Consider the following 57,671-nt stretch of genomic DNA (forward strand, 5'->3'; position numbering starts at 1 on the left):
CCGGAGAGTATCCGCGCCACCGCACCGGGCCCCCACTCGCTGCTTCCGAAGACGTATGGACGTACCCGAAGGACGTACCGCCGAGGACACCTCGCACGCCCACAGGGAAGTACGGCGGGAATCTTTGGAAGTGGAAGCCGTCCCGCGTCCCTGTCCGGCTCCTAGTCTCCTTGGGTCATCTGCGCCATCACGGAACTCATCGCACCCACAAGGACAAGGAGTTGACGTTGGCCTGGACGGATGTGGGGATCCGCCATCTGCGAGCCTTCCTCGCGGTCTCCGAATCGCTCAGCTTCACCCAGGCGGCCGCGACGCTCGGGACCACTCAACCCAGTCTCACGCGGAGCGTCGTCCGCCTCGAACAGGCCATGAACGTCCGCCTGTTGGACCGCACGACCAGGATGGTACGGCTCAGCCCCGCCGGTCAGAAACTCCGCGCCGAGCTGCACGAACTCATCCCTCGTCTGGAGCTCGCGCTGTCCCGCCACACCGGCGACGCGGTGCTGCGGCTGGGGTTCACCTGGCTGCTGCCCGACGGCTGGGTGCAGGAGGCCATGGCGCGGTTCGAGTCGGAGACCGGCGTTCCCGTTTCGCTGGTGCGCAACGACGAGCGGCTGGCCGGGGTCGGCCGTGGTGTCGTCGACGTGGCGCTGCTGCGCGGCGACCCCGGAACGCAGGGCATGCGGGTGGTGCGGCTCGGGGAGGAGGGCCAGGTCGCGGCGGTGCCGATCAGCTCGCTCCTGGCCCGGCGGAAGCGGCTGGCCTGGGCCGAACTCACCGCTCAGCCCCTGGTGATGAACACGGTGAGCGGCATCACCACCACGGAGGACTGGCCGGAGGACAACCGTCCGTCGGTGACGGTCTCCTGCAGCAACTTCGACGAGTGGCTCGAACTCGTCGCGGCGGGCCGGGGCATCGGCGTGGCCCCCGAGCTGGTACTGCGTCGTCGGCTGCACCCCGCCGTACGGTTCATCCCGCTCTACGGCGCGCCGACGGTGCCCTTGTCACTCGTCCACCCGGTGCAGGGTGCCGACCCGCTCGCGCGGCGCTTCGTCGACGTGGCCGCCCGCGCCTTCGCCGACCACCACCACCGCCACCCGGCCTCCCGTCACCCCGCCCGCCGTCTCGCCGCGCGGCCGGCCGCGGCGGCCTGACCTCGATCGCGAGGACGACAAGCCCGTGTCAGACCTCATCACCGAGCCCATGTCGCCGAACGGCGGCACCCAGACCGGGTCCACCCTGCTCGTCAGTGTCTTCGGCCGGGACCAACCCGACATGACCGCAAGCCTGTTCAGCAGACTGGCCGCGTTCGGCACCACCGTCATGAACCTCGAGAAGGTGCGTACCCGCGAGCACGTCGCCCTGACCGCACGCGTCCTGACCGTACGGACGGACGCCGAGGGACTCCTGCGCACGGCCGTGCGGGACTGGGCGACGGCCCGCGAACTGTATGCCGAGGTGTCCTCCGGCCACGGGATCCCGCCGGGCCCGCCGACGCCGCGCACGCCACGGTGCCGCGCCACCGTCGTGGCCCAGCGGCTCAGCGCGAGCACCACAGCCGCGATCTGCCGCCAGATCACCGGCGCCGGCGGTCGTCTCGATGGCATCACCCCGCTGACCGGGCCCGCCACCGCACCCGTGTCCGCGGTCGAGTTCGTCGTGTCCGGCACGGACACGGGCACGCTGCGCGCCGCACTGGCCCCCTTCGCCGGTCAGGAGGGCGCGGGCCTGGCCGTAGAGCGCGTGGAGCACACGACGCACGCAGCCGGTCCTTGCTCCCCCGACGACCGCCGCCTCGTCGTGCTGGACGTGGACTCGACACTCATCCAGGACGAGGTCGTCGACCTCTTCGCCCGCCATGCGGGATGCGGCCCGCAGGTCGCGGAGGTGACCGAGGCGGCCATGCGCGGAGAACTCGACTTCGCCCGGTCACTGCGCGCGCGAGTGGCCCTCCTCGCCGGCCTCGACGCCTCGGTGGTGGACCAGGTGTGCTCCGAGATACGGCTGACGCCCGGCGCCCGGACCCTGGTGCGCAGCCTGCGGCGACTCGGCCACCGGGTCGGTGTGGTGTCCGGCGGCTTCACCCAGGTGACCGACCACCTCGCGGAACTCCTGGACCTCGACTTCGCCGCCGCCAACACCCTTGAGGTGGCGGACGGCCGCTTCACCGGGCGGCTGGTCGGCGACATCGTCGACCGTGCGGCCAAGGCACGTCTGCTGCGGCGCTACGCGCACGAGGCCTGCGTCCCGCTGTCCCGCACCGTGGCGATCGGCGACGGCGCCAATGACCTCGACATGCTCACCGCGGCCGGCCTGGGCGTGGCCTTCAACGCCAAACCCACGGTCCGCTCGGCAGCACCGGCCACCCTGAACGTCCCGCACCTGGACGCCGTTCTTCCGTTGCTCGGCATAACCCAACGCTGAGACCACCTGATCCGGCCACCGGCAGCCTCCCTTGTCAGCCTCCGTCGGTGTCGTAGAGCCTCCACGCAGGCCAGCGGGTGGCTTCTTCGCCCTCTTTCCCACTGCCCAGCAGGTTCCGGCGGTGCAGCATCAGCCGCAGGTGACGCGCCGCGTCGACGCCGTCCTGGGGGCCCCGATCGAGCAGTACGGCCCTGGGCGCGGTGCCTTCGACACCTCGCACCAGGGCATCGGCGGGATGCTCGTACACGCTCTCGCCCAACGTGACCGTGGCTCCTGACTGCCGGGAGAGTGCCTGGTAGAGGCGCTTGAGCAGGGGATCCCCGTCCTCGTCACGAGGATGTGCGCCATCGTGGTCCGCGGCGTCCAGCAGCGCGGCGGCCATGCCTCTGCGCTTCCGCCAGAGGTCCTTGTCCCCCACCACGACGAGGTGGCTGCGTGCCCGCGTGATGGCGACGTTCCAGAGGTTCAGCTGGCCGGCCACCCATTCGACCGCACCGGGGTGCATGCCCTCACCGGCGACGAGGGAGAACACCATGACGTCGCGTTCACCGCCCTGGAAGGTGTGCACCGTGCCGACACGCAGGCGCTCCTCGCCGTACCGGCTCAACCGGTTGCGCAGTGCGTCGGCCTGCGCCCTGAAGGGGGTGACGACGCCGATGGTGGCCTCCGGCGGCAGCTGCTCCAGCAGATACCGGACGCTGGCGTCCACCTTTTCCATCTCGTCCTCGTTGACCCAGGAACCGCCGTACGGGGGGCGAGCGGCCCGTCCGGGCACGTGCGTCCAGATGACCGCGGGACGCGGCAGGGCCGGCCGGCCGCGGGTGTCGGTGAGGACGGTCAGGTCGCCATCGTAGAAAAGGCCGTTGGAGATCGCGGCGATGTGCGGGTGGCAGCGGAAGTGCTCGTCGAGGAGCCGGGTGCCGCCGAAGGACCTCTCCGCGGCGTGGAAGGCGGAATGACGCCGGTAGGCAAGGCGATGCTTCTCCAGCCATTCCGGCCGCAGCCCGATCCTGCCCCGGATGAGGGCCTCGCGTTCCGGGCTGGTCTCCGCGATGTGCGCGAGCTGCATGGCGTCGCCGATGACCAAGGCGCGCCGGGCGCGGAAGAGCAGCGGCAGGACGTGCGGGATGGCGCACTGGCTGGCCTCGTCGATGACGACGAGGTCGAACACGGCCGGGCCGAGCGGGAAGCGTCGGGCGGAGAGGCTGGTCACGGCCCAGCCCGCCACCGCAGGTTTGTCCCTTTTCCCATGTGCACGACCCAGGACTTCCCGCACATTCGGCCAGTCGCTGCGACTGCTGTCCCGGGCGCGCAGCAGGTCGAGGATGCGGCGGCGCCCGGTCCGGGCATTGGCCTGCACCGTGCCGGCGAGAAGGGTGCGTGATGCGGCCTGTACCGCGACCTCGGCATCGTGCAGGGCCTGTGCCAGCGCTGAGTCGTCCGCGGAGGCCACCTGCCCGTGGAGGCCGCGCCAGTCCGCCTCGGCGGCGGCGAAGCCGGCGAGCGCGAGGCAGCCTTCGACGCGGTCGCCGTCGTATGCGCCCAAGCCGTGCCTGCGCAGGAAGCGGGTGCGGCGCCACGGTCCGAGAAACCATGCGCGGGCCAGGCGGCCGGCCTTCTCCTCCGTCTCCTTCGGCCGCGCCAAGCCGCCGAGCAGATCGAGGAGTTCGGTGACGGAGGTGCTGAGCTGCCCGGCATGCTCCTCGCGTGCTTCGCCGGCCCGGTGCAGATGCCGCTCCGTCGTCGCGATGTGCGCGAGGCCGTGCCGGACACGTGCGAGACGGTCGGCCGCCACCTCGACGTCCATGGTCGCGGTGGCCACGTTGGCAGAGGGCTCCGCGACCGTGTGCAGCTCGTGCAGGGTCGCGGCCTCTTCTTCCGCGTAGCTCTTTGCGTTCTTGCGGGCCGAGCCCGTACGTACGACGCTGCCGGGCACCAGCTTCTCGCAGCGGCGCCAGACCTCGTCCACGGCCTCGTTGTTCGTGGACGCCACCAGGACGGTCTGGCCGCTGGTGACGGCGGTGGCGACGAGGTTGGCCACCAGCTGGCTCTTGCCCGTGCCGGGTGGGCCCGTGGCCACGGTCAGCCGGCGGGTCATGGCGGACCTGATCACTGCCGCCTGGGCCTCGTTGCACGGCAGCGGTGTCACCAGATGCGTCGGCTCGGGGTCCCTCAGGGCGTGTGCACGCGTGCGCTGCGAGGCGTCTGGCGCGAGGGCGGCGAGAGCGGTGTCCTCGATCTTGTGGGTGTTCTTCCCGATGTCCGCGAAGTCGTCGAGCAGTCGCTTTGTGAAGCCGGTTTCGGGCAGGGCCGTGAAGAGGACCGCGGTGTTGCGGGCGCCGTGACCCGGAGTGTGGATGTCGATGCGGTCCGCGAGCTGGTCGGGGCGGAGTTCCTGCACGCAGGGCAGCTCGAAGTCCTGCGCCAGGAGGTTGCCTGCCTCCACTGCCATACGGTCGTGCTGGCCGCGGTGCCAGGAGGGCTGAAACGTGTCGGCGAGCTGGGCGGCCTCCTCCTCGCCGAGCCAGTCGAGGGCCAACCGAGGATGCGGCTGGACAGGGCCGTAGGGTTTCAGCCGCACCTCGCCCTGCCCTTGGACGATCTCGACGCGGCGTATCAGCAGAGGAGCGAACCTGGGATGCCGCCAGGAGCGCCCGGCGCGCGGTCCCGTCAGGACCACGGCGGGGTAGCCGGCCCAGAGCTCGGCGTCCTGCTCCGCCGCGGATTCGACGAGTGTGGCCGCCTCCGCGGGAACCGCGACACAACCGTCGGTGTCGACATCGCCCGACAGGAAGCGTTCCGTTCCGTTCAGGCAGACGTAGGACGTGTTGTGATCGCCTACTTCCAGCAGCGGCGTCTCGGTGTCGTCGGCCAGCACGCACTCTTTGTAGTACTCGAAGAGATCGGGCCAAGTCGGCTGGGAGTGCGCGGACTTGGCGGCCTGGAGTTGCGGCGGCTCCTCGGCGACCAGGCGCGGTCGGTGACTCAGCGGCTCCAGGATCGGGGCCCTGCCGAGCGGGCAGGCCGCGATGACGATGCGGTCGTCGACGCCGTGCGCGGAGTGCACCGGTACCTGGCGGCCACCCTGGGCGCGCATGCGCCGGTTGACGTAGTGGAACAGGTCGTCGACCGATATTTCACTGCTGCCGTCCTTGCTGACCTTGCCCGTGCGCAGCGCCTCGATCACCTCGGCCGTGAACGCCGACGGACTCACGTCGACGCCCCCGCCCGCATCCGCGTACGAGTCCTCGCCGGCTCGTGACGACGACAGGACGTACACGCCTCTGCTGGTCAGCAGGGCCTGCTCGCCGGACTTCGCCACGGAACCGCCCGGCTGCCGGTCCGAGGTGCGCAGGCCTACAGCGAAGCCGCCGCTGCGGCAACAGTCGATCATCACGACCTTCTGCGGGGCGCAGCACTGTTCCAGCAGCTCATTGACGAAGCCGGCGCTCACACTGGTCTCGGCCACCCTGTCGAAGTCGGTGTCCCTGGCGACGAAATGGAACTCGCCGCCGTCCCGGACTCGTCGCACCCCGTGCCCGGAGACGTACAGCAGCGCCAGTTCGTCCTCGTCGCATTCCGTCAGGAACTCGCCGATGGCCAGCCGCATGTCGTCGGCCGTCAGATCGGACATGGTCCGGACGGAGACGAAGGAGCCGATGTTGCGGTGCCGCAGCACCTGGTTGAGCCCCCAGACGTCCGCCCGGGTGGAGGGCAGCGGTGCGAAGTGGCCGTCGTCGTAGTGCTCGTTGCCGATCAGCAGGGCACGGCGTTTGTGCAGGCGGGTCACGCTTCGCCATCCTCCGGTACGGCACTGTCGCCGCTGTCGGCCCGGTCCAGGAATTCCTGGACCATCCGCTCCTGCGCGGCGTCCGGGCGCCCTGTGATCCTCAGGGAGCGGCCCCCGTAGGTGACCTCGACCTTGCGATGCCGTTCTTTGGCGCACCACTCCTTGATCAGCGTGATCAGGACTTTAGACGCCGGGCGGGCAACGGCGGTGGTCGTGGCCGCCCAGAGGGCCACCTCGCCCGCGCCCACGCCCTTGTGACCAGGCTCAGCGGGTTCCTCTTCGTCACTGAAGCCGACAGCCAGACCGTCTGCCGTCCGCAGCGTGTCGTACAGGTCCCTCGTGAGACGCTCCTGCCGGAGTGTGTCACCCCCCGTGGGCACTGCGAGTCGCCACTGGGATCCCCCGCCCTGCATGCGCCACTCCTTGCTTTTGGGTGATCGCTGTCTGTGCGTCGGCACGGTGACTCTGGCATGAAGATGCCTGCGGTGACAGCGCCGGCCGAACGAGGGCGGCGGCATCCGGCCAGCCCGCCTTGGCCCGGCCTGAACACATCCCAGTCACACCCGCTGCCTGGCTCGGCGCTCCGGCGGCGCTCCGACGGGGCTCCGACGGGGCTCGGGCACGCCGGGCACGCCGGGAAGACCGGGAGACCGGGAAGACCGGAGGACCGGGAGACCGGAGGACCGGTAGACCGGTAGACCGGTAGACCAGGAAGACATGGCCGGTACCGACGAAGGTCACCCCGCCGATCTCGACATCGACGCCCTGGACGAGGCCGGCGCCGGCATGGGTGAACCCTTCGACGCGACGGCGAACACGAACTCAATCCCCGGCTCACCGGACTGTGTTCCCCTGCACTGCCCTCCAGACCCCGGCAGCACGTCAGGCGCCACCGAAACCCCCGGGCGTGGGCGTGGGCGTGGCGGCAGGGCGGCGACGAGGAGTGCACGATTCGGGCGCATCTCGCAGTCCGGCGAGTGCGAAGGCAGGAGGAGGGCGCGAATGCGGAAGTCATGGAATGGCTTGATCGCTTCGAGCCGGATCCGAGGAGGCCCGCTGCTGCCTACGTGGGCTGTGGCGCCGAGTCGTGGTCTCGGGTGGCTATCGCTCGCCCCGGCCGAAGAAGTGGTATTCAGCCAAATCTCAATGCATAGAGTCCTTTGCGCCTATGGTCGCGATTATCATCTGGTGGTGCTGTGCGCTCACCGTGAAGGCGCCCGCCGTACCAGGGAACGGAGGGAGCGGGGCCCGCCTCCTGCGTCGACTGGGCGAACCCATGGCTCGGTGGGTTCTGGACCATGTCCTGCATTGGCGCAGCCGTCGGGGGGCGCACCGTCTTGCTGGCTCTCGTGATGCGGTGGGCCCCACTGCGGGTGTCGAAGAAGGGCAAGAAGTCGAGGCTGGCGCACTCGCCACTTGGGCGTCGGAGCCGTCGTACTCCTCGGAGCCGCGATCAGCGATTGCCGCCGTCGCCCGCAGGCGTCCGACGACCACAGCACCACTTCCAACGCCCGTTCCAAGACCCGGCCAGTCGCCCGCTCTACGGAGCCCCAGGATCCGCAGCCCCGCCGTAAACACCCTCGCCTTCCGCCCAACAGCTTGCCCGCGTCCGATCGATGACCGGGTGCCGTCTGAGTACGCGTACTCAGACGGGCTGGTGGCCGATACGGATGGGTCGCTCGACGCAGCGTTACTACTGTGCTTCTCGACCACCGCAGCGTTGCGGTCGCGCGTTCACAGGATCTCGGCGGGCGTACGGCGAGACACGGGGAGGGCCACGCATGGCGTGGGACGAGTGGGAGCAGCTCAAGACGGCTGCGGCCGAACGGCACTCCACACGGATGCAGCTCAACCAACTGCCCGGCGACCAGAACGGCACGACTTCGAGCGGTAGCGGCGCTTCCGGCAGGCTCCGGTCCGACAAGAAGGCGTGGTCTACGGCTGGCCAGGGCGTGGGGGACCTGCGGGACAACGCCAGCAAGGCGCTGACGAAGCTGGAGCACGGCACGACAGGGCTCGGCAAGGGCTCCGGCTGTTCAACCGCGGCAGCCCAAAAGAGCGTGTACGACTCCTGGGAACGCCGCGTGAAGGACATCAGCGAGCTGTGCAACGGGCTCGCCTGCGTGCTGGACAAAGTGGGGAATGACCAGCTCAAGACCGATGAGACCATCAAGACCGAGATCGCTGGGCTGAAGGTCCGCTCCGAGGACACGTCCGCCGCCGGCGGCACGGGCAAGGGCCGGTGATCCGGACGCATGGACCTCAAGATGCTCCAGGCCATCACCCCCTCTGAGTACGCGGACGCAGCGGACGGATACCGCGCGATCAGTGACATGGCCGACGCGGCCAAGGGCCGCATCGACAAGCAGATCACCAAGGTCATGCAGAAGGCCAACGAGGGCGAGGCGGCGGACGCGGCGCAGAAGCAACTGGCCAAGCTCTCACGGAACTTCCACTACACCCAGGTCGAATGCGGTCTGATCAGCGGAGCACTCAACGGTTTTTCGTCAGAGGTCGCCGCCCCACGTCGCCGCCTGCTCGAGGCACTTGATGACGCGAAGGCGCTGTCGTACACCGTCAACGCAAACGGCAGCGTCGCATACCCCGCCGGGGGCGAGAACGAACTGACCGGAGAGAAGATCGCCGGGGGAACAGTCACCGGGTTCAACGGTATCTACAGCCGCGGACCCGGCCCCGACATGACCGGCCTGCGCAGCCCCAACCCGAACCGTGCGAAGGCCCAGGATATCGCCGACCGCATCGCCCACGCTGTGCAGGAAGCCACGGAGATCGACGACCGCTACAGCAAGGCGTTGGAGAAGCTCAAGGCGGCCCCTGGGTTGACGGTCGACACCAAGACGTGGACGGACGTGGCCGCCGATGCCGACGCGGTGAGTTCAGCCGCGAGCGAGTACATCAAGGATCACATTCCGCTGGACAAGTCGCCTGCCGACTGCAAGAAGTGGTGGGACAGCCTCAGCGATGAGCAGCGCGACGAGTACAAGCGGGCTTTTCCGGAGATCATCGGCAACCTGGACGGCATTCCGTCCGATGTCCGGGACGAGGTCAACCGTGAGAACCTGGATATTCTGATCGGCAAGCTCTCCGGTGAGGACGGCGAAAGGGCCAAGACTCAGCTGGACGCTCTCAAGAGCATCCAGCAGCAGCTGCAGGACAACGCCGCCAAGCAACTGGTTGATCCCAAAGTGCCCCCCATGTACCTGCTGGGGGTTGGCGACGAGGGACTTGGTCGTGCCATCGTCGCGTTCGGGAACCCCGACAAGTCGAAGAACGTGTCGGCGTATGTTCCCGGTCTCGGTACCGCCCTGGACACCGGCTTCGCGGGGGGCGATGTGAAGCGCGCCTATGACACTGCGGTCGACGCCCGGAACATCGATCCGTCCAGCGCATCCATCGTGTGGCTGGGCTACGACCCACCGCAGCTCGACGCTCCCCTTGACCCCGCCACCTTGGTGTCCGACACGGATGTCATGTCCGCACATGACGCGGAGAAGGGCGCACCGGCGTACAACTCGTTCATGGGTGGACTCGCCGCTACGAACGATCACAAGGACCTGCACCTGGTCGCGATCGGGCACTCCTACGGTTCTCGCCTCGTGGGCGCGGCGACGCAGGAGCCAGGGGGAATCCCCGGAGCCGATGACATCATCCTTGTCGGGAGCCCTGGAACCGGCGTTAACCACGCGGCAGATCTCGGGGTCGGAAAGGACCATGTGTTCGTGGGCGCGGCCGAGAACGACCCCGTCAGCCACCTGCCGTCGAAGAAGGAGGCCGTGGCCGGCACCGTCGGCTTCTTCGGCGGCGGTCCGGCCGGTGCGTACCTCCTCGGGGACCTCGCGGACCAGGGCGATGATGACCTCTGGTTCGGCAAGGACCCGGCCAGCGAGGCGTTCGGCGCCAGACGCTTTAAGGTGTTGGACGGCCCGATGCCGGTGGTCGACGGTCAGGGTCTGACTCCGGCACATTCCAACTACTTCAACCCGGCCAGGGACAAGGACCCTGTGTCCGCTGCCAACATCGCGGCCATCGTCGCGGACCGTCCTGACCTCGTCACCTGGGACAAACACCGATGAAAACTCGTGCTGTGGCCCTCATGGCGTCGACCCTCATCGTTTCCGGTTGTGGCTTCATCGGCGGCAGCGGAAGTGAGGGAGGGAAAGCGGATGCGTCGAAGGAGACGAGCATGGACATGCAGGAGGCGGCAGATCACGCAGAGGGGATCATCGATGCGACCCTCAAGGCGATCAACCCATCGGTCGAGGTCATGCGAGGGCCGTCGAGCGACTCCAACTGCACCGACTTCAAGAACGACGGCACTGGCACCGGGTCGGTGAGCCGTCGACGTTATGTGATGACGATCATCTCGGACGAACGGCGTGGCAGCTTTCTCGGTGTCGTCGAGCGCTACTGGAAGAAGCAGGGTTACAAGATCACGTCGGTGCGAAGCAGTGCCGACATGCCGGCGATCTTCGCGAGCGCGCCAGACGGCTTCGAGGTCAGCCTGGAGTTCGGGTACAAGGGCCAGGCCGGTTTCCACGTGACCTCCCCGTGTGTTGACGAGTCGAAGGTCACCGAGGCGCCCAGGAAACCCCTTGATCCTAACTCTCCTGAATCCAAGGGACTCCCCTACGTTCACTCCGACTTTTGGTCGGCGCGTACCCCGATCTCCTCAGCCTCGCCGAACTGATCGCTGCCGAGCCCGGCTATATGTGAGAGAGAAGCCGCGATGACAAGTTGGGCTGCTGCCCAGTTCGGCGAGCGGTCCATCCTTGTGGCCGGCGGCCGCAGCAGGCAGAAACCAGTCGCGTGTGGGCTGGTCCCGGCGCAGGCCCCATGCTCACAGGAGGATTATCGCTTGCGCCCTGGCTGCGGCGCAGGCGGACTAGGGGTGGGGCGGGTGTCGGGTATCTGCTGGCAATGGCATGTCAACACGGACGACCTTGTTGCAAAGCGCCAGGTCAATGAGGCGATTGCCTGTGCGAGGTGTCACAGGATGCCTACGCGAGGGCTCGGGACATCATCCGGCGTCTGTTGAGCAGGGATAGCCGATCGGATGCCACGGTCCTCTTGGAGCGCCTCGACCAGCACCGAGCGATGGTAGTGCAGCGTTCCGTGCCGGACCGCGGTGAGGCGGCGCGCAGGGCCGCAGCCGAGTGGGCTCCCGCCCTGGAACAACTGGTACGGGCGGACCCTGCGACCTATGCGGAGCTGCGTGCCCTGATCGGAACAGACAGGCAGACCTCCGTGACCAACCAGCGCAACCACGGCTCGGGCACCTTTATCAGTGGCAACGTCGAGGGTGGTCTCACGATTGCATCGACCGATTCGGCGACACGAGCTCGTCCCGGATGGCCCTCAGCCTCGCCCTATCGCATGCACCAGATCACGCCACTTCGGTCCCTTTCGCGTTGCGCCTGCAACTTGGGATGCGAGAGGATGTTCGACGCACTGTGGGCTCTGGCGTCGCGAGGTGAAGCAGCGGCGATTGAGTAGTCCCGGCACACAACACGCTTACGGGGTGGGTGGATGAAGTTCGACATGGGGTCGACGACCCTGTCGCAGCTCGGGAAGAGCACCGTCGGCTCAAGCGACGACCTGGGAACGCTGATCAGGTTGCTGATCCAGGCGGCCGAACCGTTGGAGGGGAAGTTCAACGGTGCCGGCAAGGCAGCGTTCGACACGTTCAAGGTGCATGCCGACGAGATCACGGCGGACCTGAACAGCTCGCTGGGCGCGATCCTCGGCGGTCAGTCCGGTATGGACACGGCGTTCGGCAGTGGTGACGTGGAGTTGGGTGACAACGCGCACCAGAACATGGGCGCTGCCAACTTCGACGCCGCCCGTTTCGGCGCGCGGTAACCGCCGTCGAAGAGGAACTCACCGCTATCGTCACCGTTTTCAAGGGGGACTCGATCATGCCTCAGAATCAGGACCGCCGCTCGTACGACACCGGCGCCTCCGCCGACGTGCAGACCAGCCTGTCCGGAATCATCGGCCAGTTGGAGCGCGTGCTGACCGACCGCGACCGGGCGGTCAAGGCTGCGATGGCCGACTTCCGGGCCGATGGTGTCTCGGACGAGTACCACGGCAAGGAGGTCCGCTGGCACAAGGCCGCTGCCGAGGTGCGCGAGATCATCCGTCTGGTCCGCAACACGCTGGAGCAGAACGACGGCACCGCTCAAGCCACCCTCGCCAAGGCGAAGGCAGCGGTCGACAACATCGGCTGACCGGCGGTTGGCGGTGTCCCTCTCCGCTCCCGTCGGCGCCGCTCGCCCGTGCAGGCCATGCATCTGTAGCCTGCGCGACCATGGCTGACATGTTCGAGCTGATGCTCGCGTTGGACCTGCGTGACGAGTTGTCGGCGGGCGAACTCGCGGAGCTGCGATGGCATCTGGGAGTGGGCCCCCAGCCGGACACATTCCGTATCGCCACTGAATTTCCGGTCGTGGTGGAGGACGAAGACGGAGAGTGCGTCCTCGAGGATCATCCTGAGCCCCTTCTCGGCCAGCAGGGTGGTGGCTACAAGGTTGGGGGCGCACTTGTCTCCGTGCTGCTGCGTCTGCAGGACGCGGGGCAGGAGGGCTGGGCGCTGACCAGCCGGCAGGAGATCCATCCGGACGATTTCGAGCGCACTGGTGAACTCCTCAGCTGGCTCGCGGCAAAGGCCAGCGAGCGGCACCGAGGCTGCGACGGCGATGTCCATCTGGGATGGATCCGGTTCTACGAAGAGCCCCAGCCGGCACCGTTGGTAGTGCGTGACGGCGCGGTTGTCTGGCCGTCGTAGATCCGTGTCTGCACCGTACGCTGGTGTGATGGGGGTGGCGATAGAGCTACTGATCGTGGACTGGCCGCGCGTGGAGGCAGCACCACCCGGCGATCGGGAAGACCTGCTGACCGATGCCGCGTTCGGCGAGGCGTACAGCGACGATCTCTTCGAGGCATGGCTGGTCGTGGTCCACGCAGCCGGGTGAGGACTGGTTCGGCCGGTATGCCTTTCGGAACACGCACGGCTCGTACAAGCCGCACGCCTGGGCCGGCTTTCGGTGTGAGTACATGCGCGAGTTCGTCGAGCCGAAGGTGCGTGAGGTGGTGGACCGGTTCGTCGACACGTTGTTCTGGCATGGACTGGAGGACGCCACCGGCGCCGGTTCGGGGCTCCCAGACCGGCCGTGCACCTGGGACGCAGACCTCTTGCTGTGGTGTCCGCCCGATCAGGTACCCCTGCTCGCTGGGTGGTGGCGGCAGGTGAAAACTCACCTGGAGATCTTGCGCGAGCCATTCATTCAGCACGCCGGGGAGCCCGGCGGACGGATCGGTACGTTCGAGTCGTTTGCCGACCTTCCCACCGACTGGGGCGAGGTGGTCACGGAGGCAGAGCGCCGTGGCTGGGGCGTCGTCGGCCTGCGCTGCTGACCGCTGCCCATCCCCTGCCTCGTTGCGTCCGGAATCCGCACGGCGAGAAGATGTTCGACGAGCACCCGCGTGTCCAGCGAACCGGATTTGAGTGATGGCAGCCCAGGATTACGACAGTCAGCTTCTTGAGTCCGTGGCGGTGCGGCGTCGGCGGTTGCGTGATGCCGTGTTGTTCGGGGCGCAGCGGCAGCGGCGGACCATGGACGAGCGGCTCGGGAAGGCGTTCGCGGGGGTGGTGATCGCCGCCGTGGTGTGTGCGGGGTGTGTGGGGTGGTCCTTCGTCGCGCACCGCGTGATCGGGAAGGCTCCGTACGGGACTTCTGCGCCTGTGTCCACGCCCTCCGGTCAGCGCACCGTTCCACCGCAGCCTGCGAATTCGGCCCGATGATAGGTTCGAACGCGTGATATCCCGGGGGACTGTGAGCCGTACGTCACTGAGTCGAGTCACGTTGGTCGGTGAGCGGCGTCGGGTGGATCTGGTGCTGCCGGCCCGGGAGCCGGTCGGGCTGCTGTTGCCCGAGGTGATGCGGCTGCTCGACGACCGGGTGGCCGAACGTCCGCAGGACCGGCACCTGGTGACGGCCGACGGAAGTGCTCTGGAGCCGGATGCCACGCTGGAGTCGGCGGGAGTGCCCGACGGTGCCGTACTCCGGCTGGTCCGGGTCGAGGACGCGCCGTCCGCTCCGGTGGTCCATGACGTGAGTGACGAGGCTGCCGGCGATCTGGATGTGCGGGCCTGGCGGTGGGACGCGCGGGCGCGGCGGATCACGGCCGCCGCCGCGGGTGTGGTCTGGGCGTCGGCCGTCGGCTTCATGGCGCGTCAGGGGTTCGAGGCCGAGACTGCGGGATGGTCGCTCCTGGTGATCGCAGCGATGGCCGCGGTGGCCGGTGCGCTGCTGGGGCGGGCCGGACACAAGGGGCTCGCCGCCGCTCTGGTCGTGGTGAGTGCCGCTGTGGGTGTGCAGGGCGCGTCGGCGCTTGCCGTAGCCCAGGGCTGGCCGGGAGCTGTGCGGCCGGCGGCGGTGCTCTCGGTCCTGGTGGTGGCGCTGGTGCTCCTCGGGTGGTTCTCGCCGTTCGGGCGGGGTGCGCTGGTCGGGGCAGGGGCACTCGCCGGAGCGGGCGCGTGCTGGGAGGTGGCGCTTGCGTTCCAGTCCGGCGGAGCCGACACGGCCGGTTCGGCACGTGCCGGGGCGCTGCTCGCCGTGGTGTCCGTCGTCGCGCTAGGTGTGCTGCCGCGGTTGGCGCTGGCGGCGTCGGGTCTGTCCGGGCTGGACGACCGACGCTCCGCGGGCTCGTCGGTCGGTCGCTACCAAGTGGCCACCGCGTTGGCCGCTACGCATCGGGGGCTGGCGCTGGCGACGGTCGTCACCGCGGTCTGCGGTGCGGTCGCCGGCGTACTGGCGGTGCGTACGGTGACGGTGTGGACGGTGTTGCTGGCTGTCGCCGTGGCCTTCGTCCTCGCGCTGCGGGCGCGTGCCTACCCGCTGGTGGCGGAAGTGGTCGTACTGCTCGCGGCGTCCATGGTGGTGGCGCTGCGGCTGGCCTGGTTGTGGCGGGAGCACTCGGGAGCGCCGGCACCGCTCGCCGTTCTCGGCGTGCTGGTCGTGGTGTCGCTGGGTGTGCTGGCCGTGCAGCCCGCCGAGCATGTCCGGGTTCGGCTGCGCAAGGCCGGTGACGTCCTGGAGTCGGCTGGTGTGGTCGCTCTGTTCCCGCTGGTCCTCGGGGTGTTCGGGGTGTACGGGCGGCTGCTGGGCACCTTCGCGTGAGGTGGCGGTGATGACGACTTCCGGCCGTTGGCAGGACGACGTACTGCGTGAGCTGACCGCGGGCTCCGCCGACGAGGCGCGCGCGAAGCCTGCGCCGGCTGACGCCCGGCAGCCCCTGCCCGTGCGCCGCCCGGACCAGGAGCGTCCCAACCCGGGTCGGCCGTCCCGCGAACACCACACCACGGGGCCGGTCTCGCGCGAGGACGAAGAGCGGTCCGCCCCGCAGACCCCGGCTCAGGTATCCCCGCGCCCCGCGACCGAGGTTCCGCCGGCGCCGTCGGCCCCGGCCCACCCCGGTACGGGGTCGCCCCCTCCCGGCGTCGAGGCAGTCCCGCAGACCCCGACGACGCCACCGAACGCCTCCCCCGCCGTACGGCCGCCACGCCAGGCCCGGCTGCCCATGGCAACGCCCGAGCCGGTGCCGACGCTCGATCCGCGCCTCGCCATAGCGCTGGGTTCGCCCCAGCACGGCGATTCGCTGGTCCGGCGTTCGGGTCGGTCGCTGCGCAAGCTGACCTCGTCGGCCGCGCAGGAGGTCGCCGTGGAAAGCCGGCTGGGCAGCATGGTGCAGCAGCCGGTGACCACGGGCCGGGTGATCGCGGTGACGTCGATCCGTGGTGGCGTGGGCAAGACCACGACCGCTGCGTTGCTGTCGCGGGCGTTCAGCCACTACCGGCACGACCCCGTGCTCGCTCTGGAGGCGGACGCGGCCCTGGGCACGCTGCCGGTGCGTATGGGCGCTCAGTCCGTACGCTGGTCGTGCGTCGAGCTGTCCCGGATCCTTACTCCATCGATGCAACTGACCGATATCACCGGGTACTTGGTGCCGGTAGCGGACGGTGGCTGGCTGCTGCCCGCGAGTCAGGGGCGGGTGGGTGCCCCGCTGGACGTTGCGACCTACCGCACCGTGACGCTCGCGCTGCGGCGCTACTTCGCCGTCACGGTCGTGGACTGCGAGACGTTGCCCGGCGAGGTGGCCCGTACCGCGATGGACACCGCGCACGCGCGGGTGGTCGTCGCCCCGCTCACCGCCGAAGGGGTGGGCGGTACCCGGATCGTCCTGGACTGGCTCGGTGGGCTGCCGCATGCCGCGCTCGCCTCCACCGTCGTGGCCCTCACCTCGAACACGCCCGACGCGAACCTCGACCTGAAGGCCGCCACGGCCCACCTGCGGGAAACCGGAGTCACCCTCGTGCATCTGCCCTACGATCGGCACCTGGCCGGTGGCGGACCGATCATGCCCGATCGGCTGGGTGAGGCCACGCGCCGCGCTGCCACCCAGCTCGCCGCCGAGTCCCTGCAGAGGGCGGTGCGGGTGCGGTGACACAGCAACAGGTCCATCGCCCCGCCCGCTCGACGCGTCCGCTGCTCCCGCCGGCGGCCCGTTCGATCGAGCCTCCGCCGAACCTGCCCGAGGGCAAGACCGGCAGCCCAGCAACCGCACTGTTGCCGATGGCCGGCGTCATGAGCTCGGTCGTGATGATGACGGTGATCCGCTCCAGCCAGTTCGCGGGCCTCGGCGCCGTCGTCCTCGTCATCGCGCTGCTCGGTGCGGTCGCTCTGTTCCTGTCGCAGCGCGGCAAGGCACAGCGCCAGCGGCGCGTCCAGCGCGAACGCTACCTGGAGTATCTGGAGGAGCTACGTGCCGAGTTGGGCGCTGACGAGCGAGAGCGTCGTCGTGCCGCCCGGCTGCTGCACCCCGCGCCCACGGCCCTGTACGACGTGCTACGTGATCCTGCGCGGCTGTGGGAGCGGCGCCGCACGGACACAGACTTCCTCCACGTGCGGGTCGGTGTCGGTGACGTACCCGTGCAGGAGCTGACCATCGGCCAGCAGGCGGTCGGAGGCGTGCTCACCCCGCCCGACCCGTTCATGCTGAACGAGGCGCGCGCCCTGCAGGCCCGCTACACCACCGTGTCGGACCATCCGCTGACCGTGCCACTGGACCGGGCTGGCAACGTCAGCATCGTCGGCGACCGCGCAGGAGTGCTGCGCGTCGCCCGGTCCCTGCTCGTGCAGGCCGCCGTGACCCACGCCCCGGACGACGTCGCCGTCGCACTCGCCGCCCCCGGGGACCGTATCGAGGACTGGGAGTGGGCGAAGTGGCTCCCTCACGTCCTCGATCCGCAGCACCAGGACGGGGTCGTTGCCGCCCGGCGCATCGCCCCTGGCATGGCTCAGCTGGCTCGGCTGATCGGCACGGATTTGGGGCGGCGCGCCTCGTACGCGGCCGAAGTGCGCCGCGGGCTGTCCGACAACAAGGCGCTCGCCCTGACCGACCGGCTGCTGGTCCTCAGCGACGCGTACGGGGAGAACGCCATCGAGCTACCGCGTCCGGACGCCGCCGTCGCCCTGGACGACATGGGGGTCGCGGTTCTGCACCTGCTCGCCGAACAGATTCACGAGCCCGATCACGTCTCCCTGCGGATCACTGTCGACGGCGACCAGGTCACGGTGGAGGACCTGCGCGGAGAGCAGGTCGTACGGACGGACGGGGTCGCCGACCGCACTGGACTTCCCGAGGCTGAGGGCATCGCCCGGGCCCTCGCGCCGCTGCGGCTGTCCGCCGAGTCCGCTGCCGAGGGCACGCCCGTCTCCGGGCCCGTCGACTTCCCACAGTTGCTCGGCATCGACGACATGGCCGCGCTCGACCCGGCCTGGCAGTGGGCGCCGCGCGGGGAGCGGGACTTCCTGCGGGTGCCGATCGGCCTGGACGACCGGCATGAGCCGGTGCTGCTGGACCTGAAGGAGTCTGCCGAACTCGGCATGGGCCCACATGGGCTGTGTGTCGGCGCGACCGGCTCTGGAAAGAGCGAACTGCTGCGTACCCTCGTACTGGCGCTGGTGACGACGCACGCGCCGGATGATCTGGCGATGGTCCTTATCGACTACAAGGGCGGAGCGACATTCGCCCCGTTCGCCGGTCTGCCGCACGTGGCGGGCGTCATCACGAACCTGGAGAACCAGGCTGGACTGGTCGAGCGCGTGCACACATCCCTCGCCGGTGAGATCAAGCGACGTCAGCAGGTCCTCAAGGACGCGGGCAACGTCGCCGACATCGGGCACTACCGCACCCTGCGCGCCACTACCCGGCCCGACCTGGAGCCGCTGCCGCATCTGTTCGTCGTCATCGACGAGTTCGGCGAGCTTCTCACCGCCAAGCCCGACTTCATCGACCTGTTCCTGTCGATCGGCCGCATCGGCCGCTCCATCGGAGTCCATCTGCTGCTGTCCAGCCAGCGCATCGAAGGCGGCAAACTTAAAGGTCTGGAGACGTATCTGTCGTACCGGCTCGGTCTGCGCACGTTCTCAGCGGACGAGTCGCGCACGGTCCTGGAGACCACTGACGCCTTCCATCTGCCGCCCCTGCCCGGCTTCGGTTACCTCAAGGTCGACACCTCCACCTACACCCGCTTCAAGGCGGGCTTCGTCTCCGGTGCGTACCGCGGCCCCGTCGTACACGAGAGCACCACCGACGCCGAACCCCGCGCCTGGACATATCCCGCCTTCAACGCCCCCGCTGCCGAGCCGGACGAGGACGCGCCGGTGCCGCGTGAGCGCGAGGCCGGGCCGACAGTTCTGGGCGTGGCGGTCGACCGGCTCGCTGGCGCCGCCGAACCTGTGCGCCGTATCTGGCTGCCGCCGCTGCCCGAAGCCCTCACCCTCGACACGGCCGTCGGCCCGGTACAGACAACCGCCGACGGCCTCCGGCTCAGCGTCGCCGACGGCCCGATGCGGGTGCCGCTGGGTGTCCTCGACGACCCGGCCCGGCAGTGGCAGGGCCCCTGGGTACACGATCTGAACACCGCGGGCGGCCACACCGCCGTCATCGGCGGCCCGGCCTCCGGCAAGACGACGCTGCTGCGCACTCTCGCGCTCTCCCTTGCCCTCACCCACACCCCGCGTGATGTCGCCGTGTACGGCCTGGACCTGGTCGGCGGCGGACTGAGCGCCCTCGTGGACCTGCCGCACGTCGGCGGCATCGCGACCCGCGCCGACCACGAACGCGCCGCCCGCACCGTCGCCGAGGTGCGCGCCATGCTCGCCGAGCGTGAGGAGATCTTCCGCGAGCGGGGCATCGACTCGGTCGACCAGCTGCGGGCCTTGCGCGGACGAGGGGAACTTCCCCAGCTCGGCTCCACCGACATCGTCCTACTCATCGACGGATTCGGCGCCCTGCGCGACGAGTTCGCCCACCTCGACGACGATGTCGCCGACCTCCTCAAACGGGGCAGCGGCTACGGCATCCACGTCGTGGCGGGCATGCTCCGCTGGAACGACGTACGCATCGCCACCCAGTCACTGTTCGGCAGCCGCATCGAACTGCGTCTCAACGACCCGGCCGACTCCGCCGTCGACCGCAAGCTCTCCGCGACCCTGTCGGCGGACACGCCCGGCCGGGCCCTGACGGACGGCAAACTGTTCACCCAGGCGGCCCTCCCCCGCATGGACGCGAACGCCACGACGGACAGCCTCGGCCCGGCCCTGGAGCAGGCGGCGGCCACCCTGCGCGCCACCTGGCACGGTGAGACCGCCGCGCCCGTGCGGGTGCTGCCGACCAGGCTGCCCGCGCAGCGCCTGCCCTCCACCGTGGCGGAACCGCACGCGATCCCGATCGGCGTCGACCAGGAGACCCTCTCCACGACCGTCCTGGACCTGTTCGGCGCCGACCAGCACCTGCTGGTCCTCGGCGACAACGAGTGCGGCAAGACGAATCTGCTCAGGCTCGTCTCCGGCTCCCTCATCGACCGCTACGACAAGGACGAGCTGGTCTTCGGGGTGTTCGACCCGCGGCGCGGCCTGCGGGGAGTGATTCCGGAGCCGTACCGCGGCGGCTACGCGCACAACGCCACCCTTTCCCAGGCACTCGCCACCGGCATTGCCACCGAACTGGCAAAACGCTTGCCTGAGGCCCCTGACCCCGACGCCCTGGCCGATGAGCCGTCGTTCACCGGCCCGCGGATCGTGATCCTCGTCGACGACTACGACATCCTCATCGCGGCTGGGCAGCAGCCCCTTGCCCCGTTCCTGCCGTACATCTCTTCGGCCCGCGACATCGGCCTGCACTTCGTCGTCGCCCGCCGGGTCGCCGGAGCCTCACGAGCCCTGTACGAGCCGTTCCTGACGGCGCTGCGCGAGACCGGCGCCACGGCGCTGGTGATGACGGGCGACCGCACCGAAGGCCAGCTCTTCCCCGGCCTGTACGCCTCCCCGCAGCCGCCCGGCCGCGGCACCCTGGTCCGCCGCGGCCGCCGCCACCAGCTGATCCAGACCGCACTCGCACCCGAGACCGAGCCAACGCAGCCCCCTGCCTGACTAATTGGCGGACCCGCCATGCCTTTGGCCAGAAGTCTGTGGCTGCTGCAACAGCCGATCTGATAGGGATGAATGTCCTGTTGTCAGTGGCGCATGCGATGCTGAGCAGCGCTGATGGAACGTATCGGCAGTAGATACACGGGGGTTGACGTGACGGGGTGGGACATCAGTCCCAGCGGGGTGGAGTCCATTCTGTCCTTGGTGGGTCTTGCGGCCGACGACCTGAGCAAGGACATCAAGGGCTACGGTACGAGCGTCCAGGACGCGGCGCAGTCCGCGGGCACGATCAGCGGACCGTACTGCGGTGGCCCGCCGACCGGGCCGGTGGGTGCCGCGGTCGCGAACTTCGTGTCCGACACCGAGAACTCGATCAAGTTCATGGCCGCCCGTATCAAGAAGACGATGGACGGGACGGTCAAAGCCACCGGTGCGTACATCGACGGTGACCTGGCGATGGCTGCCCGGGCCCAGCGTGAGGCGGCCAAGGCGCCTACCCCGGCCGAGCTTCGGGCCGTGGGCGAGCGGACGAAGCACCACGGGGGTGGGGCGTAGTGGACATGATCGAGCCGGGAGGGATACCCCAGTACACCGGCGACTTCGGCACGTTGTCCAAAGCAGTCACCGAGCTGCGCAAACACGCGATCGGCATCCGTAACGCCGGCCAGGACGTCCACTCACGTTTCCAGGCGACGGCCGCGTTCTACAAGGCGCCGGAGGCGGACCAGCTCCTCTCCTCCACCCAGCCGGTGATGGACACGGCGGACGAGTTCGCCGGCCACATCGAGTCCCTGGCCGACGCCCTGGACACCTTCGTCGGCGAAGCGAAGCCGTACGCGGACCGCTTGAAGCATCTGAAGGAGAAGGCGATCGCCTTCGTCGACAGCGTCGAAGGTGACGACGGCTGGACCAAGGACCAGCACAAGGTCGACGAGCACAACGCCCTCATGCACGGCGTGGCGGAAGCCGTCGTGGGCTTTCAGAAAGCGGAGCACAACGCGGCGGTCAAGATCGGTGCCATCAGCCCGGCGCTGTGCCGCCCCGTCGGCGACGAGGGCGGCACGTACGGCATCAGCGTCGAAAAGCTCGAGTCCATGCCCGACCTGCCGTGGGGCACTCCCGTTGCCCGCACCTACGACCGCTGGAGCATGGACTGGTGGGGCCACGGCATCAAGAGCTGGGCCTGGGACGGCCTCGTCAAAGACAGCCTCTGGGGCGGCTTCGTCGGCCTGGGCACCTTCGAGGACAACCTCCTGGGCGTCAACGGCTCCGACGCACAGCACCAGACCTGGGACGGCCTCAGACGCACCGTCGTCGGCGCCTACGCCTACGGCATGGACGCGGTCGGCGAGGGCGACCACCTGTCGGACTGGCAGCGCGGCAGCGAGGCGTACGCCAAGGGGTTCGGCAAGCAGTTCATCGCCTACGACGAGTGGCACAAGGACCCGGCCCGCGCCCACGCCGTCACCAGCTTCAACATCCTCACCATGGTGGGCGGCGCCGGCGGGGCGCTCGCCAGGCTGGGCAAGGGAGCCAGATTCGTCGAAGCCGCCGGCACCGTGGCCAAGGTCGGGGGCGCCTTGGATCCGATCTCCGGCGCCGCGAGGGCGGCGAGAGCCCTGTCCGATCTGCCGAAGGTCTCCGAGGTACTGACCAACGTCAGCGAACACCTGCGGCTGCCGAAGACGAGGTTCCCCGACGGCGCCCTGGACGACCTCAGCAACCGGTACAGGGTCGACAAGGACGGCAACTTCATCGCCCTCAAACCCGACGGCATGCCCGACACCAGGCCGGTCACGCACGAGCCTGCCGCAGCTGACCGAACGGGTGGCTCTCCGTCCGGCGATCGCGAGCTGGTTGGTGCAGGTGCACGGACCAGTGAGGCCGGGGGACGTGCCGGCTCCCATGTGTCGCCTCATGCGCGTCATGAGGCGGGTGACGCGCACGGGGGGAACACAGGATCGGCGCCGGAGGCGCGTGGCCACTCCGGTGAGCACGACGGCGGTCACTTCACAGAGCATCACGGGGCCGATCACCACGGTGGTGACACTGGTGGCGGTGTTGGGGACGGCACAGGACACGGGCACGGCTCTGGAGGCAGCGACAGCGGGTCGGGCGGCCACCCCCCGTCGACGCCTCACGGTCCCTCGCCAGACGGTGAGGGCAGGCCCATGGCTCGCGGAGGAGAGGCAGAGCAGCAGGTCCGTGACGCGATCAAGGGCATCCCGGGCAAGAAGCGGCCGAAGCCCGACGTCCTCGAACGGGTGCTGAATAGGCTCGCCTCGGAACCTGACGGCCATCGGCTCGCCGAGATCATCGGCTCCGGGAAGTTCAACCAGAGCGACGAGTATGGGCAAGTCGTGTCGTCCCTGGGCGCGAAGAAAGAGCACATGTTCCAGCCCAGCGCCGACCAGCTCATCTTCGCCGATGATCTAGTCAAAAGCGGCGTGCCCGCGCACGCCATCGACTTCGAGCTGAAGTTCCCGCCGGGCGCCGACGTGGACGTCCGCATCGCGGACGAATCCGGTGACATTTATGCCTACCAGCTGAAACACCTCAACGACCCCCTGAATCCGATGAGCGAAATCACGCGGACCAAGTACCTGCTTCAGCTGGCGAAAGCCGAGGCCACCCACCGCATACTTCTCGTGGACGGAGGCCGGGGCACACGAGCGGACTGGATGGCCAACGGCTCCTACGATGCCCTCATGGACATTCACCGAGGCGGGAGCGGACCGGGCGAAGGCATTACGTTTGTCATACGCCTTGAGGACGGTAACCTCGTCATCCCGCCTGGCAGCAAGCTCGACCCCAAGGACATGCTGTGATCACCTCAAACCCTGTTGGCGACTGGACTTGGGAAGTCACGCCGGGCGCTGAAGGAGTCCGCCCCGTTCGGGCAGCGGAAACTGCGATAGCGGTCTGGAATGTCCTGGCCGCACATGAACTGGCGATCCCCAAAGGCAGGGTCAACGTGTCAGCCCGAGCCGTGGGCGACAGAAGAGACGTCCTTTTGGCAGTCGATGGTGTGCCCCTGGAGCCGCAGCCCCTGTCTCCTGAAACGGCCCTGTCGCGTGCGATGGCCCAGGTCGACTCCCTTGAGGGCGACCTCCTCGTCGGCGTCCGCATTGAATGCCCTGGCCGCTGGCTGGAATCAGGGGTCAAACATCGCGTCGAGAAGCTGTTCGTCGTCCAGGTGGACATCTGGAAAAGCAGCCTTCTCGTCGTGACGCTGGAAACGTACAGCGATGCGTGGCTGACGATGGACACGCGCGACCGGGAGCAGCCCGAGGTATACGCGGAGAACGCGCCCCGTTTGGCCACCGCTCTTGAGGAAATCTCGGCCTTGTTCGGCGCCGCTCCCACACCAGGCGACCCGAACCGCCACGCGACTCCCACGGAGACGGGTTTCGAGGATCCGATGGTCGAAGGATTCTCCTACGACGATTCCTGGGGGACGTTCGAGGTCGCCGCCCGCTCACGTCTGCTCCGCTCCAGAATTCCGACGTCCGAGGACGAGTATCAGGAGATCACGGACCACCCGGTGCGCTACTTCACAATCCAGCGCGACGAACAAACCTTGGGCTACATCTGGGCATCCATCGGCGATGAGGCCGCGGGCTACGAACCCAGAACAGCCGCTGGCGAGTCGGCATTCGAAGCGGGCGCCGAATGGCTGCTACGCCTGCGGGCCGCTCATAGCCAAGGGCTCAGTGCGCTGGCCGCGCTGTCGTGGGCAGCACAGAGCCCGCCGCGCCCGGAGATCGGCCTGGTCGTCGAGGACACCCCGCAAGAAGCCCCGTCCCTGGATGCCCTGGAAGAACTTTCGGGCCGGTACTGAGCGCCGGGTTTCGTCCTCTCTGACAGAAAGCAGCACATGCCCCAGGACGTCATCGCCCTCACCCCACAGATGCCGGACATCAAGACGCTGCTGGCCGCACTGCACGCCGGCGGCCCGGACCTGCGGGTGAACCGTGCAGGTGGGGGATCCGTGGCCCAGTTGTGCACGGACGACGGACAGCTCCTGGTCTCCGTGGAGGCCCCCCGCTACCTGCAGGTGCCGGGTGAGACGGAGCGGCTGCTGGGACCTGGCGTTCAGACAGAGGGACCGGTGTGGTGGACCGAGGTGCGGGCGTCCACCGCCATCGCAGAAGCCAGGCTGCTCGCCGGCTCGGTCGCGGGACGGCTGACAACGCTGCTCGGCGGCACCACCTGGCCGCCGGAAGCGGCCCATACCGAAGTCGTGACCGTACCGGCCACGGGTGAGATGGCGGTCCCGCCCGCTGACGTGGACGTACTGACCGATGCGGATGTGCTGACCGACAAGAGCGTCATCGTCATCTACGACCGCCCCGTCGTTGCCGCCACTACATGGCTGACCGAAGCGGTGCGAACCGTGGCGCAGGACCGACGAGAGCTGAATCTCGTCACCTCCCCCAAGACCCGGCTGAGCCTGCCCACCCACACCGTGCTGGAGCGCATGCCCGCACGCTGGGTCGTACGCCACCCCGAGAACGGCTACTACGACGGCCTCTCCGGAGCCGTACTGCGCTGGCACGATGGACGTTTCACCCCGGCTACCGACAACGGCCTCCAGATCGCGGACGCCTTCCAACCCCCGCTTGGTAAGGGCGGTGAACGGCAGTTGCTGCTGTCCATCCGCACCATCCACCCCGCCCAGGAGCACCTGATACTCGGTGGCGTTCTGGAGGACGCCTGGCAGACCCTCACCGGACTGCCGCCGACCGGATGGGCCACCGCCGAGCCCGTCAACGTCCCATGGTCGCCAAGGCAACTGACCGACCTGGCCCGCAGCCGCGCCCGACAAGCCCAGCCCACCTGGGCGGTCGCCGTAGGAACCGCCGGCCGCCCTGCGATCGCCACCTTGCGCATCGCTCACACGCGAGAGGGCGTAGAGGAGCAGATCACGTTGGCTCTCGGTTATGCCGTAGACGAGAGAGCACCGGTCGAGCTGCTGCCCCAGCTCGCCGAATCCCTTGCGGCCAGGTACAACCTCGCCACCATGATCAGTGAACTCCGCGCGGCGCGCGCGGACCTGACCACTCCGGCCCACTACGAACCGCCGTCGATCCCGATCGCTCTCACTCTCGGCCCGGACGCCGTGGCCGACCTCGGCATCAGCCATGCCCGCAACGCCGGGCCGGACTGCATCCCGACCCAACTCGGCCCGGTCGGTCGCCCCGCCCTGCACTACCCGCTCGGCGACGGCACCGACCCCGCCGCCTGGCAACGCCTGCGGCACATCAACGAACACCTGAAAGGCGGGAGCGGGGCAGCTGCCCGACCGTCCTAACAGTCGCCGCCGCATCGGCCCCAGCAGCGGCCCGCCTCGGCTGCGTGCGATATGAGCTGTGAGCCACGAGGGCGTGACGGCGCGCGACCGAACTGAAGGTCGCCGGTCGCCGGCCGAAACCCGCTTTTGCTGGCATGGACTTTGCGACGATTGGATGAGGACGAGCGGGTCGTCGCCGTACCTGCGCCGCCTTGGTGCAGCTGCCCCCCCATGCATGCCACCTGGCAGGCAGCTCAATCGGGTGCTCCAACGCGTAAAACCTGACGCCAGGCACCGGGCCTTGTAGAGTCTTAAGAAACAAGTTGTGCTTCAACTTGAAGCACAACCGACGTGTGTGGGGCCGCGCCCGGCAAGGCGCGACCCCACGGTGGCTCATCCGAGAGGACGGGCCGACTGACCGCCCTAACGGCCAGTTTGGTGTATCCGTGGCTCAGCTACAGGTTGTGCTGGTTGTTCCACCAGGAGCTGATGGCAGCGCCAATGACGCGGCCGAGCAGCCCCAACAGGAACGCCTGTACAGCCTTGGCTGAGCCCTTTTCTCTGCGGCGTTTCCCGACGCTCATGCACATCCCTCCGGAGCATCCGTTCGTGCAGCACATCGCTGCGGACTTTGACGCTGATGCCCTGAGTGGTGCGGCGACCGTTGGTTCACATCGCTACGTCGAAGATACGGCCTGACAATGATCAACTCGGCGGCGATCAACAAAAGTTCAGCCCGTTAGGGGAAGAAAATCTGACCAGCCAGGCGTGTCCAGCCGCGTCTAGGCGGCCGGCGAGATGGAGTCCTGACGGCATTGGCTCCGTGTGTTAGTCACCGAACAGGCTGTCCTGGACGTATCGGACCACAATCGACTTCGGGCGGAACAGGCCCAGCAGCATGAAGGTCTTGGGGTGGGCCGCGATGTTGCCGACGAAGAAGTGGACGGCGCGGTCGGGAGTGAACATCGAGTCGTACCAGCGTTCCCGCAGCTTGTCCTGCACGGCGTGCTCGCCGTACTTGCGCAGGAACTTGCGGTACGACGCGCCGGCCTCCCAGTCCTTCAGCGCCATGTCGTGTGTGGGGCAGTCGTCGTCCGCGCAGCGGAACTTGTAGCGGAATTCCAGAGGTACCCATTCAAGCCGGGCCAGGTCCTGTTCGAAGAGGTCGAGTTGGTCGGCCAGCGCGGCCTTGGACTCGGGCCAGGGCTCTGCCGCCGTCAGCCGGAAGCTGACGTCCGTGGGCCGGAACACGCCGAGTGAGGTGCCGTGTTCCTCCTGGTCCCTCTTGATCGCGCACAGGGACGGCGAGACGAGCGGCTCGACGTACTTGTACCGCTGCTTCCAGTCGCCGTCCGCCGGCACCTCGCCCACGATCTTGAGGGTGTCGAGGGACGGCCGCAGGCTCTCGGGCCGCGAATCCCGCCTACCGTGCGGCTCGACGTCGACCTCGATGATCGAGTACTTGGAGAACTGGGCCTCCTCCGCGAGAAGCCGGAACGGCACCGGGAAGAGCCGTACGTGCTGTGGTGCGCCCTGGTCCAGCCGTATGCCTGCCACGCAGCTGGTCTCGCGGTACTTGTTGGACAGCTCCGGATACGTCTTGACCGTGATCATGATCGTCGCGCGCTGCCGATTCCCCGATCCCATGGTTGCCCCCTCCACAGATCTCCCCGATCCGATTGGAGGAGAGGCATGCGCCACTGGCAAGGGCGCGTGCAGGGGCGAGGGATGAAGTCAGGCCAGGGGGATCACGGGCACAGCGGCCCGCTCGCGGACCTTCTCCAGGACGACCTGTCGGTGACAGCGGCTCTCGTCCTTCTCGAAGCACAGCACCGCGACACGGGACTGCCGGGCGTGCTCGGCGAGGCGGTCGAGGTCCGACTGCGCCTTCTCGGACCGGAGCAGGCTGCGGAAGCGCGCCTTGCCCACATCGAGGCGGCCGTCCCAGAACGGTTCTCGGTTGTCCTTGGGATTGCCCAGGCCACGCAGGTGCGTGTACTCGATGCCGGCTTCGGCCAGAGCCTCCCCGAGCCGGGTCTTGCTGAAGCCCTTCTTACGGCTGATCGGCGTGAGCCGGACGTCCGCCACGACGTCGATGCGGCTCTCACGGAGCGAGGCGACGAACGACTCGATGTCCCGCCCCTCGTATCCGGCAGACCAGAGCCCAGGTGCGGCCTTGGTCTCCCGGAAGAGATCGTCGAGGGAGACCTCCAGGGCCTCGGCGACCGCTCCGACGGTGAGGAAACCTGACTGGATCACTCCCTCACCCTCCAGCCGCGCCACCGTCCGGACGGCGATCCCCGCTTCCTTGGCGAGCCGCTCCCGTGACCACCCGCGGGCCACTCGAAGCGCCCGAACTCGCCGTGCGAGAGCGCGGGCGTGGTCGTGGGGACGCGCTGCGTGAGGGGCTGCCATGTGCCGTGATCCTAACGGCGGTTCAGGCTGCTGGGCATGTCGTTCTTGGCCGTCTGCGGGGCTGGATTCGCGAACGCGCAGGTCCGAGTGCCCTCGGGTGCCGAACCGCACACACGCCCAGCGGCCACCCCCTGGGAGAAGCCGACCAAGATCTTCTCCCAGTTTTCTCCCAAACGATCTCCAGAAACCCGTCAGGGGCCTGATCCATTTAGCGGATCAGGCCCCTGACCTGGTACTTCACTGTCGGGGTGGCGGGATTTGAACCCACGACCTCTTCGTCCCGAACGAAGCGCGCTGCCAAGCTGCGCTACACCCCGATGTCGCTGCTCTCGCGGCGACGACGTTTACTTTAGCCCACTGGTGGCTGTAGACGAAATCCGGTTTAGACGCGGCGGCGGACCGGGGTGGGGCGGGTGTGGTCGAGGGCCACGAGGAGGACGGCCAGGGCATACATCGCGAGTCCCAGGAGGAGGGCGTTCGCCAGGGTGCTGCGATAGCCGTGGGTGGCCGCGTCCAGGAAGGGATAGAGGTAGCCGGAGGGGTTCGTGGGGGCGAGGGAGGCTGCCCGGATCAGGTAGAAGGCCAGGTAGGCCAGGGGGTAGAGGAGCCAGGTGGCCGCCTGGCGGAGGTGCAGGCGGGCCGCGGGCGTCAGCAGCAGCCAGTCCAGCACGGCCGCCGTCGGTACCAGCGTGTGCAGGACCTGCAGCGTCGCCCACTGGCCGTGCCAGCGCACCGGGGCCGTCGTCGCGCCGGTCATGGAGAACGGGGGCGTCGTGTGGGCCAGCAGCAGGTGGTAGGCGAGGGCCGAGATCACGGCGTAGAGGAGTGTGGCGCCTGTCACGGAGGAGGGGAGGGGGCGGCGGGCCCGCAGGGCCCGTGATGCCGACAGGAGCATGACGACGGCCAGCAGGATGCCGGCCTGGACGCTGAAGTAGCTCAGGATGCGCCCTGGGGTGCCGATCATGAGCTCCAGGGCCACGCCCCCTGCCGCCGCCAGGGCGGTCAGGAAGCGGAAGAGCGCGACCATGGGCCGGCGGACCGGCGCCACCACGGCCGTGGCCGGGACCGGGGAGGGCAGCAGCATGGGCGGGCCCGGGACCGCGGGCAGGTCCGGGATCTCCCTGGGTATCGGGGCGGTCATGCCCTCACGCTAGGAGCGGGGGAGGGGCGGGGCCATGTGGCGTAGTCCGGGTGGGTTACGGCCCCGGGTGGATCCCGGGTAGCCCAGTGCATCCCGGGCAGCCGAGTGGTGCTCGGGCAGCCGAGTGGTACCTCGGTTCCTGAGTGGCTCCTCTACCGGCCCGGCTCCTCTACCGGCCCGGCTCCTCTACCCGCCCGCTCCTCTACCGCCCCACCAGCGTCAGCAGCGTCGCCTCCGGCGGGCACGCGAAGCGGACCGGGGTGTAGCGGTTGGTGCCGCAGCCCGCCGAGACGTGGAGGTAGGAGGTGTGGCCGTCCGCCGTGTGGGTGGACAGGCCCTTCACCCGGTCCGTGTCCAGGTCGCAGTTGGTGACCAGCGCGCCGTAGAACGGGATGCACAGCTGGCCGCCGTGCGTGTGGCCGGCCAGGATCAGCGGGTAGCCGTCCGCCGCGTAGGAGTCCAGCACCCGCAGGTACGGCGCGTGTACCACGCCCATCGAGAAGTCGTACGTCGTCGAGGGGCCGCCGGCCACCCGGGCGTAGCGGTCGCGCTTGATGTGGGGGTCGTCGAGGCCCGTCAGCTCGATCGACACGCCCTCGACCTTCAGGACACCCCGGGTGTTCGTCAGGTTCAGCCAGCCCGCCTCGTCGAAGCCGTCGCGCAGGTTCTCCCACGGGTTGTGGATGACGCCGACCGCCGGGGGATTGCCGTTCAGGCCGTGCCGGCCGCTCGCCTTCTCCAGCAAGTAGCGGGCGGGGTTGCGGAGTTTGGGGCCGTAGTAGTCGTTGGAGCCGAAGACGTACGCGCCCGGGAACTCCATCAGGGGGCCCAGGGCGTCCATGACCTCGGGGACTCCTTCCGGGTCCGACAGGTTGTCGCCCGTGTTGATCACGAAGTCCGGGCGCAGGCCCGCCAGCGACCGCAGCCACCGCTGCTTCTTGCGCTGGCCGCTCACCATGTGGATGTCGGAGACCTGGAGCACGCGCAGCGGACGCATGCCCGGCGGGAGGACCGGGACCGTCACCCGTCGCAGGCGGAAGGAGCGGGCCTCGAAGCCCGCCGCGTACGCCAGACCGGCGGCGCCTGCCGCCATGATTCCCAGGGGTACTCCGTATCGCGCGCGCATGCCTCCATCGTGTCAGACTCGCGGACACCGGCGAGACCAGCCGTCCCTTGTACCGGTGAGACCGAAGGCCCCTTAAATCGGCGGCCTTCGCGTCGGCACACCTGCGACAATCGGTCCATGACCACCACGCTCAAGTCGAAGCTGCACGACGACCTCAACGCCGCGATCAAGGGGCGCGACGAGCTCCGCTCCTCGACGCTCCGGCTGACGCTCGCCGCGATCACCAAGGAGGAGGTCGCGGGCAAGGAGAAGCGGGAGCTCTCCGACGACGAGGTTCTCAAGGTGATCACCCGCGAGGCGAAGAAGCGCCGGGAGGCCGCGGAGGCGTTCGCGCAGGGCGGCCGCGCCGAGCAGGCCGAGCGGGAGAAGGCGGAGGGCGAGGTGCTCGCCGAGTACCTGCCCAAGCAGCTGTCCGACGAGGAGCTGGAGGCGATCGTCGCCCAGGCCGTGGAAGAGGCCAGGGCGGCCGGCGCCGAGGGGCCCCGGGCCATGGGTGCCGTCATGAAGATCGTGAACCCCAAGGTGGCCGGCCAGGCCGAGGGCGGCCGCGTGGCCGCCGCGGTGAAGAAGCTGCTCCAGGGCTGACCCCAGGACCCCGGGCACCACGGGCAAACCCAGGGGTACAGCCCGGTATGCCCCGGGCGCCACGGCCCGATATGTACGGCGGCGGGGCCGCACCCCTCGATCGAACCGAGGGGCGCGGCCCCGCCGCCGTCACATCAGGCCGACTCGCATCAGGCCGACTCACATCAGGCCGACTCGCATCAGGCCGACTCGCATCAGGCCGACTCGCATCAGGCCGTACTCACATCATGGGGTCATCCCCGCACGCCCCCGTTTCCGTTCCCCCTGATTCCGCCGTTCGTCTGTCCCTGCACGAAGTTGCCCGGGAGGGAGAAGGTCGGTGTCGGGAAGGGGCCGCCGGTCGTGCCACCCGTGGTGCCGCCGTCAACCGTGCCGCCGTCCGTCAGGCCGCCGATCAGTCCGCCGATCCCGCCCGTGCTGTCCCCGTTCTTCCCCCCGTTCCCCCCGTGTCCTTTTCCCCGACCATCCCCCTTGTTGTCGTCGGGGATGTCGATCAGGTGGAAGTCCTCCACGGGCTTGCCGCTGAGCGCGCCGGTCATCATGTCGCGCCAGATCGGGCCGGGGACCTGGCCGCCGTAGACCTTGTCGTTGTAGACGCCGCCGATGGTGATGTTCTTCATCTGGCGCTTGTGGGCAGGGTCGCCGACCCAGACCGCGCCCGCCATGTTCGGGGTGTAGCCCACGAACCAGGCCGCGTAGCGCTCGTCCGTCGTACCCGTCTTGCCCGCGCTCGGGCGGTCGCCGAGGCCGGCCTGCTGACCCGTACCGTCCTCGACCACGCCTTTGAGGAGCGTGCTGACTGTGTCCGCGGTCTTCTCCGACATCGCGCGGGAGCAGGTCGACTTCGGCACCTGGAGGGACTTTTCCTCGGTACCGACCCTCTGGGCGATCGACTCTATGGCGACCGGGGTGCAGTACATACCGCGCGAGGCGAAGGTGGCGTACGCGTTCGCCATCGTCAGCGGGGACATCTCCTGCGTGCCGAGCGCGATGGAGGGGGCCTGGTCGATCGCCCGGCCGTCCGCGCGCTGCACGCCCATCTTCTTCGCCATCTCAGTGACGGGGCAGATGCCGATGTCGCTGATCAGCTGCACGTAGTAGGTGTTGACCGACTTGGCGGTCGCCTCCTTCATGCCCATCGGCCCGTGTTCCGACTTGTTCTCGTTCGTCAGCTTTTCGAGCTTGTGCGGGTCGTTGCGCCAGACCTTGCCGTCACACGCCTGCACGGGGCTCGGGTACGTCATCTCGTACGGCGACGGGTACTGCTGTGTCGGGGGTTTGCCGCCCTCGATCGCGGCCGCCGCGACGATCGGCTTGAACGTCGAACCGGGCTGGTAGCCGGCGCCGCCGCCCATGTTGGAGTTGACCGAGAGGTTGATCTGCGTCTCGTTCGCGCCGAAGCCGTAGGGGCGGGACTGGCCCATGGCGAGGATCTTGCCGGTGCCGGGCTCGACGATGGTCGCGGCGGTCGCCACGGCGTCGGACTGGTAGACGTGCTTCTTGACGGAGTCCTGCACCGATTGCTGCGCCTGCGGGTCGAGCGTCGTACGGATCGTCAGACCGCCCTGGTTCCACAGCTTGGCCCGGCTCTCCTTGGTCTTGCCGAAGACCGGGTCGTTCAGGACGACGTCGCGGACGTAGTCGCAGAAGAAGCCGGCGCCCCTGACCGCGGTGATGCAGCCGTTCTTGGGCTGGCTCGGGTGCAGTCCGAGCGGCGTCTGCTTGGCCTGGTCGGCCTCCTTCTGGGAGACGTCGCCGACCTCCGCCATCCGCTGCAGCACGGTGTTGCGCCGCTTGGTGGCCTCCGCCTCGTCGTTGACCGGGTCGTAGCGGCTCGGGGACTGCACGATGCCGGCCAGCAGCGCCGATTCCTGGAGGTTCAGGTCCTTGGCGTGCTTGGAGAAGTAGCGCTGGGAGGCGGCCTCGACGCCGTAGGCCTGCTCACCGAAGAAGGTGATGTTCAGGTAGTTCTCGAGGATCCGCTTCTTGCCGAGCTTCTCCTCGATCTGGATCGCGTACTTCAGCTCCTTGATCTTGCGACCGAGGGTCTGCTGGGTGGCCTCGGCGACCTTCGTCGGGTCGTCGCCGGCCTCCTCGATGAAGTAGTTCTTCACCAGCTGCTGGGTGAGTGTGGAGGCGCCCTGGGCGACGCCGCCTTCCTGCGCGTTCTTGTTCAGGGCGCGCAGGACGCCCTTGAGGTCGATCGCGCCGTGCTGGTAGAAGCGCGCGTCCTCGATCGCGACGATCGCCTTCTGCATGTACGGCGAGATGTCCTTGAGGTCCACCACCGTACGGTCGCGGGAGTAGACGGACGCGATCTGCTGGCCCTGGCTGTCCAGGATGGTCGTGCGCTGACTGAGCTGGGGACTCTTGAGGTTGGCCGGGATCTCGTCGAAGCTCTGGACCGAACCCTTGGCCGCGAGGCCCAGCGCGCCGGCAGCGGGCAGCGCGATGCCCGCCATCACGGCTCCGGCGAGCACACTGACACCGAGGAACTTGGCGGCCTGCTGCGTTGGCGACAGACCACCGCCCGAGCGCTTCTTTGGCATGGGGGCAGCCTAATCCGTACTGATGAGCGTTCCGAAAGAGCGACCGCATCACGGCACGGCAAAGGGCAACCCCTACGTTTCCATTCGCCGGACACGCGCGCAGGCCTTGGCCTAAGCTGCTCTCAACTGTCACAGCAGTGCGGTCACGTATCAATACGTCCGGCGACCCCGAATCGTTCCGGGCGTAGTCCGTTTTTTCACACGGGGACGTGACCGGCTCCTGAGGGGGACGTGTCCGAATCCGCCTCGTGTGTCACCCGGCGCCCGTTGTGACGCACCACAGCTGTCCCGGTTTGCCGGGATGGTCGCGTATGTCGTCAGCTCACTCCCGCGGGTGATCTGCCGTTAACCCATAGTCCGTTCGGGCCATTCAAGATTGGGCCCGAAGGGGGTGTTGCGCTGTGCCCACCTTCCGTAACGTCCTCAACTGGCGGCGGTGAATATGCCGCTGCCGCCGTGGGGGAGCCTCGATTCGGGAGAGGACGGCGCCGGTATGGGCTGGGTAACCGACTGGAGTGCGCAGGCTGCCTGCCGCACTACCGATCCGGATGAACTGTTCGTTCAGGGAGCAGCGCAGAACAGGGCCAAGGCGGTGTGCACCGGATGCCCGGTACGCACCGAATGCCTGGCCGACGCGCTGGACAACCGCGTCGAGTTCGGCGTGTGGGGAGGCATGACGGAGCGGGAGCGCCGCGCACTGCTGCGCCGCCGGCCCACCGTGACCTCCTGGCGCAGGCTGCTCGAGACCGCCCGCTCGGAATACGAGCGGGGGACGGGCATCGTGCCCCTCGACAACGACGAGGTGTACGAGAACTACGCGGCGGTGAGCTGAGGCAGCCCAGGGCGTTCCCTCCGGCACATCCCTGGGGCACAGGGCTCCGGTCCGATCCGGCATACGCCACGGGAAACCTCGGGCGTGCCCCCACGGGAAACCTCGGGGGTGTGCGTCACGGGAGGCTTCGGGCGTACGCCACGGAAGCGGGCACGGGCACGGGCCCGGGGTCGCCGAGTGGGTGCATGGCGCCCGGCGCACGGGAAGCGGCACGGCAACGCGGGGGGGGGGCGCGCAAAGCGCCGGTCCGGGCTACGCCTGGGGAAGCCGCGACCGGCCGTGCGGCCCGGCCCGGGGAACCGGTGGTCGGCCTCGCGCCCACGCGTGAGCCGCGGACGCCGTTCCCGCGTACGCACACCCATGCCGTACGCACCTGTGACTCACGCTGTCCGTGCAGGTCTTGTCCCGCTGTCCGCGCATGCCTGGTGCACGTCGGCCGCGCGTGTGTGTCCAATGCACGTACGACCGTCTGCCACGCCCGGTGTCACGCGGACCGGTAGCCGCGGCCCCTGGCCGTGCTACGGCAGTTCCGTCCGCGTGGTGGCGCCCGCAGCCAGCCGGGTGCCGATGTCGCGCAGGCCGACGAGGTCGTGGACATCGCCGGGCAGCGCGGCTACTTCGACGACCGCCACCTCGGGGTGGCGGGCGGTGAAACGGTCACGCGTGCGCTGCTCGCGCGAGAGCAGCTGCATGCGATCGGCGTGCAGTCGCAGCAGACCCGCGGTGAGCCGGTCGACGGTGCGCTCCGTATCGGCGGGGGAGCCTTCCTCGGAAGCCGGGGCGTCGGTTGCGGCCTCGGATGCGGGAGATCGCGAACTGCCGTATGAGTCGGGAGAGTTACGAAGTCCAGCTTTCCCGCCCCCCTGATCCACAATGCGGGGGTCCTCAAGATTTTCGGCGGCGGCGAGCGCCCGCTCGGCGGACAGCCGGCCTGCGCCGCTGCCATGGACCCGGTTCAGCACCAGGCCCACCAGCGGCATCCTCTCCGCGGCCAGCCGCTCCACGAAGTACGCCGCCTCGCGCAACGCGTCCCGCTCCGGGGCCGCGACCACCAGGAATGCCGTACCGGGCGCCTGGAGCAGCTTGTACGTGGCGTCCGCGCGCGTGCGGAACCCGCCGAAAGTGGTGTCCATCGCGGCCACGAACGTCTGCACGTCCTTCAGCAGCTGACCGCCCAGCAGCTTGCCGAGCGTGCCGGTCATCATCGACATGCCGACGTTGAGGAAGGCCATGCCCGCGCGTCCGCCCAGCTTGGCGGGAGCGGTGAGGAGGCGGATCAGGCGGCCGTCCAGGAAGGAGCCCAGCCGCTTCGGCGCGTCCAGGAAGTCCAGCGCCGAGCGGGACGGCGGGGTGTCGACGACGATCAGGTCCCACTCGTCCTTCGCGCGCAGCTGGCCCAGTTTCTCCATGGCCATGTACTCCTGCGTGCCCGCGAAGCCCGCCGAGAGCGACTGGTAGAAGGGGTTCGCCAGGATCGTGGCCGCCCGCTCGGGGTCCGCGTGCGCCTCCACGACCTCGTCGAAGGTGCGCTTCATGTCGAGCATCATGGCGTGCAGTTCGCCCTCGCCCTCGGTGCCCTTCACCCGGCGCGGGACGTTGTCGAGGGAGTCGATGCCCATCGACTGGGCCAGCCGACGGGCCGGGTCGATGGTCAGCACGACCACCTTGCGGCCCCGCTCGGCCGCCCGCAGGCCGAGGGCCGCCGCGGTCGTCGTCTTTCCGACCCCGCCCGAGCCGCAGCACACCACGATCCGGGTCTTCGGGTCGTCCAGCAGCGGGTCGACGTCCAGCACGCGCGCGGGGGAGAGACCGTGGGCCCTCTCCCACCCGTCGGCCTTCACCGGCCCGTCGGCCTTCTCCCGACCTGCGGTCTTCGCCGGGCCCGTGGTCTTCGCCGGGCCCGTGGTTTTCGCCGAGCCCATGGCTTTCGCCGGCGCCGCGGCCTTCTCCCGCTCCACGGCGTGCGCCGGCCCTGCGGCCCTCTCCCGCCCCGCAGCCTTCGCCGGCCCCGCGGCCGTCTGCGCTGTGCCGCGTGCCTCGGGTGCCTCGGCCGGGTCCGGACTCATGTCAACCCCTGCTTCCGCAGCTCGGTGGCGAGTTCGTACAGGCCCGCCAGGTCCATGCCCTCGGTGAGCAACGGCAGTTCGCCCAGTGGCAGGCCCAGCTCGCCGAGGACCGCGCGCTGGTCCTGCTCCAGCGCGTACCGCTCGGCGTACTCCGCCGCCTGGTCCAGCAGCGGGTCCACCAGCTTCTCCGCGTTCCCGCCGCGCCGGGCTCCGCCCAGACCGGCCGCCGACAACGCCTGTGCAACGGAGGAACGCCGCACGGTCCGTACGAGTTCCAGGTCGGTGGCGTCCAACACCTCCGGCCGGACCATGTTCACGATGACCCGGCCCACCGGCAGCCGTGCCGCGCGCAGTTCGGCGATGCCGTCGGCGGTCTCCTGGACCGGCATCTCCTCCAGCAGCGTCACCAGGTGCACCGCCGTCTCCGGCGACTTCAGCACCCGCATCACCGCCTGCGCCTGATTGTGTATGGGCCCGATCTTCGCCAGGCCCGCCACCTCGTCGTTGACGTTCAGGAAGCGGGTGATGCGGCCCGTCGGCGGGGCGTCCATGACGACGTAGTCGTACGCGAACCGGCCGGAGCGGTCCTTGCGGCGCACGGCCTCGCACGCCTTGCCCGTGAGCAGGACGTCCCTGATGCCCGGCGCGATGGTGGTGGCGAAGTCGATCGCACCGAGCTTCTTCAGGGCCCGGCCCGCGCCGCCCAGTTTGTAGAACATCTGGAGGTAGTCCAGAAGGGCCAGTTCGGCGTCTATGGCGAGGGCGTACACCTCGCCGCCCCCGGGCGCGACCGCGATCTTCCGCTCCTCGTACGGCAACGCCTCCGTCTCGAAGAGCTGGGCGATGCCCTGCCGGCCCTCGACCTCCACGAGAAGCGTCCGCTTCCCTTCGGTCGCGAGGGCCAGCGCCAGTGCGGCGGCGACCGTCGTCTTTCCGGTCCCGCCCTTGCCGCTGACGACCTGGAGCCTGCTCACGCCTTCGAGACTAACCAGTCCGCTCGACACTCACGCGGGAGGCTGTGGATAACGAAGGTCACACCGGCCGCTCCGCCCGTGGACGACGCCGCCGGCGGTCGGCCGCCTGCCCCACCGGCCACAGCGGCTACAGTCGGCCCCATGACCAAGTGGGAATACGCAACCGTGCCGCTGCTCGTCCATGCCACGAAGCAGATTCTGGACACCTGGGGCGAGGACGGCTGGGAGCTCGTCCAGGTCGTGCCCGGGCCGAACAACCCCGAGCAGCTCGTGGCCTACCTGAAGCGGGAGAAGCAGGCATGAGCGCGGTCGAGGCCAAGCTGGCCGAACTGGGCCTGACCCTGCCGGAGGTCGTACCGCCGCTGGCCGCGTACCAGCCGGCCGTGCAGTCCGGTGTGTACGTCTACACCGCCGGCCAGCTGCCGATGGTCGAGGGCAAGCTGCCCGTCACGGGCAAGGTGGGCGCCGAGGTCACGGCGGAGGAGGCCAAGGACCTGGCCCGCACCTGCGCGCTGAACGCGCTGGCCGCCGTGAAGTCCGTGGTCGGCGACCTGGACCGCATCGCGCGCGTGGTGAAGGTCGTCGGGTTCGTCGCCTCCGCGTCCGACTTCACCGGCCAGCCCGGTGTCGTCAACGGCGCCAGCGAACTGCTCGGCGAGGTCCTCGGCGACAAGGGCGTGCACGCGCGCAGCGCGGTCGGCGTCGCGGTGCTGCCGCTGGACGCCCCGGTGGAGGTCGAGATCCAGGTGGAACTCGCCCAGTAACCCACCCGAACCGACCGGAACGCCTCTGACCTCGGGCACCTCTCGAACATTCGCCCTACACGGGATAGCCTCCGCCCATGGCGAACGGTCAGTGGTACCCCCCGGAGTGGCCGGACCGTATCCGCGCGCTCGCGGACGGCACCCTCACCCCGGTGTCCCCCCGGCGCGCGGCCACGGTGCTGCTCCTGAAGGACACACCGGACGGCCCCGCGGTCCACATGCTGCGCAGACGCGCCTCCATGGCCTTCGCCGGAGGCGCGTACGCCTATCCCGGGGGCGGTGTCGACCCGCGAGACGACGACCGTCTGGTGCGCTGGGCGGGCCCCACGCGCGCGTGGTGGGCGGAGCGGCTCGGCGTCGACGAGTCGGGCGCCCAGGCGATCGTCTGCGCGGCCGTACGGGAGACGTACGAGGAGGCCGGCGTGCTGCTCGCCGGACCCGACGCGGAGTCGGTCGTCGGCGACACCACCGGGGAGGACTGGGAGGCGGACCGGGCCGCGCTGGTCGCGCGCGAGCTGTCCTTCGCCGAGTTCCTTCACCGGCGCGGTCTGGTGCTGCGCTCGGACCTGCTGGGCGCGTGGACCCGCTGGATCACCCCGGAGTTCGAGGCCCGCCGCTACGACACCTGGTTCTTCGTGGCCGTCCTGCCCGAGGGACAGCGCACCCGGAACGCCTCCACGGAGGCCGACCGCACGGTGTGGATCCGTCCCGCGGAGGCCGCCGCCCGCTACGACAAGGGCGAGCTGCTGATGATGCCGCCCACCATCGCCACCCTGCGCCAGCTGACGCCGTACGCCACCGCCGCCGAGACGCTCGCGGCGGCCTCCGGGCGCGACATGACACCGGTGCTGGCCCGCGCCCGCCTCCAGAACGGCGAGATTGTCCTGTCCTGGCCGGGGCACGAGGAGTTCACCAAGCACATTCCGACGGCTCCGACGACGGCCGAGACGACGGGTGGAGGCCCCGCATGACCGACGCAAGCACGCTGCCGGGCCAGCCCCGCGGTCAAGTGCTGTCCGGCCCCGCCACCGAACGGGCCGTCAACGTCCTCGCGCCCAACGCCTCCGCGATGACCCTCGACGGCACCAACACCTGGATCGTCGCCGAGCCCGACTCCGATCTCGCCGTGGTGATCGACCCGGGCCCGCTGGACGACGGCCATCTGCGCAGCGTCGTCGACACCGCCGAGAAGGCCGGCAAGCGCATAGGCCTCACCCTGCTCACCCACGGCCACCCCGACCACGCCGAGGGTGCCGCCCGTTTCGCGGAACTCACAGGCACGCGCGTGCGTGCCCTCGATCCGGCGCTGCGCCTGGGCGACGAGGGCCTGGCCGCCGGGGACGTGATCACCGTCGGCGGCCTGGAGCTGAGGGTCGTACCGACCCCCGGGCACACCGCGGACTCGCTGAGCTTCCATCTCCCGGCCGACCGGGCCGTGCTGACCGGCGACACCATCCTCGGGCGCGGTACGACGGTCGTGGCGCACCCGGACGGCCGTCTGGGCGACTACCTGGACTCCCTGCGCCGGCTGCGGTCCCTGACCGTGGACGACGGCGTGCACACCGTGCTGCCGGGCCACGGGCCGGTCCTGGAGGACGCCCAGGGCGCCGTCGAGTTCTACCTCGCCCACCGCGCCCACCGCCTCGCCCAGGTGGAGACGGCGGTCGAGGACGGCTACCGCACCCCGGCCCAGGTCGTCGCCCACGTGTACGCCGACGTGGACCGCTCGCTGTGGCCGGCGGCGGAGCTGTCGGTACGGGCCCAGCTGGACTACCTGAGCGAGCACGGGCTGATCTAGCCGCCGAGCGCCCGGTGCGTTCTACCGGGCCATGTCCTCGTGCCCGGTGACCGGACGGCGGGCGGCGGTCTTTCCGCCGCCGTCGGAGTCCTCCGGCATCAGTCCTCCGGGCGCGGGGCCTTCACGCCGTGCACGCGCGCGTACTCGTCGGCGAGCCAGGGGCCGAGGTCGTCCACGTACGACCGCAGCGCCTCCGGATCGCCTGCGGGTTCCTGGCCGTACCGCGCCGCCGTACGCAGCTGTGCGGCCCGCTCGGGGTAGTAGGTGCCGCACACCTCGGCCATCTCGCGCAGGTCGCTGGTCCAGCCGTTCCAGCGGGGCATGACGAGCGTGAAGCCGGTGCGGACGAGATGCCGGGACATGAAGCGCACGAGGGGGCGCCGGGCCTCCTCGGTGTCCTCGGCGTCCGCGATCCGCTTCCGCCAGCGGGGCAGCCACAGCGCCAGGTCGCCGTTGGTCTCGCGGGCGAGCAGGGAGTCGGGGCGGTAGCGCGGCAGGTGCTCGGCGAGGTCCTCACCGAGCAGCGGGGTGCACAGACAGGCGACGAACCAGGCCAGGTCGTACCGCTCCAGCTCGCCCAGCAGCCGGTCCCTGCCGTACAGCAGCGTGCCGACGCCGTCGATCTGCGGGAACTCCTTGTCGACCGCCTCGCCGAGCGTCCGTACGGCGTGCCGGTCGGCGTCGGCCGGCTCGTCCCGGAGTGCGACCAGCAGGTCAAGGTCGCTGCGGCCCACGCGCGCGGTGCCGCGCGGGATCGATCCGTAGAGGTAGGCGCTGTGCAGCCGGGGCCCGAAGACCTCCAGCAGCCCGTCGCGCGCCGCGGCCACGACGGGGCGGAAAACGTCGGGCACGCGCGCGAGGGAGCCTTCGCGCGCGATGAAGCCCTGGTCGTCGAGCCCGGGCCGACGGATCGTTTCAGCCATGGGGCAACTGTGCCGTCTGTGATGCGGCCGTGCGGCACATTTTCGGCGCGGCCGTCATCGGCGGCCAGGGCGGCACCGCGCAGCCCCCGCGGCAACGACAGCGGGGCCCGGCTCGCGAGAAGCGGACCCTGGGGTCGTACGGCCTGGACCGGCGTCAGCGCGAGCGCTTGGCCAGCCTCTCCACGTCCAGCAGGATGACCGCCCGCGCCTCCAGGCGGAGCCACCCGCGCTGGGCGAAGTCCGCCAGGGCCTTGTTCACGGTCTCGCGCGAGGCGCCGACCAGCTGGGCCAGCTCCTCCTGGGTGAGGTCGTGGACGACGTGGATGCCCTCCTCGGACTGCACGCCGAAGCGGCGGGAGAGGTCCAGCAGGGCGCGCGCCACGCGGCCGGGGACGTCGGAGAAGACCAGGTCGGACATGGCGTCGTTGGTCTTGCGCAGACGGCGGGCGACGGCGCGCAGCAGGGCGCCGGCCACCTCGGGGCGGGCGTTCAGCCAGGGCTGGAGGTCGCCGTGGCCGAGACCGAGCAGCTTGACCTCGGTCAACGCGGTCGCGGTCGCCGTACGGGGGCCCGGGTCGAAGAGCGACAGCTCGCCGATCAGCTCGCCGGGGCCGACGACGGCGAGCATGTTCTCGCGGCCGTCGGGGGAGGTGCGGTGCAGCTTGACCTTGCCCTCGGTGACGACGTACAGCCGGTCGCCCGGGTCGCCCTCGTGGAACAGGGAGTCGCCGCGTGCGAGGGTCACCTCACTCATGGAGGCGCGAAGCTCCGCGGCCTGCTCGTCGTCGAGAGCCGCGAAGAGCGGGTTGCGCCGCAGAACGTCGTCCACTGAGTTCTCTCCTTGTCGACCTGCTCAGGGGATCTTGCTCCCCCGAGTGCCAGGGGACCGTGTTCCCCATTTTGCCGGACGGTCCAAACAGTGTGATCTGTCACAAGGATGCCGCACAGGTGTCCCGAGGTAAGCGCCAGGGGTCCAATCGGGGGCCGATCCACCGGGTCCGGGGCGGATGTCGGTGCCGGGCTCTAGGCTGGCCGGGTGTCCAAATCGCCGGTGAGAGCACAGGCCAAGGGGGCTTAGCGGGTGGTTGTACGTCGCGATTCCGCTGTGGGCGAACAGGGCTCCGGCGGTAGTAGGAAAACCGGAAAAACGGCAAAAAAGGCCACGCCGACCAAGAAGGCGGTGCCTGGCAAGAAGGCGGCCTCGGCCAGGAAGGCCACGCCGGCCGAGAAAGCCACGCCGGCGAAGAAGGCCACGCCGGCGAAGAAGGCGACCTCGGTGAAGAGGACCGCCGCGGCCAAGAAGGTCGCCCCCGCCAAGAAGGTCGTGGCGACGGGTGAGGCCGTGGCCGTGAAGAAGGCGGCGCCCGTCAAGAAGGTCGCCGTGAAGCCGCCGACGGACGAGTCCCGGACCGCCCTGGTCCGCCGCGCCCGCCGCATCAACCGCGAGCTCGCCGAGGTGTACCCGTACGCCCACCCCGAGCTGGACTTCGACAACCCCTTCCAGTTGCTGGTAGCCACGGTGCTGTCGGCCCAGACCACCGACCTGCGCGTCAACCAGACGACCCCGGCGCTCTTCGCGAAGTACCCGACCCCCGAGGACCTGGCCGCCGCCAACCCGGAGGAGGTCGAGGAGATCCTGCGCCCCTGCGGGTTCTTCCGGATGAAGACCAAGTCGGTCATGGGGCTCTCCAAGGCCCTCGCGGAGGAGTTCGGCGGCGAGGTGCCCGGCAGGCTGGAGGACCTGGTCAAGCTGCCCGGCGTAGGTCGCAAGACCGCCTTCGTCGTGCTCGGCAACGCCTTCGGGCGGCCGGGAATCACCGTGGACACGCACTTCCAGCGGCTCGTGCGCCGCTGGCAGTGGACCGCGGAGAGCGACCCGGACAAGATCGAGGCGGCCGTCGGCGCGCTGTTCCCGAAGACCGAGTGGACCGACCTGTCGCACCATGTGATCTGGCACGGCCGCCGTATCTGCCACGCCCGCAAGCCCGCCTGCGGCGCCTGCCCGATCGCCCCGCTCTGCCCGGCCTACGGCGAGGGCGAGACCGACCCGGAGAAGGCGAGGAAGCTCCTGAAGTACGAGAAGGGCGGCTTCCCCGGCCAGCGCCTGAAGCCCCCGCAGGCCTACCTCGACGCGGGCGGCAGGCCGGCCCCGCCACTGGGGGCCGCGTGACGGAACGATCTCGGGGTCCTCGGGCGTTGGACAGGCAGAGCGACGGGGGTGGCGATGGCGAAGGCCAGTGAGACGCGGGGCGGCGCGGTGACACTCAGCAAGGAGGGGCTGCCCGAGTGGCTGGCGCCCGTGGTGCGGGCCGTCGAGACGATCGAGCCGCTCCAGCTGAGCCGTTTCCTGCCGCCGGAGAACGGCTCGGGCCGCAAGTCGGCCGTGCTGATCCTGTTCGGCGAGGGCGAGCGCGGCCCGGAGCTGCTGCTGATGGAGCGCGCCGGCTCCCTGCGCTCGCACGCCGGACAGCCGTCCTTCCCCGGCGGCGCGCTCGACCCCGAGGACGGCGATCCGCACACCGACGGACCGCTCAGGGCCGCGCTGCGCGAGGCGGAGGAGGAGACCGGCCTGGATCCCTCCGGCGTCCAGCTCTTCGGTGTGCTGCCCGCGCTCTACATCCCGGTCAGCGGTTTCGTCGTCACGCCCGTGCTCGGCTGGTGGCGCGAGCCCAGCCCGGTCGGTGTCGTCGATCCGAACGAGACGGCGCGGGTCTTCACGGTCCCCGTGGCGGATCTCACGGACCCCGCCAACCGCGCCACCACCGTTCACCCCAGCGGCCACCGAGGCCCCGCATTCCTGGTCGAATCGGCCCTGGTGTGGGGTTTCACGGCCGGGGTGATCGACCGCCTGCTGCATTTCGCGGGCTGGGAGCGCCCCTGGGACAGGGAGAACAAGGTCCCACTCGACTGGCGGTCATGACAGGGTGAACCCGTGAACGTGCTGGACATCCTGTTGCTGGTCGCGGCCGTGTGGTTCGCGGTCGTGGGCTACCGCCAGGGCTTCGTCGTCGGCATCCTGTCGGTGATCGGGTTCCTGGGCGGCGGCCTCGTCGCCGTATACACGCTGCCCGTGATCTGGGACGCCGTGACCGACAACGCGGACGTCGGCACCACCGCCGCCGTGGTCGCCGTGGTCGTCGTCATCGTCTGCGCCTCCGTCGGCCAGGCCCTGACCACCCACCTGGGCAACAAACTGCGCCGGTACATCACCTGGTCCCCGGCCCGCGCCCTGGACGCCACCGGCGGCGCCCTGGTCAACGTCGTGGCCATGCTGCTGGTGGCCTGGCTGATCGGATCCGCCCTGGCCGGCACCACCCTGCCGACCCTCGGCAGGGAGGTCCGCGGCTCCAAGGTGCTGCTCGGCGTCTCCCGGGCGCTGCCCGCCCAGGCCGACACCTGGTTCGCGGACTTCTCCTCCGTCCTGGCGCAGAACGGCTTCCCGCAGGTCTTCAGCCCGTTCGCCAACGAGCCGATCAAGGACGTCCAGCCGCCCGACCCCGCCCTCGCGAACAGCCCGGTCACCGTGCGGGCCCAGCGCTCGATCGTCAAGGTCACCGGCACCGCCCAGAGCTGCGGCAAGGTCCTGGAGGGCACGGGCTTCGTCTTCGCCAACCGCCGGGTCATGACGAATGCGCACGTCGTCGGCGGCGTCGACGCGCCCACCGTGCAGATAGGCGGCGAGGGCCGCAAGTACGACGCCAAGGTGGTCCTGTACGACTGGAAGCGCGACATCGCCGTGCTCGACGTACCCGATCTGAAGGCGAGCGCCCTGCGGTTCTCCGGGCAGGACGCGGCCGGCGGCGACGGCGCGATCGTCGCGGGCTTCCCGGAGAACGGTTCGTACGACGTGCGCGCCGCGCGCGTGCGCGGGCGCATCACGGCCAACGGCCCGGACATCTACCACCGCGGCACCGTCCGCCGCGACGTCTACTCGCTGTACACGACCGTCCGCCAGGGCAACTCGGGCGGCCCGCTGCTCACCCCGGACGGCCGCGTCTACGGCGTGGTGTTCGCCAAGTCCCTCGACGACGCCCAGACCGGCTACGCCCTCACGGCGGACGAGATCCAGCCCGACATCCAGCGGGGACGTACGGCGAACGAGCAGGTGGGTACCGACAGCTGCGCGCTGTGAGGCCCGGTCGGCCGGTCCGGGTGTTCAGCCGCGCGGATGACGCAGACGCATCGAGACCCAGCGGGCCCGGCGGCGCAGGATGCGCGGGATTCCCACGCGGAGGTCTCCTTCCGCGAGTTGCGGGTTGCCTCGCTGAGGCGTGCCCACACCGGCGGCGGAGCGGCGGTTGCGGGGTGCGTCACTGTAGTCGTGCGTCCAGCCCATACCCCGACGTGTGCCCTCGCCCGAAGGTCGATAACCGCCTGAGCGCCGCCCAATTGGCCTATGCGGCAGGCATGTGGCCGTTCGAGGGACAACTGTTCAGGAACCGGATACTCCGCGCATCGAACCGTCACCGCACGGTCACCGGTGTCCATCACCGATACGGGTGATCCTCACCGGTCCGGCTCGGGATCCTTCAGCCAGTTGACGAGCTCCGCGGAGAAGGCGGCGGGATCCTCCTCGTGCGGGAAGTGGCCGAGGCCGTCGAACAGGCGCCAGCGGTACGGCGCTTCGACGTACTCGCCCGATCCGGCCGCGCTGCGGGTGCGCGTCACCGGGTCCAGCGAGCCGTGCAGATGGAGCGTGGGCACCCGCACCGGCCGCTTCATCCTGCGGTTGAACTGGATGCCGTCCGGACGGGCCAGCGAGCGCACCAGCCAGCGGTACGGCTCGATCGAGCAGTGCGCCGTCGACGGGATGCACATGGCCCGCCGGTAGGCCTCCACCGCCTCGTCCTCCGGCGGCCGCGGCCCGGACCACTCCCGGATCAGCTGGCCCACCAACTCACCACCGTCGGCGGTGAGTTGACGCTCCGGAAGCCACGGCCGCTGGAAGCCCCAGATGTAGGAGTTGGCGGTCGTCTGCCGGGCGTCCCGCAGCATGGCCGCGCGCCAGCGCCGCGGATGCGGCATCGAGACGACCGCGAGCCGCCGTACGAGCTTGGGCCGCATCGCCGCCGCCGTCCACGCCAGATAGCCGCCCAGGTCGTGGCCGACCAGCGCCGCGTCCGGCTCGCCGAGCGAGCGGATCACGCCGGTGACGTCGAGCGCGAGGTTGGCCGGGTCGTACCCGCGGGGCGTGCGGTCGCTGCCGCCGACGCCCCGCAGGTCCATCGCCACCGCCCGGTAGCCCGCGTCCGCGAGCGCGACCAGCTGGTGCCGCCAGGTCCACCAGAACTGCGGGAAGCCGTGCAGCAGCAGCACCAGGGGGCCGTCGCCGAGCTCGGCGATGTGGAAGCGGGCGCCGTTGGCGGCGACGTCCCTGTGCGTCCAGGGACCTTCGATCCGTACGACCGAGGGGGCGGGGTCCGTCATGACGACGAGCGTGCCACAGTCTCGATGGCCGCGGGCGCCCGGTCCTCGGGCAGCTCCGCACGGGGGTGCGGCTTGGCGTTCTGCAGCACGCCCGCCGTCTCCTTCATCGAGGCGGCCACCTTCTGCGGGCCCTGGGCCTTCTTGGCCTTCTTCGCGAACACCAGGCCGATCAGCGCGAGGAGGCCGGCGAGGACCACGTTCGCCGCGAACGACAGCACGAAGCAGATCGCCAGGTTCCAGCCGCTCCAGGTCCGGATGCCGTAGGCGAGGGCGAAGTTGAGCATCGGGAGCGAGAAGACGAGCAGCACCAGGGCCGCCGTGAACGCGCCGCCGCTGACCGCGCCGCGCCTGACGTCCTGCTTCAGCTGGGCCTTGGCCAGGGCGATCTCGTCGTGCACCAGCGCCGACAATTCGGTCGTCGCCGAGGCGAACAGCTGGCCGATGCTGCGTTCGGCGCCGACCGGGCTGCCGTCGGGTGCGCTCATCGCGTTCTCCCTTGCGAGGTGTCTCGTGCCGCGGGCGTGCCGTCGTGCCGTCGTACCACTGTCGTACTGCCGTCGTACGCGGCCGGCGGGCCCGCTCGTGTGGCCGTCTGGTTTTGTACCGTCTCGTCAGATCATGCCGGACGGTCGTCCTCCTCGCCTGCCCCGCCCGGCACTTCCTGAAGCCCGTGGCGCGCCGCGGCGGCCTTCTCGGCGGCGATCCGCCGGTGTTCGGCGGCCTTGCGCTCGTGGATCTCGGCCATGCGCAGGTGGTAGGCCGGCTCGTCCTGCTCGTAGACGTCCGGGATGCCGTCGAGGTCCTCGTCGCGCTCCTCCTCCTCGCACAGCCTGCGGTACCGGGCGTTGCGCATCTTCAGCAGGACCGTCGCGCACAGCGCCGCGAGGAGCGATCCGGTGAGGACGGCCGCCTTGACCTCGTCGGTGAGGACCGCGTCGCCGGCGAAGGCGAGTTCGCCGATGAGCAGGGAGACGGTGAAGCCGATGCCGGAGAGGGCGGCCACCGCGAAGACGTCGGCCCAGGCGAGGTCCTCGCTGAGGGAGGCGCGGGTGAAGCGGACGGTCAGCCAGGTGCCGCCGAAGATGCCGAGCGTCTTGCCGACGACCAGCCCGAGCACCACGCCGAGCGTCTCCGGCCTGGTGAACACATCCCCGAGCGCCCCGCCGGAGACCGTCACCCCGGCGCTGAACAGCGCGAACATCGGTACGGCGAGCCCGGCGGACAGGGGCCGCACCAGGTGCTCGATGTGCTCGCCGGGCGAGTGCTGCTCACCCTCCCGGGTGGTGCAGCGCAGCATCAGGCCCATCGCCACACCGGCGATGGTGGCGTGCACGCCGCTGTTGTACATCAGCGCCCAGATCACCACGGCGAGCGGCACGTACACGTACCAGCCGCGTACGCCCTTGCGCAGCAGCAGCCAGAAGACGGCCAGTCCGGCGGCGGCCCCGCCGAGCGCGGCGAAGTTCAGCCGGTCGGTGAAGAAGATCGCGATGATCAGGATCGCGAAGAGGTCGTCGACCACCGCGAGGGTGAGCAGGAAGGCGCGCAGGGAGCTGGGCAGGGAGGTGCCGATGACCGCGAGGACGGCGAGCGCGAAGGCGATGTCGGTGGCGGTGGGCACCGCCCAGCCCTGCGTCGAGGCGTGCCCGGTGAGGGTGGTGAGGGTGTAGACGAGCGCGGGTACGGCCATGCCGCACACCGCGGCCACCACGGGCAGCACGGCCGCCCTGGGGTCGCGCAGGTCCCCGGCGACCAGTTCGCGCTTGAGCTCGATACCCGCGACGAAGAAGAACACCGCGAGGAGCCCGTCGGCGGCCCAGTGCTCCACGGAGAGGTTCAGGCCGAGCGCGCCGGGGCCGAGGCGGAAGTGGCTGACGGTCTCGTAGCTGTGGTGCAGGGCGGGGACGTTTGCCCAGATCAGCGCCGCCACGGCGGCGAGCAGCAGCAGGACGCCGCCGACGGTCTCGGTCCGCAGCGCGTCCGCGACGAACGTCCGCTCCGGCAGGGAGAGGCGTCCGAGTGCCTTCCGGGGGGCTTTGCGGGTCCTGAGCGCGGCCACGGCGGGGACCTCCGGGTCGTACGACGATGATCACGCCGTCGCACGGGTCGTCGACGGCGTCGCCGACCAGACTTCCCGGCACACCCTGAGGCTGCCACTTTACCGGATTTTGACGTCGGACGTTAGTGAGACGAACGAAAAGAGGGCGCCCGGTGACGACACCGGGCGCCCTTTCCGCCGTTCCGCCTAGTCCTCGCTGGGCGCCGCGGGCAGCTTCGTCTGGATGAGGTCCATGACCGTGCTGTCGGTCAGCGTGGTGACGTCACCGAGCTGGCGGTTCTCGGCCACGTCCCGCAGCAGACGGCGCATGATCTTGCCGGAGCGGGTCTTGGGCAGCTCGGCCACCGGCAGGATCCGCTTGGGCTTGGCGATCGGCCCGAGCGTGGTGCCCACGTGGTCGCGCAGCTCACCGACGAGCGCCTCGGTCTCCGCGGCCGTACCGCGCAGGATCACGAACGCGACGATCGCCTGGCCGGTGGTCTCGTCGGTGGCACCGACGACGGCCGCCTCGGCGACCGACGGGTGGGAGACGAGCGCCGACTCCACCTCGGTGGTGGAGATGTTGTGCCCGGACACGAGCATCACGTCGTCCATCCGGCCCAGCAGCCAGATGTCGCCGTCGTCGTCCCTCTTCGCGCCGTCACCGGCGAAGTACTTGCCCTCGAAGCGGGACCAGTAGGTGTCGATGAACCGCTGGTCGTCGCCCCAGATGGTGCGCAGCATCGACGGCCAGGGCTCGGTCAGCACCAGGTAGCCACCGCCGCCGTCGGGCACCTCGTTCGCCTCGTCGTCGACGACGGTCGCGCTGATGCCGGGCAGCGGCGTCTGCGCCGAGCCGGGCTTGGCCGCGGTGACGCCGGGCAGCGGCGAGATCATCATCGCGCCGGTCTCGGTCTGCCACCAGGTGTCCACCACGGGCGTCCGGTCCGCGCCGATGTTCTTGCGGTACCAGATCCAGGCCTCGGGGTTGATGGGCTCGCCCACCGAGCCGAGGACGCGCAGGGAGGACAGGTCGAACTTGGCGGGGATGTCGTCGCCCCACTTCATGAAGGTCCGGATCGCCGTCGGCGCGGTGTAGAGGATCGTGACCTTGTACTTCTGCACGATCTCCCAGAACCGGCCCTGGTGCGGGGTGTCCGGCGTGCCCTCGTACATGACCTGCGTCGCGCCGTTGGCCAGCGGGCCGTAGACGATGTACGAGTGCCCGGTGACCCAGCCGACGTCGGCCGTGCACCAGTACACGTCCGTCTCCGGCTTGAGGTCGAAGACCGCCCAGTGGGTGTACGCGCACTGGGTGAGGTAGCCGCCAGAGGTGTGCAGGATGCCCTTCGGCTTCCCGGTCGTGCCGGAGGTGTAGAGGATGAACAGCGGGTGCTCCGCCTCGAACGCCTCAGGGGTGTGCTCGGCCGACTGCCGCTCTACGAGCTCGTGCCACCACACGTCCCGGCCGTCGGTCCACGCCACGTCCTGGCCGGTACGGCGCACCACGAGCACGTGCTCGACGTTGTCGACCTTGCCGATCGCCTCGTCCACGGCGGGCTTCAGCGCGGACGGCTTGCCGCGACGGTAGCCGCCGTCGGCGGTGATGACGACCTTGGCGTCCGCGTCCTTGATGCGGGTCGCGAGCGCGTCCGCCGAGAAGCCGCCGAAGACGACCGAGTGCGCGGCGCCGATCCGGGCCGAGGCCAGCATCGCGATCGCGGTCTCCGGGATCATCGGCATGTAGATGGCGACCCGGTCGCCCTTGCGAACGCCCAGCTCCAGCAGAGCGTTGGCCGCCTTGGAGACCTCGTCCTTCAGCTCGGCGTAGGTGATCGAGCGGCTGTCGCCGGGCTCGCCCTCGAAGTGGATGGCGACGCGGTCCCCGTGTCCTGACTCCACGTGCCGGTCCACGCAGTTGTAGGCGACGTTCAGCTCGCCGTCCTTGAACCACTTGGCGAACGGCGGGTTCGACCAGTCCAGCGTCTCGGTCGGTTCCTTGGCCCAGGTCAGCCGACGGGCCTGCTCGGCCCAGAAGCCGAGCCTGTCAGCCTTGGCCTGTGCATACGCCTCCGCGGTGACATTGGCATGCGCGGCCAGGTCGGCGGGGGGCGCGAACCTGCGTTCTTCCTTGAGCAGGTTGGCCAGGCTTTCGTTGCTCACGACATCTCCCTCTCGAAGGGTGTCCGTTGTGTCCCAGGCCACAGCTCATCAGACGCGGGGGTCCGATGACAAGAGTCCACGGCCAAATTGGTTTAGACCTCTCTGAGGTGCCCGTTCACGGCGGACTGCGCAGCTCCTCCGCCGCGCTCCCGTTCTCTCTCACGTCCTCGAACACCGTCCCGGTTCGACCGAGCAGGTAGGCCTGCGCCTCGCCCACGTGGAAGTACATCCCGTGCAGCTCCAGCGCCCCGGCCGCCAGCGCCCGTGCGACCGGGGCGTGCGCCCGCAGGTGTTCCAACTGCTGGAGCACGTTGGTCAGGCACAGTTGCTCCACCGCGTCGGCCGGCGTCCGCCCGGCCAGCCGGGGCCGGGTGCACCGGTCGTCGGCCATCCGTGCCAGGCTCGGCAGGCCGTGCCTGAGCCACCGCCTCAGCGGTGTCGCCGCACCCCCGGGCCCGGCGGTCAGCAGCGCCTGCATCGCCCCGCACCCGGAGTGCCCGCACACCGTGATGGACCTCACCTTCAGTACCTCCATGGCGTACTCGACGGCGGCCGCCACCGACTCGTCGCCGTGCTCCTCGCCGGGCATCGGCACCAGGTTGCCGATGTTGCGGACGACGAACAGGTCGCCGGGACCACTGGCGGTGATCATCGACGTGACGAGCCGGGAGTCGGCACAGGTGAGGAAGAGCTGCGCGGGCCGCTGGCCCTCCCGGGCGAGCCGCGCCAGCTCGTCCCGCACCAGCGGCGCGGTGTTGCGCTGGAACGAGCCGACCCCATGGACCAGTTCATGCCCGGTCTCCCGCCCGGCCGGGGTGCCGACGGCCGCCGGGAAGCAGGCCCGGTGACCGCGCCACGGTGTCCAGGGCCGGCACCGGCAGGCGGCGGACGGGGTGGGTTCGGTGGAAGTGGATGGGCTCGGTTCGGTGGATGGGGTTGGTCGGGCGGTCGAGGCCGGTTCGGCGGGCGGGGCTTGCTTGGTGGTTTGGGTCGCTTCGGCGGGCGGGGCTTGCTCGGCCGTCGGGCTCGGTCTGGTGGGCGAGGTTTGCCCGGTGGTCTGGTTCGGTTCGGTGGGCGCGGTTTGCTCGGCGGTTGGGCTCGGCCCGGTGGTCGGGGTAGGCCCGGTGGTCGGGGTCGGCCCGGTGGTCCGGATTCCGCCGCGTCGGCCCGACAGCTCGGCCGTACCGCCGCGCGCGATGTGGGAGCTGCGCCAGTCCTGCAGTGACTCGTACGCCGCGTGGTCCATGAACGAACCGTCCAACTCCACGACGGCGTGGGCGCCCTGGGGTAGGAGATGCAGGGACCGGCTCAGCCGGGGCACCGCCAGGAACGTCAACTGACCTCGGACTCTTACGTAATGGATTCCTTCCTTCTCGTCATGGGTGATGCGGGTGCGGGTGAGGCGGCGCAGGGCGACGGCGACCGCCACGGCCACCCCGAGGAGCACGCCCTGCAGGACGCCGAGGAGCACCACGCCGAGTGTGGTCGCGGCGTAGACCGGCACTTCGCGGTGGCGCGTCACCGTGCGGATGTGGTGCAGGGACACCATCTGGATACCGACGGCCATGACCAGTGCGGCGAGGGAGGCGAGCGGGATCTCCTCCAGGGCCGGGACCATCAGCAGCGCGGCGACTACTACGAGAACGCCGTGCAGCATCGTGGAGTTCCGGCTCACGGCACCCGAGTTCACATTCGCGGTACTGCGCACGGCCACCCCGGCCACCGGCAGTCCGCCGAGCGCCCCGGAGACCATGTTGGCGGCGCCCTGGCCCAGGAGCTCCCGGTCCAGGTCGGCGCGGCCGACGCGGGGGAGCGGGCCGGGCCGGGCCGCGACCAGCTTGTCCACGGCCACCGCGCCGAGCAGCGACTGCACGCTGCACACCAGGGTGGTGGTGAGCACGGCGGCGGCCAGGCCCGACGCCGGGCCCTCGGGCAGTCCGGCCAGGGCGTGGCTGCGCCAGGACGGCAGGTCGACCCTGGGCAGGGCCAGGCCGGTGAGGGCCGCCGTGGCGGTGGCACCGGTGACAGCGACCAGGGCGGCCGGCACGCGTCGCAGCATCCGGCCGATGCGGCCGGGCAGGCGGGGCCAGGCCAGCAGCAGGGCGAGCGTCAGCGCGCTCATCGAGACGGCGGCCGGATGCAGGTGGGCCAACTGTGCGGGCAGTGCACGCACGTTGGTGAGGACGGAGCTGTCGGGGCTGCCGCCGAGGACGATGTGCAGCTGGGCGACGGCGATGGTGATGCCGATCCCGGCGAGCATGCCGTGCACCACCGCCGGGCTGACCGCGAGCGCGCCGCGGGCCACCCGCAGGCAGCCGAAGCCGATTTGGGCGAGTCCGGCGAGGACGGTGATGCCGCAGGTCGCCCGCCAGCCGAAGCGGTGGATCAGGTCGGCGGTGACCACGGTGAGTCCGGCGGCCGGGCCGCTGACCTGGAGCGGGCAGCCGCCGAGCCGGCCGGCGACGAGTCCGCCCACGGCGGCGGCGACGAGGCCGGCCTGGAGCGGGGCACCGGTGGCCAGGGCGATGCCGAGGGACAGGGGCAGGGCGATCAGGAAGACCGCGACGGCCGCCGACAGGTCGGCGCCCGCCACGGGGAAGCGGGTCCGGCTGCCCGGCGGCGGGCCGTGCGGCGGGTGCGGCTGCTGGGTGGGCGAGGGTGCGCAGGCTGACATGGTCCCGTCTCCTCCTGGGCGGCGGGATGGAGCAACGCTTGGCAAAGGAACCGTAATTCCGCGTAAAGGCCATACATAGCTTTTCTGGGCAAATGGATCAGATGGTCCCTCGCGTGAGTGAACTAATCATTTGATCGGCTTGTCGTACTAATTCCTTCTCTGTCCCGTGCGAGCTTGGCCCCACTGTCGGTTCAAGCCCGGCACATCACCAGAAAACGGCCCTAGTCGGCGTTTGCCTGAGAGAAGGAAGAAGGTGGGCGGAACATGGCCGCCACCCACAGGATCGCCGTCGGCGCCATGGTCGCCGCGGCCTGTGCCTCGTCGCTCGCCGCTTGCGCGACCGGCTCCCACGGTTCGAAGGAAGGAGCGCCCGGCCCGCAGAAGGCGGCCCCGGCGCCCCAGAGCGTGCTCCGGCTGATCGGTGACGGATCCACCGCGTACACCGGCTCTCAGCCGTATCTGCCCAGACCCGAGCGGCTGAAGCCCGGCCAGAAGCCCCCACAGTTCGTCGTGTTCTCCTGGGACGGCGCGGGCGAGGACAGCCAGAAGCTGTTCTCGCACTTCCGCAAGGTCGCCAAGGAGAACCACGCGACCATGACGTACTTCCTCAGCGGTGTGTACCTGCTGCCGAAGGAGAAGCGCGAGCTGTACAAGCCGCCGCAGCACGAGCCGGGCAGCTCCGACATCGGTTTCAACGACGAGAAGGGCATCGCCGACACCGTCAAGCAGGCACGGCTGGCCTGGCTGGAGGGCAATGAGATCGGCACGCACTTCAACGGCCACTTCTGCGGGCCCAACGGCGGGGTCGGCACCTGGTCGGTGGACGAGTGGAAGAGCGAGATCGCCCAGGCCAAGCAGTTCGTGAAGACCTGGAAGACCAACACCGGCATGAAGAAGTCGGCCCCGCTGCCCTTCGACTACGACAAGGAGCTGATCGGCGCCCGCACCCCCTGCCTGGAGGGCCAGAAGAACTTCATGCAGGCGGCCCGCGAGCTGGGCTTCCGCTATGACTCCAGCGGGGTCAACAACCAGGTATGGCCCAAGATGAAGGACGGCCTGTGGGACCTGTCGATGCAGCTGGTGCCTTTCCCCGGCCACACCTATGAGCAGCTGACCATGGACTACAACTTCATGGTCAACCAGTCCGGCACCGAGACCCAGGGGGATCCGGACAAGTTCGACTACTGGGGCGACCAGATGCGCGACGGCCTGATCGAGGGCTTCTACCGGGCCTACGACGGCAACCGCGCCCCGCTGATCATCGGCAACCACTTCGAGTCCTGGAACGGTGGCACCTACATGCGCGCCGTCGAGGACACGGTGAAGGAGGTGTGCAACAAGCCGGACGTGCGATGTGTCTCCTTCCATCAGCTGGTCGACTGGCTGGACGCCCAGGACCCGAAGACCCTGGAGAGGCTGCGCACTCTGGAGGTGGGCAAGGCGCCCAGGCAGGGCTGGGCGGCCTTCCTCTCCGGCCGCCCGGCCCCGGCGCCCAAGGGCGTGCCCGGGGCGCCTGCGGTCAAGCAGTAGGCTTCACACGGCAGTTGTGACCCCCGCGCCGAGGTTTTCGCCGAGCACGAAGGCGGGGTCGATCTGCGCCGCCAGGTCGGCCCCGGTGCGCTCGTTGCCCCACGCCTCGGCGTTCTTCAGGTGGAAGTGCACCATCTGGCGGGTGTAGCGCTCCCAGTCCCGCAGTTCGTAGGTGGCGTCGGCGGCGGCCCGCAGGGTGTGCAGGGCGCTGGCGTTGGCCTCCTCCAGCAGATCGAACCGGGGCGGCCGGCCCTTCTCCATGGCGCGCACCCAGTCCGAGCGGCCGACGGTCACGAGCAGGTCGTCCCCGACCTCCGCGCGCAGGAAGTCGATGTCGTCCTGCTCCTGGATCTTGTTGCCGACGACCTTCAGCGATACGCCGAAGTCGCGGGCGTACTCCTTGTACTGGCGATAGACGGAGACCCCCTTCCGGGTCGGCTCGGCGACGAGGAACGTCATGTCGAAGCGGGTGAACATGCCGGAGGCGAAGGAGTCCGAACCGGCGGTCATGTCGACCACCACGTACTCGTCGGGGCCGTCGACGAGGTGGTTCAGGAACAGCTCCACCGCTCCCGTCTTGGAGTGGTAGCAGGCGACCCCCAGGTCGGCGTCCGTGAAGGGGCCGGTGACCATCAAACGGACGGCGCCGCCGTCGAGTTCCACCGGCCGCGCGCAGGCGTCGTAGACCGGATTCGGCTCGCGCACCCGGACCAGCCGCGAACCCGCGCCGGGCGGGGTCGTCTTGATCATCGTGGCGGCGGAGGCGATGCGCGGGTTGCTGCCGCGCAGATAGTCCTTGATCAGCGGCAGCCGTTCGCCCATGGCGGGCAGCGCGGCGGCCTCCGCCTCGTCGAGGCCGAGTGCGGGCCCGAGGTGCTGGTTGATGTCCGCGTCGACGGCGACCACCGGGGCGCCGGCCGCCACGAGGTGGCGGATGAAGAGGGAGGAGAGCGTGGTCTTGCCGCTGCCGCCCTTCCCGACGAAAGCAATTTTCATGTTCACCAACGGTAGTCGGTTGATAGCTGTGCGTGCCGTGCGGAAGTGAAGAAGACCACTCCTTCGAGGGGTCTGCCGACGGGGTGCGTAGTGTCGTACTCATGAGTACGACAGGCGCGAACGCCGACCCGCTCGCGGCCCTGGGCTCGCTGCCCGGCGTGGCCGACTCCGTGGAATCCGTGCGCAAGGCCGTGGACCGGGTCTACGGGCACCGGATCATGCGGCGCCGCAGCGCCGCGATCACCTCCGAGGCGGCCCTGCGCGGTGCCCGCGGCTCGGCGGCGCTGTCCGGGGCCGACTGGGCCCTGGAGGAGGTGCGGCGGCGTACCGACTTCGGCGGTGACGCCGAGGCGCGGGCCATGGGCGCGGCCCTCAGGCTGTCGGCGGAGGCGGGGCAGCTGCTGTCCGTCTGGCGGCAGTCGCCCCTGAGGGTGCTGGCCCGGCTGCACCTGGTGGCCGCGGCGAGCAAGGACGAGGAGGTCGGCAGGCCGCGCCAGGCCGGCGAGATGGTGGACGAACCGCTGATCGAGCTGCCACTGCCGGACGCCCGGGAGGTCTCCGGCCGACTGGAGGGGCTGGCGGACCTGATCATCGCCGGGTCTTCCGCACCCGCGCTGGTCACGGCCGCCGTGGTGCACGGCGAGCTGCTCGCACTACGGCCCTTCGTGTCCCACAACGGCCTGATCGCGCGCGCGGCCGAGCGGATCGTGCTGATCGGCAGCGGCCTGGACCCGAAGGCGATCTGCCCGGCCGAGGTCGGCCACGCCGAACTGGGCCGCGCCTCCTATCTGGCGGCGCTGGAGGGGTACGTCTCCGGCACCCCCGAGGGCATGGCGGCCTGGATCGCGCACTGCGGCCGGGCGGTCGAACTGGGTGCGCGCGAGTCGACGGCGGTGTGTGAGGCGCTTCAGCGCGGCGCGGCCTGAGAAAGAGTCCCTGAAACGGGTTGCGGCGGTACGAGTCCTCGTACCGCCGCTGGCATGCCCGCCGGGTTACCAAGCGTCCTCGATATGTGCCCATCAGGTCGGGGTCTTTGCCCGTCACCTGGTGCTGCTGGCCCGTAATCGACGGGTCGACGTCGCGTGGGTGCCCGGTGTTCATGCGAGGTCCGTGGGCCAAGTGCGTAGTTGTAGGTGATCCTCTCGGATTTCCTTTGGTCTCGCGGGCCTACGTTCTTTGTACCGCGAGCCCCACGGAAGCGGAACCCCAGCCCGCACTTCTTTACTTTCGGCACGAAAAAGGGCGGAACGGGCGCCGGTCAGGCGGTGCTCCGGCGTCGGCTGGCGTACCAGACGAGGCCGGCGGTCGCGGCCGCCGCTCCTATGGCCGCCGCCGCGACCAGTGCCGGCCGCGGCGGGACGGAGAACGAGGGAAGCCGCTTCTTCAGCGGGACGGGCCGGCGGAACTCCAGAACCGGCCACCCGCGCGCGAGTGCCTCGCGGCGCAGGGCGCGGTCCGGGTTCACCGCGTGCGGGTAGCCGACCGCCTGGAGCATGGGCAGATCGGTCGCCGAGTCGCTGTAGGCGTAGCAGCGGTCGAGGTCGTAGCCCTCGGACACGGCCAGCTCCCGGACCGCCTCGGCCTTGGTCGGGCCGTAGGCGTAGTACTCCACCTCCCCGGTGAAGCAGCCGTCTTCGCCGACGACCATGC

48 protein-coding genes and 1 tRNA gene (1 of these 49 running past the window's edge) are annotated in these 57,671 nt (G+C 69.7%); 29 read left to right on the top strand and 20 right to left on the bottom strand.

The annotated features are described in order from the left end of the window. Positions 1-227 precede the first annotated feature (227 nt). Positions 228-1,154 (top strand): LysR family transcriptional regulator, encoded by a 927-nt coding sequence (locus LMU33_RS31195; RefSeq protein WP_228624135.1) that lies wholly within the window; start codon positions 228-230, stop codon positions 1,152-1,154. Between the two features lie 49 nt (positions 1,155-1,203). Next, positions 1,204-2,424, top strand: a complete 1,221-nt coding sequence (gene serB / locus LMU33_RS31200; RefSeq protein ID WP_228624268.1) for a phosphoserine phosphatase SerB — start codon at positions 1,204-1,206, stop codon at positions 2,422-2,424. A 34-nt stretch (positions 2,425-2,458) separates the two neighbouring features. Here the strand turns inward: serB and LMU33_RS41510 are convergent, their stop codons facing one another. Together LMU33_RS41510 and LMU33_RS31215 are read right to left on the bottom strand one after the other, a co-directional pair. Further along, complete coding sequence (locus tag LMU33_RS41510) at positions 2,459-6,214, bottom strand: caspase, EACC1-associated type (RefSeq protein ID WP_308280825.1); 3,756 nt, start codon at positions 6,212-6,214, stop codon at positions 2,459-2,461. After that, positions 6,211-6,627: a hypothetical protein gene (locus LMU33_RS31215; protein WP_228624136.1), complete on the bottom strand. Its 417-nt coding sequence runs from the start codon at positions 6,625-6,627 to the stop codon at positions 6,211-6,213. Before LMU33_RS31215 ends, LMU33_RS41510 begins: the two co-directional genes overlap by 4 nt. A 1,368-nt stretch (positions 6,628-7,995) precedes the next feature. On the opposite strand from LMU33_RS31215, the gene LMU33_RS31220 reads away from it, so the two are divergent. From LMU33_RS31220 to LMU33_RS31295, 16 genes are all read left to right on the top strand, one after another. After that, complete coding sequence (locus LMU33_RS31220) at positions 7,996-8,460, top strand: hypothetical protein (protein ID WP_228624137.1); 465 nt, start codon at positions 7,996-7,998, stop codon at positions 8,458-8,460. A 9-nt stretch (positions 8,461-8,469) separates the two neighbouring features. Next, the gene (locus LMU33_RS31225) at positions 8,470-10,308 is read left to right on the top strand and encodes an alpha/beta hydrolase (RefSeq protein WP_228624138.1); all 1,839 of its coding nucleotides are present in this window, start codon (positions 8,470-8,472) and stop codon (positions 10,306-10,308) included. Positions 10,309-10,328: 20 nt separating this feature from the next. Beyond that, positions 10,329-10,922 (top strand): hypothetical protein, encoded by a 594-nt coding sequence (locus tag LMU33_RS31230; RefSeq protein ID WP_228624139.1) that lies wholly within the window; start codon positions 10,329-10,331, stop codon positions 10,920-10,922. A gap of 839 nt (positions 10,923-11,761) precedes the next feature. Beyond that, positions 11,762-12,094, top strand: a complete 333-nt coding sequence (locus LMU33_RS31235; RefSeq protein ID WP_228624140.1) for a hypothetical protein — start codon at positions 11,762-11,764, stop codon at positions 12,092-12,094. A 56-nt stretch (positions 12,095-12,150) separates the two neighbouring features. Beyond that, positions 12,151-12,462 (top strand): pore-forming ESAT-6 family protein, encoded by a 312-nt coding sequence (locus LMU33_RS31240; protein ID WP_228624141.1) that lies wholly within the window; start codon positions 12,151-12,153, stop codon positions 12,460-12,462. A gap of 80 nt (positions 12,463-12,542) precedes the next feature. Further along, complete coding sequence (locus LMU33_RS31245) at positions 12,543-13,019, top strand: hypothetical protein (RefSeq protein WP_228624142.1); 477 nt, start codon at positions 12,543-12,545, stop codon at positions 13,017-13,019. Between the two features lie 28 nt (positions 13,020-13,047). Next, positions 13,048-13,206 (top strand): hypothetical protein, encoded by a 159-nt coding sequence (locus LMU33_RS31250; protein ID WP_228624143.1) that lies wholly within the window; start codon positions 13,048-13,050, stop codon positions 13,204-13,206. Positions 13,207-13,288: 82 nt separating this feature from the next. Next, positions 13,289-13,648: a hypothetical protein gene (locus LMU33_RS31255; protein WP_228624144.1), complete on the top strand. Its 360-nt coding sequence runs from the start codon at positions 13,289-13,291 to the stop codon at positions 13,646-13,648. A 94-nt stretch (positions 13,649-13,742) separates the two neighbouring features. Further along, positions 13,743-14,036: a hypothetical protein gene (locus LMU33_RS31260; RefSeq protein ID WP_228624145.1), complete on the top strand. Its 294-nt coding sequence runs from the start codon at positions 13,743-13,745 to the stop codon at positions 14,034-14,036. Between the two features lie 13 nt (positions 14,037-14,049). Then, the gene (gene eccD, locus LMU33_RS31265; protein WP_228624146.1) at positions 14,050-15,414 is read left to right on the top strand and encodes a type VII secretion integral membrane protein EccD; all 1,365 of its coding nucleotides are present in this window, start codon (positions 14,050-14,052) and stop codon (positions 15,412-15,414) included. Between the two features lie 10 nt (positions 15,415-15,424). After that, positions 15,425-16,738: a MinD/ParA family ATP-binding protein gene (locus tag LMU33_RS31270; protein WP_228624147.1), complete on the top strand. Its 1,314-nt coding sequence runs from the start codon at positions 15,425-15,427 to the stop codon at positions 16,736-16,738. Further along, the gene (gene eccCa, locus LMU33_RS31275; protein ID WP_228624148.1) at positions 16,735-20,730 is read left to right on the top strand and encodes a type VII secretion protein EccCa; all 3,996 of its coding nucleotides are present in this window, start codon (positions 16,735-16,737) and stop codon (positions 20,728-20,730) included. Before LMU33_RS31270 ends, eccCa begins: the two co-directional genes overlap by 4 nt. Positions 20,731-20,880: 150 nt before the next feature. After that, complete coding sequence (locus LMU33_RS31280) at positions 20,881-21,282, top strand: DUF6507 family protein (RefSeq protein WP_228624149.1); 402 nt, start codon at positions 20,881-20,883, stop codon at positions 21,280-21,282. A gap of 197 nt (positions 21,283-21,479) precedes the next feature. Then, the gene (locus LMU33_RS31285) at positions 21,480-23,555 is read left to right on the top strand and encodes a hypothetical protein (RefSeq protein ID WP_228624150.1); all 2,076 of its coding nucleotides are present in this window, start codon (positions 21,480-21,482) and stop codon (positions 23,553-23,555) included. Further along, a complete protein-coding gene (locus LMU33_RS31290) occupies positions 23,552-24,568 on the top strand; it encodes a hypothetical protein (RefSeq protein WP_228624151.1) in 1,017 nt (338 codons plus the stop codon). The genes LMU33_RS31285 and LMU33_RS31290 overlap by 4 nt, the downstream gene beginning before the upstream one ends. Before the next feature lie 36 nt (positions 24,569-24,604). After that, positions 24,605-26,041: a DUF6177 family protein gene (locus LMU33_RS31295; protein WP_228624152.1), complete on the top strand. Its 1,437-nt coding sequence runs from the start codon at positions 24,605-24,607 to the stop codon at positions 26,039-26,041. An 807-nt stretch (positions 26,042-26,848) separates the two neighbouring features. Here the strand turns inward: LMU33_RS31295 and LMU33_RS31300 are convergent. The 5 genes from LMU33_RS31300 to LMU33_RS31320 form a co-directional block, all read right to left on the bottom strand. After that, positions 26,849-27,634: a DUF8757 domain-containing protein gene (locus tag LMU33_RS31300; protein WP_228624270.1), complete on the bottom strand. Its 786-nt coding sequence runs from the start codon at positions 27,632-27,634 to the stop codon at positions 26,849-26,851. Positions 27,635-27,754: 120 nt separating this feature from the next. Next, a complete protein-coding gene (locus LMU33_RS31305; protein WP_228624153.1) occupies positions 27,755-28,435 on the bottom strand; it encodes a DUF488 family protein, N3 subclade in 681 nt (226 codons plus the stop codon). A 243-nt stretch (positions 28,436-28,678) separates the two neighbouring features. Next, positions 28,679-28,752, bottom strand: a tRNA-Pro gene (locus LMU33_RS31310). A 65-nt stretch (positions 28,753-28,817) separates the two neighbouring features. Beyond that, entirely contained in the window at positions 28,818-29,576 is a 759-nt protein-coding gene (locus tag LMU33_RS31315) for a Pr6Pr family membrane protein (RefSeq protein ID WP_228624154.1), read from the bottom strand. 202 nt (positions 29,577-29,778) lie between these two features. Continuing rightward, positions 29,779-30,702: a metallophosphoesterase gene (locus LMU33_RS31320; RefSeq protein WP_228624155.1), complete on the bottom strand. Its 924-nt coding sequence runs from the start codon at positions 30,700-30,702 to the stop codon at positions 29,779-29,781. A gap of 117 nt (positions 30,703-30,819) precedes the next feature. On the opposite strand from LMU33_RS31320, the gene LMU33_RS31325 reads away from it, so the two are divergent. After that, a complete protein-coding gene (locus LMU33_RS31325; protein ID WP_228624156.1) occupies positions 30,820-31,287 on the top strand; it encodes a GatB/YqeY domain-containing protein in 468 nt (155 codons plus the stop codon). Positions 31,288-31,520: 233 nt separating this feature from the next. Here LMU33_RS31325 and LMU33_RS31330 read toward each other — a convergent pair whose 3' ends face one another. After that, the gene (locus tag LMU33_RS31330) at positions 31,521-33,836 is read right to left on the bottom strand and encodes a transglycosylase domain-containing protein (RefSeq protein WP_228624157.1); all 2,316 of its coding nucleotides are present in this window, start codon (positions 33,834-33,836) and stop codon (positions 31,521-31,523) included. A 493-nt stretch (positions 33,837-34,329) separates the two neighbouring features. Here LMU33_RS31330 and wblA point away from each other — a divergent pair, with 493 nt between their 5' ends. Beyond that, entirely contained in the window at positions 34,330-34,668 is a 339-nt protein-coding gene (wblA, locus tag LMU33_RS31335) for a transcriptional regulator WblA (protein WP_063777071.1), read from the top strand. A gap of 518 nt (positions 34,669-35,186) precedes the next feature. Here the strand turns inward: wblA and bagB are convergent. Together bagB and bagA are read right to left on the bottom strand one after the other, a co-directional pair. Then, on the bottom strand, positions 35,187-36,590 hold the full coding sequence (gene bagB, locus LMU33_RS31340; protein ID WP_372478087.1) for an ATPase BagB: 1,404 nt from the start codon (positions 36,588-36,590) through the stop codon (positions 35,187-35,189). 140 nt (positions 36,591-36,730) lie between these two features. Next, entirely contained in the window at positions 36,731-37,708 is a 978-nt protein-coding gene (gene bagA / locus LMU33_RS31345) for an ATPase BagA (RefSeq protein ID WP_228624159.1), read from the bottom strand. 141 nt (positions 37,709-37,849) lie between these two features. On the opposite strand from bagA, the gene sp36 reads away from it, so the two are divergent. The 4 genes from sp36 to LMU33_RS31365 all read left to right on the top strand — a co-directional run bounded on the left by sp36 (position 37,850) and on the right by LMU33_RS31365 (position 40,270). Further along, positions 37,850-38,011, top strand: coding sequence for a Sp36 family protein (sp36, locus tag LMU33_RS31350; protein WP_003975360.1), 162 nt, complete (start codon positions 37,850-37,852; stop codon positions 38,009-38,011). Then, on the top strand, positions 38,008-38,472 hold the full coding sequence (locus LMU33_RS31355) for a RidA family protein (RefSeq protein WP_228624160.1): 465 nt from the start codon (positions 38,008-38,010) through the stop codon (positions 38,470-38,472). The genes sp36 and LMU33_RS31355 overlap by 4 nt, the downstream gene beginning before the upstream one ends. A gap of 77 nt (positions 38,473-38,549) precedes the next feature. Then, on the top strand, positions 38,550-39,443 hold the full coding sequence (locus tag LMU33_RS31360; protein WP_228624161.1) for an NUDIX hydrolase: 894 nt from the start codon (positions 38,550-38,552) through the stop codon (positions 39,441-39,443). After that, complete coding sequence (locus LMU33_RS31365) at positions 39,440-40,270, top strand: MBL fold metallo-hydrolase (protein WP_228624162.1); 831 nt, start codon at positions 39,440-39,442, stop codon at positions 40,268-40,270. Before LMU33_RS31360 ends, LMU33_RS31365 begins: the two co-directional genes overlap by 4 nt. A 98-nt stretch (positions 40,271-40,368) precedes the next feature. On the opposite strand, the gene LMU33_RS31370 is transcribed toward LMU33_RS31365, so the two are convergent. Both LMU33_RS31370 and LMU33_RS31375 read right to left on the bottom strand, forming a co-directional pair. Continuing rightward, positions 40,369-41,193 carry a nucleotidyltransferase domain-containing protein gene (locus LMU33_RS31370; RefSeq protein ID WP_228624163.1) on the bottom strand — a complete coding sequence of 275 codons (825 nt, stop codon included), beginning with the start codon at positions 41,191-41,193 and terminating at the stop codon, positions 40,369-40,371. Between the two features lie 154 nt (positions 41,194-41,347). Then, the gene (locus LMU33_RS31375) at positions 41,348-42,022 is read right to left on the bottom strand and encodes a Crp/Fnr family transcriptional regulator (RefSeq protein ID WP_014674022.1); all 675 of its coding nucleotides are present in this window, start codon (positions 42,020-42,022) and stop codon (positions 41,348-41,350) included. A 351-nt stretch (positions 42,023-42,373) separates the two neighbouring features. Between LMU33_RS31375 and nth the strand changes: the two genes are divergently transcribed. The 3 genes from nth to LMU33_RS31390 are packed head-to-tail and all read left to right on the top strand — an operon-like array spanning position 42,374 to position 45,325. After that, a complete protein-coding gene (gene nth / locus LMU33_RS31380; RefSeq protein ID WP_308280826.1) occupies positions 42,374-43,363 on the top strand; it encodes an endonuclease III in 990 nt (329 codons plus the stop codon). Between the two features lie 54 nt (positions 43,364-43,417). After that, positions 43,418-44,113: an NUDIX hydrolase gene (locus LMU33_RS31385; protein WP_228624164.1), complete on the top strand. Its 696-nt coding sequence runs from the start codon at positions 43,418-43,420 to the stop codon at positions 44,111-44,113. A 12-nt stretch (positions 44,114-44,125) separates the two neighbouring features. Beyond that, the gene (locus LMU33_RS31390) at positions 44,126-45,325 is read left to right on the top strand and encodes a MarP family serine protease (RefSeq protein ID WP_228624165.1); all 1,200 of its coding nucleotides are present in this window, start codon (positions 44,126-44,128) and stop codon (positions 45,323-45,325) included. A gap of 24 nt (positions 45,326-45,349) precedes the next feature. On the opposite strand, the gene LMU33_RS31395 is transcribed toward LMU33_RS31390, so the two are convergent. From LMU33_RS31395 to LMU33_RS31420, 6 genes are all read right to left on the bottom strand, one after another. Beyond that, positions 45,350-45,529: a hypothetical protein gene (locus LMU33_RS31395; RefSeq protein WP_228624166.1), complete on the bottom strand. Its 180-nt coding sequence runs from the start codon at positions 45,527-45,529 to the stop codon at positions 45,350-45,352. 170 nt (positions 45,530-45,699) lie between these two features. Further along, positions 45,700-46,620, bottom strand: coding sequence for an alpha/beta fold hydrolase (locus tag LMU33_RS31400; RefSeq protein ID WP_228624167.1), 921 nt, complete (start codon positions 46,618-46,620; stop codon positions 45,700-45,702). Then, a complete protein-coding gene (locus LMU33_RS31405; RefSeq protein ID WP_228624168.1) occupies positions 46,617-47,105 on the bottom strand; it encodes a phage holin family protein in 489 nt (162 codons plus the stop codon). The genes LMU33_RS31400 and LMU33_RS31405 overlap by 4 nt, the downstream gene beginning before the upstream one ends. A gap of 131 nt (positions 47,106-47,236) precedes the next feature. Then, positions 47,237-48,679, bottom strand: coding sequence for a Na+/H+ antiporter NhaA (nhaA, locus tag LMU33_RS31410; protein ID WP_228624169.1), 1,443 nt, complete (start codon positions 48,677-48,679; stop codon positions 47,237-47,239). A gap of 186 nt (positions 48,680-48,865) precedes the next feature. Beyond that, a complete protein-coding gene (acs, locus tag LMU33_RS31415; RefSeq protein WP_228624170.1) occupies positions 48,866-50,821 on the bottom strand; it encodes an acetate--CoA ligase in 1,956 nt (651 codons plus the stop codon). Positions 50,822-50,936: 115 nt separating this feature from the next. Beyond that, complete coding sequence (locus LMU33_RS31420) at positions 50,937-53,495, bottom strand: SulP family inorganic anion transporter (protein ID WP_228624171.1); 2,559 nt, start codon at positions 53,493-53,495, stop codon at positions 50,937-50,939. A 264-nt stretch (positions 53,496-53,759) separates the two neighbouring features. Here LMU33_RS31420 and LMU33_RS31425 point away from each other — a divergent pair, with 264 nt between their 5' ends. Beyond that, on the top strand, positions 53,760-55,025 hold the full coding sequence (locus LMU33_RS31425) for a polysaccharide deacetylase family protein (RefSeq protein ID WP_228624172.1): 1,266 nt from the start codon (positions 53,760-53,762) through the stop codon (positions 55,023-55,025). A gap of 3 nt (positions 55,026-55,028) precedes the next feature. On the opposite strand, the gene LMU33_RS31430 is transcribed toward LMU33_RS31425, so the two are convergent. Continuing rightward, on the bottom strand, positions 55,029-56,021 hold the full coding sequence (locus tag LMU33_RS31430) for an ATP-binding protein (protein ID WP_228624173.1): 993 nt from the start codon (positions 56,019-56,021) through the stop codon (positions 55,029-55,031). 101 nt (positions 56,022-56,122) lie between these two features. Between LMU33_RS31430 and LMU33_RS31435 the strand changes: the two genes are divergently transcribed. Continuing rightward, positions 56,123-56,947 (top strand): Fic family protein, encoded by an 825-nt coding sequence (locus LMU33_RS31435; protein WP_228624174.1) that lies wholly within the window; start codon positions 56,123-56,125, stop codon positions 56,945-56,947. Positions 56,948-57,279: 332 nt separating this feature from the next. Here the strand turns inward: LMU33_RS31435 and LMU33_RS31440 are convergent, their stop codons facing one another. Beyond that, positions 57,280-57,671: the 3' portion of an HAD family hydrolase gene (locus tag LMU33_RS31440; protein WP_228624175.1), read on the bottom strand. 439 nt of this gene lie beyond the right edge of the window; 392 of the gene's 831 nt are visible here — the last part of the coding sequence; the start codon falls outside the window, past its right edge — the gene reads right to left on this strand; its stop codon occupies positions 57,280-57,282.

The sequence above is a fragment of the Streptomyces barringtoniae genome, assembly GCF_020819595.1.
Classification (GTDB): domain Bacteria; phylum Actinomycetota; class Actinomycetes; order Streptomycetales; family Streptomycetaceae; genus Streptomyces; species Streptomyces barringtoniae.

Coding starts and splice junctions, on each gene's coding strand:
- serB (WP_228624268.1), top strand. CDS start 1,204: ATGTCGCCGAACGGCGGCACCCAGACCGGGTCCACCCTGCTCGTCAGT.
- LMU33_RS31215 (WP_228624136.1), bottom strand. CDS start 6,627: ATGCAGGGCGGGGGATCCCAGTGGCGACTCGCAGTGCCCACGGGGGGT.
- LMU33_RS31220 (WP_228624137.1), top strand. CDS start 7,996: ATGGCGTGGGACGAGTGGGAGCAGCTCAAGACGGCTGCGGCCGAACGG.
- LMU33_RS31225 (WP_228624138.1), top strand. CDS start 8,470: ATGGACCTCAAGATGCTCCAGGCCATCACCCCCTCTGAGTACGCGGAC.
- LMU33_RS31230 (WP_228624139.1), top strand. CDS start 10,329: ATGGCGTCGACCCTCATCGTTTCCGGTTGTGGCTTCATCGGCGGCAGC.
- LMU33_RS31235 (WP_228624140.1), top strand. CDS start 11,762: ATGAAGTTCGACATGGGGTCGACGACCCTGTCGCAGCTCGGGAAGAGC.
- LMU33_RS31240 (WP_228624141.1), top strand. CDS start 12,151: ATGCCTCAGAATCAGGACCGCCGCTCGTACGACACCGGCGCCTCCGCC.
- LMU33_RS31245 (WP_228624142.1), top strand. CDS start 12,543: ATGGCTGACATGTTCGAGCTGATGCTCGCGTTGGACCTGCGTGACGAG.
- LMU33_RS31250 (WP_228624143.1), top strand. CDS start 13,048: ATGGGGGTGGCGATAGAGCTACTGATCGTGGACTGGCCGCGCGTGGAG.
- LMU33_RS31255 (WP_228624144.1), top strand. CDS start 13,289: ATGCGCGAGTTCGTCGAGCCGAAGGTGCGTGAGGTGGTGGACCGGTTC.
- LMU33_RS31260 (WP_228624145.1), top strand. CDS start 13,743: ATGGCAGCCCAGGATTACGACAGTCAGCTTCTTGAGTCCGTGGCGGTG.
- LMU33_RS31270 (WP_228624147.1), top strand. CDS start 15,425: ATGACGACTTCCGGCCGTTGGCAGGACGACGTACTGCGTGAGCTGACC.
- LMU33_RS31285 (WP_228624150.1), top strand. CDS start 21,480: ATGGACACGGCGGACGAGTTCGCCGGCCACATCGAGTCCCTGGCCGAC.
- LMU33_RS31295 (WP_228624152.1), top strand. CDS start 24,605: ATGCCCCAGGACGTCATCGCCCTCACCCCACAGATGCCGGACATCAAG.
- LMU33_RS31300 (WP_228624270.1), bottom strand. CDS start 27,634: ATGATCACGGTCAAGACGTATCCGGAGCTGTCCAACAAGTACCGCGAG.
- LMU33_RS31305 (WP_228624153.1), bottom strand. CDS start 28,435: ATGGCAGCCCCTCACGCAGCGCGTCCCCACGACCACGCCCGCGCTCTC.
- LMU33_RS31315 (WP_228624154.1), bottom strand. CDS start 29,576: ATGACCGCCCCGATACCCAGGGAGATCCCGGACCTGCCCGCGGTCCCG.
- LMU33_RS31320 (WP_228624155.1), bottom strand. CDS start 30,702: ATGCGCGCGCGATACGGAGTACCCCTGGGAATCATGGCGGCAGGCGCC.
- LMU33_RS31325 (WP_228624156.1), top strand. CDS start 30,820: ATGACCACCACGCTCAAGTCGAAGCTGCACGACGACCTCAACGCCGCG.
- LMU33_RS31330 (WP_228624157.1), bottom strand. CDS start 33,836: ATGCCAAAGAAGCGCTCGGGCGGTGGTCTGTCGCCAACGCAGCAGGCC.
- wblA (WP_063777071.1), top strand. CDS start 34,330: ATGGGCTGGGTAACCGACTGGAGTGCGCAGGCTGCCTGCCGCACTACC.
- bagB (WP_372478087.1), bottom strand. CDS start 36,590: ATGGGCTCGGCGAAAACCACGGGCCCGGCGAAGACCACGGGCCCGGCG.
- sp36 (WP_003975360.1), top strand. CDS start 37,850: ATGACCAAGTGGGAATACGCAACCGTGCCGCTGCTCGTCCATGCCACG.
- LMU33_RS31355 (WP_228624160.1), top strand. CDS start 38,008: ATGAGCGCGGTCGAGGCCAAGCTGGCCGAACTGGGCCTGACCCTGCCG.
- LMU33_RS31360 (WP_228624161.1), top strand. CDS start 38,550: ATGGCGAACGGTCAGTGGTACCCCCCGGAGTGGCCGGACCGTATCCGC.
- LMU33_RS31365 (WP_228624162.1), top strand. CDS start 39,440: ATGACCGACGCAAGCACGCTGCCGGGCCAGCCCCGCGGTCAAGTGCTG.
- LMU33_RS31370 (WP_228624163.1), bottom strand. CDS start 41,193: ATGGCTGAAACGATCCGTCGGCCCGGGCTCGACGACCAGGGCTTCATC.
- LMU33_RS31385 (WP_228624164.1), top strand. CDS start 43,418: ATGGCGAAGGCCAGTGAGACGCGGGGCGGCGCGGTGACACTCAGCAAG.
- LMU33_RS31395 (WP_228624166.1), bottom strand. CDS start 45,529: ATGGGCTGGACGCACGACTACAGTGACGCACCCCGCAACCGCCGCTCC.
- LMU33_RS31400 (WP_228624167.1), bottom strand. CDS start 46,620: ATGACGGACCCCGCCCCCTCGGTCGTACGGATCGAAGGTCCCTGGACG.
- LMU33_RS31405 (WP_228624168.1), bottom strand. CDS start 47,105: ATGAGCGCACCCGACGGCAGCCCGGTCGGCGCCGAACGCAGCATCGGC.
- LMU33_RS31420 (WP_228624171.1), bottom strand. CDS start 53,495: ATGTCAGCCTGCGCACCCTCGCCCACCCAGCAGCCGCACCCGCCGCAC.
- LMU33_RS31425 (WP_228624172.1), top strand. CDS start 53,760: ATGGCCGCCACCCACAGGATCGCCGTCGGCGCCATGGTCGCCGCGGCC.
- LMU33_RS31430 (WP_228624173.1), bottom strand. CDS start 56,021: ATGAAAATTGCTTTCGTCGGGAAGGGCGGCAGCGGCAAGACCACGCTC.
- LMU33_RS31435 (WP_228624174.1), top strand. CDS start 56,123: ATGAGTACGACAGGCGCGAACGCCGACCCGCTCGCGGCCCTGGGCTCG.